This is a genomic window from Streptomyces sp. NPDC006529 (assembly GCF_040611795.1).
GTDB lineage: Bacteria > Actinomycetota > Actinomycetes > Streptomycetales > Streptomycetaceae > Streptomyces.
Genome location: NZ_JBEXPB010000045.1, coordinates 1 through 53,522, shown reverse-complemented (window position 1 = coordinate 53,522; position 53,522 = coordinate 1). Strand labels below are relative to the sequence as shown.

42 protein-coding genes are annotated in these 53,522 nt (G+C 75.6%); 18 read left to right on the top strand and 24 right to left on the bottom strand.

The features are described 5' to 3' along the window. Positions 1–294: 294 nt before the first annotated feature. From ABZY31_RS25615 to ABZY31_RS25600, 4 genes are all read right to left on the bottom strand, one after another. Positions 295–1,659, bottom strand: coding sequence for a sugar ABC transporter substrate-binding protein (locus tag ABZY31_RS25615; RefSeq protein ID WP_356414337.1), 1,365 nt, complete (start codon positions 1,657–1,659; stop codon positions 295–297). Between the two features lie 154 nt (positions 1,660–1,813). Next, a complete protein-coding gene (locus tag ABZY31_RS25610) occupies positions 1,814–3,004 on the bottom strand; it encodes a substrate-binding domain-containing protein (RefSeq protein ID WP_356414317.1) in 1,191 nt (396 codons plus the stop codon). 285 nt (positions 3,005–3,289) lie between these two features. After that, complete coding sequence (locus ABZY31_RS25605; RefSeq protein ID WP_356414314.1) at positions 3,290–4,156, bottom strand: ABC transporter permease; 867 nt, start codon at positions 4,154–4,156, stop codon at positions 3,290–3,292. Continuing rightward, a complete protein-coding gene (locus tag ABZY31_RS25600; RefSeq protein ID WP_356414311.1) occupies positions 4,153–6,897 on the bottom strand; it encodes an alpha/beta fold hydrolase in 2,745 nt (914 codons plus the stop codon). The genes ABZY31_RS25605 and ABZY31_RS25600 overlap by 4 nt, the downstream gene beginning before the upstream one ends. Before the next feature lie 130 nt (positions 6,898–7,027). Here ABZY31_RS25600 and ABZY31_RS25595 point away from each other — a divergent pair, with 130 nt between their 5' ends. The 3 genes from ABZY31_RS25595 (at position 7,028) to ABZY31_RS25585 (ending at position 9,503) form a co-directional block, all read left to right on the top strand. Continuing rightward, positions 7,028–8,587: an ATP-dependent DNA ligase gene (locus ABZY31_RS25595; RefSeq protein ID WP_356414308.1), complete on the top strand. Its 1,560-nt coding sequence runs from the start codon at positions 7,028–7,030 to the stop codon at positions 8,585–8,587. 73 nt (positions 8,588–8,660) lie between these two features. Continuing rightward, positions 8,661–9,257 carry an XRE family transcriptional regulator gene (locus tag ABZY31_RS25590; RefSeq protein ID WP_356414305.1) on the top strand — a complete coding sequence of 199 codons (597 nt, stop codon included), beginning with the start codon at positions 8,661–8,663 and terminating at the stop codon, positions 9,255–9,257. Positions 9,258–9,374: 117 nt separating this feature from the next. Continuing rightward, positions 9,375–9,503 carry a DUF6126 family protein gene (locus ABZY31_RS25585; RefSeq protein ID WP_356414334.1) on the top strand — a complete coding sequence of 43 codons (129 nt, stop codon included), beginning with the start codon at positions 9,375–9,377 and terminating at the stop codon, positions 9,501–9,503. Here the strand turns inward: ABZY31_RS25585 and ABZY31_RS25580 are convergent. Beyond that, the gene (locus ABZY31_RS25580; RefSeq protein WP_356414302.1) at positions 9,467–10,132 is read right to left on the bottom strand and encodes a DUF6629 family protein; all 666 of its coding nucleotides are present in this window, start codon (positions 10,130–10,132) and stop codon (positions 9,467–9,469) included. The two genes, ABZY31_RS25585 and ABZY31_RS25580, sit on opposite strands and share 37 nt — an antisense overlap. Before the next feature lie 73 nt (positions 10,133–10,205). Beyond that, positions 10,206–11,732, bottom strand: coding sequence for an MFS transporter (locus tag ABZY31_RS25575; RefSeq protein WP_356414299.1), 1,527 nt, complete (start codon positions 11,730–11,732; stop codon positions 10,206–10,208). Positions 11,733–11,985: 253 nt separating this feature from the next. Between ABZY31_RS25575 and ABZY31_RS25570 the strand changes: the two genes are divergently transcribed. Continuing rightward, positions 11,986–12,804: a serine hydrolase domain-containing protein gene (locus ABZY31_RS25570; protein WP_356414296.1), complete on the top strand. Its 819-nt coding sequence runs from the start codon at positions 11,986–11,988 to the stop codon at positions 12,802–12,804. Between the two features lie 50 nt (positions 12,805–12,854). On the opposite strand, the gene ABZY31_RS25565 is transcribed toward ABZY31_RS25570, so the two are convergent. The 3 genes from ABZY31_RS25565 to ABZY31_RS25555 all read right to left on the bottom strand — a co-directional run bounded on the left by ABZY31_RS25565 (position 12,855) and on the right by ABZY31_RS25555 (position 17,923). Then, on the bottom strand, positions 12,855–15,764 hold the full coding sequence (locus ABZY31_RS25565; protein ID WP_356414293.1) for a tetratricopeptide repeat protein: 2,910 nt from the start codon (positions 15,762–15,764) through the stop codon (positions 12,855–12,857). Positions 15,765–15,943: 179 nt separating this feature from the next. Then, positions 15,944–17,338 (bottom strand): gluconate:H+ symporter, encoded by a 1,395-nt coding sequence (locus ABZY31_RS25560; protein ID WP_356414331.1) that lies wholly within the window; start codon positions 17,336–17,338, stop codon positions 15,944–15,946. 18 nt (positions 17,339–17,356) lie between these two features. Next, positions 17,357–17,923, bottom strand: a complete 567-nt coding sequence (locus ABZY31_RS25555) for a gluconokinase (protein WP_356414328.1) — start codon at positions 17,921–17,923, stop codon at positions 17,357–17,359. 172 nt (positions 17,924–18,095) lie between these two features. Here ABZY31_RS25555 and ABZY31_RS25550 point away from each other — a divergent pair, with 172 nt between their 5' ends. The 3 genes from ABZY31_RS25550 (at position 18,096) to ABZY31_RS25540 (ending at position 21,997) form a co-directional block, all read left to right on the top strand. After that, positions 18,096–18,806 carry an FCD domain-containing protein gene (locus tag ABZY31_RS25550; protein ID WP_356414290.1) on the top strand — a complete coding sequence of 237 codons (711 nt, stop codon included), beginning with the start codon at positions 18,096–18,098 and terminating at the stop codon, positions 18,804–18,806. A gap of 54 nt (positions 18,807–18,860) precedes the next feature. Continuing rightward, entirely contained in the window at positions 18,861–21,071 is a 2,211-nt protein-coding gene (locus tag ABZY31_RS25545; RefSeq protein WP_356414287.1) for an AAA family ATPase, read from the top strand. A gap of 281 nt (positions 21,072–21,352) precedes the next feature. Further along, positions 21,353–21,997 (top strand): hypothetical protein, encoded by a 645-nt coding sequence (locus ABZY31_RS25540; RefSeq protein WP_356414285.1) that lies wholly within the window; start codon positions 21,353–21,355, stop codon positions 21,995–21,997. Between the two features lie 20 nt (positions 21,998–22,017). Here ABZY31_RS25540 and ABZY31_RS25535 read toward each other — a convergent pair whose 3' ends face one another. After that, entirely contained in the window at positions 22,018–23,994 is a 1,977-nt protein-coding gene (locus ABZY31_RS25535) for an ABC transporter ATP-binding protein (protein WP_356414282.1), read from the bottom strand. A 111-nt stretch (positions 23,995–24,105) separates the two neighbouring features. On the opposite strand from ABZY31_RS25535, the gene ABZY31_RS25530 reads away from it, so the two are divergent. Further along, positions 24,106–26,136, top strand: coding sequence for an AMP-binding protein (locus ABZY31_RS25530; protein ID WP_356414279.1), 2,031 nt, complete (start codon positions 24,106–24,108; stop codon positions 26,134–26,136). A gap of 12 nt (positions 26,137–26,148) precedes the next feature. On the opposite strand, the gene ABZY31_RS25525 is transcribed toward ABZY31_RS25530, so the two are convergent. After that, the gene (locus ABZY31_RS25525) at positions 26,149–27,924 is read right to left on the bottom strand and encodes a GNAT family N-acetyltransferase (protein ID WP_356414276.1); all 1,776 of its coding nucleotides are present in this window, start codon (positions 27,922–27,924) and stop codon (positions 26,149–26,151) included. Positions 27,925–28,025: 101 nt separating this feature from the next. On the opposite strand from ABZY31_RS25525, the gene ABZY31_RS25520 reads away from it, so the two are divergent. Beyond that, positions 28,026–28,448, top strand: a complete 423-nt coding sequence (locus ABZY31_RS25520) for a DUF350 domain-containing protein (protein WP_356414273.1) — start codon at positions 28,026–28,028, stop codon at positions 28,446–28,448. A gap of 18 nt (positions 28,449–28,466) precedes the next feature. On the opposite strand, the gene ABZY31_RS25515 is transcribed toward ABZY31_RS25520, so the two are convergent. The 4 genes from ABZY31_RS25515 to ABZY31_RS25500 form a co-directional block, all read right to left on the bottom strand. Beyond that, complete coding sequence (locus ABZY31_RS25515) at positions 28,467–29,723, bottom strand: acyltransferase (protein WP_356414270.1); 1,257 nt, start codon at positions 29,721–29,723, stop codon at positions 28,467–28,469. Further along, positions 29,720–30,808, bottom strand: coding sequence for an alpha/beta hydrolase (locus ABZY31_RS25510; protein ID WP_356414267.1), 1,089 nt, complete (start codon positions 30,806–30,808; stop codon positions 29,720–29,722). The genes ABZY31_RS25515 and ABZY31_RS25510 overlap by 4 nt, the downstream gene beginning before the upstream one ends. A 140-nt stretch (positions 30,809–30,948) precedes the next feature. Then, the gene (locus tag ABZY31_RS25505; protein ID WP_356414264.1) at positions 30,949–31,629 is read right to left on the bottom strand and encodes a response regulator transcription factor; all 681 of its coding nucleotides are present in this window, start codon (positions 31,627–31,629) and stop codon (positions 30,949–30,951) included. Continuing rightward, positions 31,626–32,918: a histidine kinase gene (locus ABZY31_RS25500; protein WP_356414261.1), complete on the bottom strand. Its 1,293-nt coding sequence runs from the start codon at positions 32,916–32,918 to the stop codon at positions 31,626–31,628. Before ABZY31_RS25500 ends, ABZY31_RS25505 begins: the two co-directional genes overlap by 4 nt. A 110-nt stretch (positions 32,919–33,028) precedes the next feature. Here ABZY31_RS25500 and ABZY31_RS25495 point away from each other — a divergent pair, with 110 nt between their 5' ends. Genes ABZY31_RS25495 through ABZY31_RS25485 form a run of 3 tightly spaced genes read left to right on the top strand, consistent with a single transcriptional unit; the run spans position 33,029 to position 34,739 of the window. Beyond that, a complete protein-coding gene (locus tag ABZY31_RS25495; RefSeq protein ID WP_356414258.1) occupies positions 33,029–34,063 on the top strand; it encodes an AEC family transporter in 1,035 nt (344 codons plus the stop codon). After that, positions 34,060–34,317 (top strand): hypothetical protein, encoded by a 258-nt coding sequence (locus ABZY31_RS25490; protein WP_356414255.1) that lies wholly within the window; start codon positions 34,060–34,062, stop codon positions 34,315–34,317. The genes ABZY31_RS25495 and ABZY31_RS25490 overlap by 4 nt, the downstream gene beginning before the upstream one ends. Positions 34,318–34,370: 53 nt before the next feature. Beyond that, positions 34,371–34,739: a hypothetical protein gene (locus tag ABZY31_RS25485; protein WP_356414252.1), complete on the top strand. Its 369-nt coding sequence runs from the start codon at positions 34,371–34,373 to the stop codon at positions 34,737–34,739. Here ABZY31_RS25485 and ABZY31_RS25480 read toward each other — a convergent pair. From ABZY31_RS25480 to ABZY31_RS25470, 3 genes are all read right to left on the bottom strand, one after another. Beyond that, complete coding sequence (locus tag ABZY31_RS25480) at positions 34,699–35,607, bottom strand: hypothetical protein (RefSeq protein WP_356414249.1); 909 nt, start codon at positions 35,605–35,607, stop codon at positions 34,699–34,701. The two genes, ABZY31_RS25485 and ABZY31_RS25480, sit on opposite strands and share 41 nt — an antisense overlap. 113 nt (positions 35,608–35,720) lie before the next feature. After that, positions 35,721–37,250, bottom strand: a complete 1,530-nt coding sequence (locus ABZY31_RS25475) for an FAD-binding oxidoreductase (RefSeq protein ID WP_356414246.1) — start codon at positions 37,248–37,250, stop codon at positions 35,721–35,723. 119 nt (positions 37,251–37,369) lie between these two features. Then, complete coding sequence (locus ABZY31_RS25470; protein ID WP_356414325.1) at positions 37,370–38,896, bottom strand: IucA/IucC family protein; 1,527 nt, start codon at positions 38,894–38,896, stop codon at positions 37,370–37,372. A 337-nt stretch (positions 38,897–39,233) separates the two neighbouring features. Here ABZY31_RS25470 and ABZY31_RS25465 point away from each other — a divergent pair, with 337 nt between their 5' ends. Continuing rightward, the gene (locus tag ABZY31_RS25465; protein ID WP_356414323.1) at positions 39,234–40,766 is read left to right on the top strand and encodes an IucA/IucC family protein; all 1,533 of its coding nucleotides are present in this window, start codon (positions 39,234–39,236) and stop codon (positions 40,764–40,766) included. A gap of 18 nt (positions 40,767–40,784) precedes the next feature. Here the strand turns inward: ABZY31_RS25465 and ABZY31_RS25460 are convergent, their stop codons facing one another. Next, positions 40,785–41,594: a GntR family transcriptional regulator gene (locus tag ABZY31_RS25460; protein WP_356414320.1), complete on the bottom strand. Its 810-nt coding sequence runs from the start codon at positions 41,592–41,594 to the stop codon at positions 40,785–40,787. 225 nt (positions 41,595–41,819) lie between these two features. Here ABZY31_RS25460 and ABZY31_RS25455 point away from each other — a divergent pair, with 225 nt between their 5' ends. The 3 genes from ABZY31_RS25455 (at position 41,820) to ABZY31_RS25445 (ending at position 46,609) form a co-directional block, all read left to right on the top strand. Beyond that, positions 41,820–43,373 carry a beta-N-acetylhexosaminidase gene (locus tag ABZY31_RS25455; RefSeq protein ID WP_356414243.1) on the top strand — a complete coding sequence of 518 codons (1,554 nt, stop codon included), beginning with the start codon at positions 41,820–41,822 and terminating at the stop codon, positions 43,371–43,373. A 48-nt stretch (positions 43,374–43,421) separates the two neighbouring features. Beyond that, complete coding sequence (locus ABZY31_RS25450) at positions 43,422–44,870, top strand: cellulose binding domain-containing protein (protein ID WP_356414240.1); 1,449 nt, start codon at positions 43,422–43,424, stop codon at positions 44,868–44,870. Positions 44,871–45,085: 215 nt separating this feature from the next. Next, positions 45,086–46,609, top strand: a complete 1,524-nt coding sequence (locus tag ABZY31_RS25445; protein WP_356414237.1) for a von Willebrand factor type A domain-containing protein — start codon at positions 45,086–45,088, stop codon at positions 46,607–46,609. An 83-nt stretch (positions 46,610–46,692) separates the two neighbouring features. Here ABZY31_RS25445 and ABZY31_RS25440 read toward each other — a convergent pair whose 3' ends face one another. From ABZY31_RS25440 to ABZY31_RS25420, 5 genes are all read right to left on the bottom strand, one after another. After that, positions 46,693–47,058: a YbjQ family protein gene (locus tag ABZY31_RS25440; RefSeq protein ID WP_356414234.1), complete on the bottom strand. Its 366-nt coding sequence runs from the start codon at positions 47,056–47,058 to the stop codon at positions 46,693–46,695. A gap of 102 nt (positions 47,059–47,160) precedes the next feature. Beyond that, positions 47,161–47,526 (bottom strand): DUF6204 family protein, encoded by a 366-nt coding sequence (locus ABZY31_RS25435; RefSeq protein WP_356414231.1) that lies wholly within the window; start codon positions 47,524–47,526, stop codon positions 47,161–47,163. Between the two features lie 43 nt (positions 47,527–47,569). Next, positions 47,570–48,307, bottom strand: coding sequence for a class I SAM-dependent methyltransferase (locus ABZY31_RS25430; RefSeq protein WP_356414228.1), 738 nt, complete (start codon positions 48,305–48,307; stop codon positions 47,570–47,572). A gap of 10 nt (positions 48,308–48,317) precedes the next feature. Beyond that, positions 48,318–49,157: an alpha-L-glutamate ligase gene (locus ABZY31_RS25425; protein ID WP_356414225.1), complete on the bottom strand. Its 840-nt coding sequence runs from the start codon at positions 49,155–49,157 to the stop codon at positions 48,318–48,320. Further along, the gene (locus ABZY31_RS25420; RefSeq protein ID WP_356414222.1) at positions 49,154–50,125 is read right to left on the bottom strand and encodes a hypothetical protein; all 972 of its coding nucleotides are present in this window, start codon (positions 50,123–50,125) and stop codon (positions 49,154–49,156) included. The genes ABZY31_RS25425 and ABZY31_RS25420 overlap by 4 nt, the downstream gene beginning before the upstream one ends. A 303-nt stretch (positions 50,126–50,428) precedes the next feature. On the opposite strand from ABZY31_RS25420, the gene ABZY31_RS25415 reads away from it, so the two are divergent. Together ABZY31_RS25415 and ABZY31_RS25410 are read left to right on the top strand one after the other, a co-directional pair. Beyond that, positions 50,429–52,183: a carbohydrate binding domain-containing protein gene (locus tag ABZY31_RS25415; RefSeq protein WP_356414219.1), complete on the top strand. Its 1,755-nt coding sequence runs from the start codon at positions 50,429–50,431 to the stop codon at positions 52,181–52,183. Positions 52,184–52,338: 155 nt separating this feature from the next. Further along, positions 52,339–53,397 carry a hypothetical protein gene (locus tag ABZY31_RS25410; RefSeq protein WP_356414217.1) on the top strand — a complete coding sequence of 353 codons (1,059 nt, stop codon included), beginning with the start codon at positions 52,339–52,341 and terminating at the stop codon, positions 53,395–53,397. Positions 53,398–53,522: the final 125 nt, after the last annotated feature.

The window sequence follows — 53,522 nt, the reverse complement described above, 5'->3', positions numbered from 1 at the left end:
GCCACGTGCCGGCCTCCGGCCCGGTGCCGGACCCGGGCTCAGTGCCGGACCCGGGCCACGTGCCGGACCCGGACCCGGGCCCGGGCCCGGGCACCGTGCCTGAGGCGTTGCCCGTGCCCCTGCCCGGGGCGGAGGTCGGCACCGTGCCGTCGGCGTTGCCTGTGCCGCGGGTGGGCCGCGTGTCAGGCGCCGTGCCGGTGGTGCTGTCCGTGCTCACGGGTGTGGTCGGGCCGGTATCGGGTTGCGTGGGGCGACTGGGAGGCGTTCGGGGGTTTCGCGGGCGGGGCGGGGGCATCAGTGGGCCAGGCCCAGGCCGCGGGACGTGATGGCCTTCTCGGCGGCGCTCTGGCCTTCGCTCAGGGCCTTGAGGTGGTCGGCCCCGGCCGCGTTCTGGGCCGCGTTGACCTGGAGGTGGGTCGGGCCCCAGGTCCAGCCGGGCACGATGGTGTCCGCCGCCGCGCCGGCCAGGGCGTACGGGTCCTGCCCGGCGAAGTACGAGGTGTCGAAGAGCTTCGCGGCCGCGGCCCGCATCTCCGGGTTGGCCGGCAGGGCGCTGCTGGGAGCCTTCAGCGAGCTGAGGCGGGCCTTGACGGCCTCCGGGTCGGTGGTGACCCAGGCGATGAACTCCGCCGCGGCCCGGGTGTGCTTGCTGCCCTTCGGCACGATGTAGGAGGTGCCGCCGTACATCCCCGTCGCGGGCTTCCCGTCCCACGTGGGCAGCGGCGCGATGCCCCACTTGCCCTTGAGGTCCGGGTAGCTCGCGAGGAACGTACCGGCCGTCCAGGCGGCGCCGATGACCGTCGCGACCTGACCGGACGAGCGCTCCTTCGCCTCGCCCTCGCCCCACAGCGGGGTTTTCGACGCGAGGCCCGACGCCAGCAGTCCGTTCCAGTACGAGGCCACCTTCCGCGAGGCCGGGTCGTTGATGGCGACCTTCCACCGGTCGCCCTCCGTCCCGTACCAGTGGGCGCCCGCCTGCCAGGAGAGGCCCGCGAGCACGGCCGGGTCGCCGCCGCCGAAGTTGGTGATCCGGACCGACGGGTCGGCCTTGTTGATCTTCTCCGCTGCCTGCTCGTACTCGTCCCACGTCGTCGGCACGGCCACCCCGTGCTTCTCGAAGATGTCCTTGCGGTAGAAGAGTTCGAGCGGCGTGACGTCGAAGGGCACCGCCCAGGTCCTGCCCCCGAGGGCGACCAGCGACTGGACCGCCTTGGGGAACTTCTCGGCAACGAGCGTGCCGGAGGTCGCGCTCAGGTCCTCCAGGTTGCCGCCGCTCGCGAACTCGGGGAGCGAGGAGTAGTCCATCGTCGCGATGTCGGGTGCGTTGCCGCCCTTGACGGCGTTGGAGAGCTTGGCCGCGCCGTCCGGTCCGCCGGGCACGGCCGAGAAGGTGACCCGGATGTTCGGGTGCGTCTTGTTGAAGGCGTCGGCGGTCTGCTGGGCGCCCGCGCTGGAGGACCAGTACGTGATCGTGACCGGCTGGTCGGCCGACCCCACCGGTTCGGCCGCCGTCCCCGTCCCCTCCTTGCCCGCCCCGCACGCGGTGGCGAGCAGGGCCAGCGAGGCGACCGAGGCGGTGAGGGCGAGACGGGACAGCGGCCGGGAGAGCAGCGGCCGGGAGGCCAGCGGACGGGAGGGCAGGGGGCGGGACGACGGCATGCGGGAAGAAGGCAGGCTGCGCGACATGGTTCGACTCCTACGGGCGACCGCTCCGGGCGGCGGATGGGAGAACGCGGCCCATCTTTTGTGCGAACACGCACCCCGTCAAGAGCGAACGCACGACTCGATCGAAACAATCAGTTCAACTGACCCCTCATGAGCGGATGGTCAGCCGCGGGAGCAACTCCAGGTGCTGCCGCGGGCTGCCGTGCGGCCCGTACGCCGTTTCGTCGGCCCCCGACAGCCGGTCCAGCAGCAGCTCCGCCGCCCGCGCCCCCACCTCCCGCTTGGCGGGAGCGACGGCCGAGAGCGGTACGTCGGCCAGTCCCGCCACCTCGTCGTCGTACGTGATCACCGCCAGGTCCTCCGGCACCCGCACCCCCCGGGCCTGGAGGCGCGGGATCAGCATGATCGCGTCGGTGTCGCTGTGGATCAGCGCGGCCGTGACCCCGCCCTTACCCCCGCCCGCATCCGGCCCCCCGCCCCCGGCGACCGCCTCGCACAGGTACTCCAGCGTCCGCGCGAACCGGTCCGCCACCGACAGCGCCGCCACCGGCGTCTCCCCGGAGTCGGCCGACGGCCAGGGCGGCGCCGGTTCCAGGCCCAGCGCCGCGACGGCGGCCTCGAACCCGGCCCGCAGTCGCGCGCTGGTCGGCGTCTCCTGGCAGGCCAGCGCGATCCGCCGGTGGCCCAGCTCCACCAGGTGCTGGACCGCCCGCGCCGCCCCGTGGGCGTGGTCCGACCCGACCCGGTCCAGGGCGGCCGCCGGATGCCCCGGCGGCGCCCACCGCTCCACCAGCACGGTCGGCACCGGCAACTCGGCCGTCCACACCCCCTCATCGGGGCCCGGCGATCCGGCGTCCCAGTTGGGGGTCAGCAGCAGCCCGTCGGCCCCGGTCGACAGCAGCCGGTCGGCCTGCGTCCGGTCCTCGCCCGGCAGGTAGCGCGTCAGTCCCACGGTCAGCCGCGCGCCGCGCGCCTCGACCACCTCGCGGGCGCCGCGCACCACCTCCGCGTAGTAGTACTCGGTGGTCGGCACGACCATGCCGACCACGAGGCCCGCCGCATCGCCCGGTCCGTCCGGCCCGCCCGGCGCGGCGTCGCCCCGGGAAGCGGTGCCCGCCGCGCCTCCCCCGAGGCGCCCTCCGGGCGTCGCGGGCTCGACCCGGCTGATCACCCCGTGCAGCCGCAGGATCTCGCCCCGCGCGGCCATCGCCTCGATGTCCCGGCGCAGGGTGACGGGGGAGACGCCCAGTTCCCGGGCCACGTCCGTCACCCGCACGCTGCCCCGGGCCCGGACGAGCGCGAGCACCTGGGCCTGGCGCTGGTCTACATGTGGTCTCACGGGGTCCCCCTGGGCTCTGCCGACGAGCGCGTACGGCCCGGCGTGCGGTGGTTCGTGTGCGGCGCTGCGGCCATCCTCGCCCTGATCATCCGCTCCGTTCCGCCGCCATCATAGATAACCGGCGGCGCGCGAACGATCGATTCGATCGTTCGCGATCGATTCGATAGGGACGAGGTGCCCACCACGCCCCACCACGCCCCGCCCCACCGCACCACGCGACGCCGGAACGCCGCCTCCCCCGAGCGGGGGAGACGGCGTCCGGGCCACGGCACGCAGCAGGGAGTCTCAGGACACGATGTCCTTGCGCGCGAACCCCCGGAAGGCGAGCGCGAACAGCACCAGCGCATACGACACGGACACCGCCGCGCCCTTGATCATCCCGCCCCATTCCAGGTGCGGCTGGAGGGCGTCGGCCCAGGCGAACTGCCAGTGCGCGGGCAGGAACTCCCGCCAGGACCCGAGCGCGGTCACCGCGTCCAGCACGTTCCCGACGATGGTCAGCCCGACCGCCCCGCCGACCGCGCCGAGCGGCGCGTCCGTCCGGGTCGAGAGCCAGAACGCCAGCCCGGCCGTGACCAACTGCGATACGAAGACGAAGGCGACCACCAGCGCGAGGCGCGGCAGCGTGTCCCCGGCCGCCAGTTCCCCACCGGTCGGGAGTTTCAGCGGCCCCCACCCGTAGGCGGCGGTGCCCGCGGCCAGGGCCACCACCGGCAGCAACACCATCGCCGCCAGGCTGAAGCCCAGCGCGACCACCAGCTTGCTCCACAGCAGCCGCGCCCGCGGCACCGGCGAGGCCAGCAGGTAGCGCAGCGAGGACCAGCTGGCCTCCGAGGCGACCGTGTCCCCGCAGAACAGGGCGACCGGCACGACCAGCAGGAAACCCGCGGAGACGAACAGGCAGGTCGCCGCGAAGTTCGCGCCGGACGCGGTCGCCGTGTCGATGAGGGTGATCCGGCCGTTGCCGCCCGGGCCGCCGTCCTGCGAGCCGCCGCCCACCGCGAACGCGATGATCATGATGAAGGGCAGCGCGGCCAGCACCCCGCCCATGACCAGCGTGCGGCGCCTGCGCCACTGCCGCAGGGCCTCGACGCGCAGCGGCAGCGTCCGGCTCGCCCGGTATCCGGGCGCCACTTCCTGTACGGCGCTCACGCCGGACCTCCGATCAGGGTCAGGAACGCGTCCTCGAGCCGCCGGTGCGGTCCCACTCCGGTCACCGGCACCTCCAGCCGGACGAGTTCGGCGATGAGCGCGGTGGCCGTGGCCCCGTCGAGCCGGACGAGGAGCCCGTCCTCGGCCGCCACCACCGAATCCACGCCCTCCAGCGCGGCCACCTTCTCGACGGCCGCGTCGGGGACGGGTCCCGCCAGGGTCACCAGCAGGGTGTCCCCGCCCCCGGTGATCTCGGCCACGGGCCCGGCCTGGACCAGCCGGCCACGGTCCATGACCACGAGGTGCGTACAGGTCTGCTCGACCTCCGACAGGAGGTGACTGGAGACGATGACGGTCCGGCCGCCCGCCGCGTAGCGGATCATCACGTCCCGCATCTCGCGGATCTGCGGCGGGTCCAGACCGTTCGTCGGCTCGTCGAGGATCAGCAGGTCCGGCATGCCGAGCATGGCCTGGGCGATGGCCAGCCGCTGCCGCATGCCCTGCGAGTACGTCCGTACCGCGCGCTCCAGTGCGTCCCCGAGACCGGCGATCTCCAGGGCTTCGTCCATGTGGGAGTCCTCGGCGGGACGGCCGGTGGCCCGCCAGTACAGCTCCAGGTTGGCGCGCCCCGACAGGTGCGGCAGGAAGCCCGCCCCCTCGACGAAGGCGCCGACCCGCGACAGCACCGGGGCCCCGGCCCGTACCGCGTGCCCGAACACCCGGATCTCGCCCGCGTCCGGCGAGATCAGCCCCATCAGCATCCGCAGGGTGGTGGTCTTGCCGGCCCCGTTGGGTCCGAGCAGCCCGAGGACCTGGCCCTTCTCGACGCGCATCGACAGGTCGCGGACCGCGTACCTGTCCCGCGCCTTCGCGTACCGCTTGGTCAGCCCGGTGATCTGGAGCGGTACGCCGTCCAGCGCCGCCTCGTGCTCCGGCCCGCGGGGCGTGCCTGCGGCCGGGGCGTCCGGCGCCGGTCCGCCGCCGCGGCGCCGGATGCCGAGCAGGGCGGCGGCCAGTACGGCCGCGCCGAGCGGCAGGGCCCAGGTCCAGGCGGGCAGCGCCGCGGAGGCGGTGCGCACGTCGTCGGCGAACGGCACGGTGAGGATCCCGTCGGCCGTGGACACCGCGTACGTCGCCGGGGCGGCCGGGGTGGCGTAGCCCAGGTCGGTCGCCGCGACCACGAGCCGCAGCCGGTGGCCGCGCTGGACGCCGTGGTCGATGGCGGGAAGCGCGAGCTTCACCTCGGCGCCCTGCGCGGCGTTCTCCACCCGCACGGGGACGACCAGCTGGCTGGGCAGCTCCTGCTGCCGGCCGTCCGGGCCGACGTCGTACACCTTGCCGAAGAGCACGGCCGAGCCGTCCGCGGCGCTGGAGCGCACCCTGAGGGTGACGGTGGGCGTGCCGGTGATCCGCAGTTCCCGCTCCAGCGGCTGCGACTCGAAGCGCGCGTACTGACCGGGGAAGTCGAGGGCGAGGCTCGCCCCGAGCCCGGCGAGCTGCCCGCCGATCCCGGGGAGCGAGGAGAGCGCGGGGGGCGCGCCGCCCGCCGGGTTGGCGAAGGTCTGCTCGGCGCCCGTCAGCGCGATCCTCCGCCCGCCGGAGGTCAGCCCGGGGTAGCGGTCGTCGGAGGCGCCGCGGAGTTTGACGGCGCCGTCCGTCGAATCGATTCCTCCGGTGCGCGAGACGCGGAACGCCGGGCCCGTGTCCGCCGCGGCGTCCTGCTTGAGGTAGTGGTCGAACCAGGCGGTGACCCGGCCGTGGATGCGGCCCTCCTCCGGCATCCCGCCGTCGTGGCCGCCCGCCGCCCAGTCCACCGCGACCGGGGCGCCGTTCTTCGTGAGCGCCGCCGCCATGGCATCGGACTGGCCGAGCGGGAAGAGGGAATCGGCCTGCCCCTGCACGATCAGGGCCGGCGCCTTGATCCGGTCCCCGACCGCCGACGGGCTGCGCCGTTCCAGCAGCTCACGGGCGCGCGGGTCGGGCTTGCCCGCCACCGCCACCCGCTCGTACATGGCGCACAGGTCCGGCTGGAAGCGTCCGCAGCCGGGGGCGGCGAGGGGGTCGGCGGGTCCGGCGGCCGCCGCTCCGGCGGCCCCCGGGACGCCCGCGGGCTGCATGCCGCCCGCGGAGCCGGTCGTGAAGAACACTCCGGCCCACAATTTCTTGAAGACGTCGTTCGGGAAGAGCGCGTCCGCCAGGTTCCAGTAGGTGATCTCCGGAGCGATCGCGTCCACCCGCTGGTCGTAGGCGGCCGCGAGCAGCGAGACCGCGCCGCCGTAGGAGGCGCCGCTCACGCCCACGCGCGGGTCCCCGGCCGCATCGAGCCGCACCTCGGGGCGGGTGGCGAGCCAGTCGATGAGCCGGGAGACGTCCTTGACCTCGTACTCGGGATCGTTGAGACCGATCTTGCCGCCGGAGCGGCCGAAGCCGCGGGCCGACCAGGTCATGACGGCGTACCCGTCGCGCGCCAGCTGCTCGGCCTGGGCCCGGACGTCGTCCTTGCTGCCGCCGAAGCCGTGCGCGAGCAGCACGGCGGGCCGTTTCGCGCCGCCCCCGGCGGTGAAGTACGAGGTGTCGATGGCGGCGCCGGGCATCTCGAAGAGGCGGTCCTGGTGGTGCACGGCCGGCGCGTCGTCCGCCGAGGCCGCGGCGGTCCAGGTGCCCGCCCCCGCGACGACGGCGAGCGCGGCGGCGCCCGCGAGCAGGCGGCTTCGGCGGCGCCGGGGCAGTCGGAGCTTCATGCGGAAACCCTAGTCGCACCCGGCCCCCGCCCCGAGCGCCCACGGGCGTACCTCCGCACCTCCTCAAGGACTACTCCGCTCGGCGCGCGTACCGCGGGCGCGGTACGCGCGGCCGGGGCAGGATGGCCCCATGCTGCTGGCCGATGTCGCACGGGTGTCCCGGGAGGTGGCCGGGACCTCCTCCCGGTCCGAGAAGGTGGCGCTGCTCGCCGCGCTGTTCGCGGCGGCGCCCCCCGACGAGGCCGCGCTGGTGATCTCCTACCTCGCCGGGCGGCTGCCGCAGGGCCGCCCCGGCATCGGCTGGCGCGCGCTGAGCGCCGAGACCGAGGCCGCCGCCGAGCCCACGCTGACGGTGCCCGCGGTGGACGAGGCGGTGACCGCGCTCGCCTCGGTCGCGGGTCCCGGCGCGCAGGGGGAGCGGCGGCGGATCCTCGCGGAACTGCTGGGTGCGGCGACCGGGCAGGAGCAGCGGTTCCTGCGCAGCCTGCTCTCCGGCGAGGTGCGCCAGGGGGCGCTGGACGCGGTGGCGCTGGCCGCGGTCGCCGAGGCCGCGGGGGTCCCGCAGACCGCGCTGCGCCGGGCGGTGATGCTGGACGGGTCGTTGCCGCGGGTGGCGGGCGCGGTGCTGGCCGGGGGCGCGCAGGCGCTCGGCGCCTTCACGCTGCGGGTGGGCACGCCCGTACAGCCGATGCTCGCGAGCACCGCGAAGTCGGTGGGGGAGGCGTTGGCGGCGCTCGGGCCCTGCGCGGTGGAGGAGAAGCTGGACGGGGTCCGGGTGCAGGTGCACCGGGACGGGGACGACGTGGGCGTGTACACGCGGTCGCTGGACGACATCACGGGCCGGCTGCCCGAGGTGGTGGAGCTGGCGCGGTCGCTGCCGGGGGACCGGTTCGTGCTCGACGGGGAGGTGATCGCGTTCGGGGCGGGCGGCCGCCCCGTGCCCTTCCAGGAGGTCGCGAGCCGGGTCGGCTCCCGGACCGACGTGGCCGCCGCCCGCCTGACGCTCCCGCTGACGCCCTCCTTCTTCGACGTCCTTGCCGTCGAGGGGGAACCGCTGCTGGACCTGCCGGTGCGCGAACGGTACGCGGCGCTGGCCGCCCTGGTGCCCGAGGAGTCGCGGGTACGGCGCCTGGTCGTCGAGGACCCGGAGGCGGCGGGGGAGGCGGCCGACGCGTTCTGGCAGCAGGCCCTGGCCCGGGGGCACGAGGGCGTGATGGTCAAGGCGCTGGACTCCGTCTATGCGGCCGGGCGGCGCGGCAAACACTGGCTGAAGGTGAAACCGGTGCACACGCTCGACCTGGTGGTCCTCGCCGTCGAGCGGGGCAACGGCCGGCGCACCGGGCTGCTGTCGAACCTGCACCTGGGGGCGCGGGGCGCCGACGGGACGTTCGTGATGCTCGGCAAGACCTTCAAGGGGCTCACGGACGAGCTGCTGCGCTGGCAGACCGCCCGGCTCGGCGAACTGGCCGTCGAGGACGACGGCTACACCGTGCGGGTCCGGCCCGAGCTGGTGGTGGAGATCGCCTACGACGGGCTCCAGCGGTCCCCGCGCTATCCGGGCGGGGTGGCCCTGCGGTTCGCCCGGGTCCTGCGCTACCGGCCGGACAAATCGGCGGCCGAGGCGGACACCCTGGAGGACGTACTGGCCCAAGGGGCCGGGACGGCGGGAAGCGAGGAGAGCGCGGACTGACCGCGACCGGCAGGTGTTTTGCCTCTGGGGCAAGAAAATTGCCCGGCAGGCAAGACTCTGGCTCAATCGGAGCATGAACCCCGAGCCCTCCGCCACGGTCGCCCCGCAGCTGCGCGAACTGCGCCGCCGGGCCGGCCTCACCCTGGAGGCCGCCGCCGCCCGGGCCGGGCTCTCGCCCGCCCACCTGTCCCGCCTGGAGACCGGCCGCCGACAGCCCTCGCTGCCGCTGCTGCTGGAACTCGCCCGCACCTACGCCACGACGGTCTCGGAACTGCTCGGTGAGACCCCGTCCGTGGCCGATCCCATCGTACGGGCCGGCGGGCCCGGCGCTCGCGAGGCCGACGGCTGGACGTACTGGCAGGCCGGCGGCCCGGGCCGCGCGATGCAGGCGCTGCGCGTGCACGTGCCGTACGCCCGGGAGCAGGGCGAGCTGGTCCGCGTCCACCCCGGCGAGGAATGGCTGTACGTCCTCAAGGGGCGGCTGCGGCTCTACCTGGGGGAGACCCGGCACGTGCTGGAGCCGGGGGACAGCGCCCATTTCGATTCGCTCACCCCGCACCGGATCGGCGCGGCCACCGAGGGCGGGGCCGATCTGCTGTTCGTGCACACCCTGCTGCAGAGCGGCCTCGCCGGGCTGTGCCTCGGCGGCGCGGCCACCACGCACCACTGAGAACCGAGGAGTCGCCGCATGTCCCTGGGAGAGAACGTGTCGTCAGAGGTGTCAGAGGTGTCGAAAGCGCCGGAAGCTTCGGCGGGGCCGGCGCAGGCTCCCGCGCAGCGGCCCGCCGTGGTCAAGCGCATCGAATCCAAGTTCCCGCGCGGCCTGATCATCCGGCTCGTCGCGTACCTGTTCGTCGGGCACCTCTTCGCCTTCTTCGTCTACCTGCTCTTCGTCCTGGGCGCCAAGAACCAGTGACCCGGCCCGTCCTCACCGCGGCGCACCCAGCCCAGTACCAGCAGGGACGCGACCGCGGCGAAGGCGCACCAGGTCGAGGCGAACTCCAGGCGCCAGAACAGCGCGCAGAGCGCCGCCCCGGCGGCCATGGCCGCGCCCAGGACGCGCAGCCGCCGGTCCCCGGCCAGCAGCAGTGAGCCGAGGGTGGCGACCAGATAGCCCGCGACCACGAGCGGCGCGTACGGCACGCTCACCCCGTAGCCGATGACGTGTCCGCGGATCTCGGCGGTCACCGGGCGGGTGGCCAGACCGTACGCGAGGACCGCCGCGGTGGCCAGTCCCGCGGCGGTGGGGAAGAGCAGCCGGCGCCGCACCGAGGGCGCCGCGCCGGGCCCCGCCGCCAGGAGCACGGCCAGCGGCACCCAGGCCGCCAGCAGCGGCAGGGCGATCACCGCCCAGGCGGTGGTGGCCGGGCCGCAGCCGCCCCCGGAGCGCCAGAGGGCCGCCTCGACCAGCTGGTGACAGCCCAGGATCACCGGCAGCGCTGCCACCGGCAGATCGCGGGCCCGGCGCGCCCGGGCGACGCAGACAAGCCCGGCGGCGGTGATCGCCGTACCGGCGGCCAGGTCGGCCGTCGCGCTCCAGCACATGGGACCCCCGGCGCAGGAGTGACAGGTGATCCCCACGGTACGAGCGGGCGCCCCGGTCCGCCCGCCCGCCGCGTCAGGCCGGTGACCCGGTCGCGGGGGAGCCGGCCGCAGGCGGCTCCGGCCGCTCCGGCGCCCGGGAAGCCTCCAGCGGGGGAGCGGTCACCGCGCACTGGGTGCGGCACTGCGGCCGGGCCGACCCGGGCGCGGGGGAGCGTACGGTCGCCCACGCCACCAGGGCGCCGAGCACCAGCACCCCCGCGCACCAGGGCATGGCCCGGCCGAAGGCGGCGTCGAACCCGTCGGCCGAGCGGTAGGCGTCCGGGCCCATCCCGGCCAGCAGCGGCAGCGCCGCCACGGCCAGCAGCCCGGCGGCCCGGGCCGCCGCGTTGTTGATCCCACTGGCCAGCCCCGCCCGGCCGGGGTCCACGGAGGCCAGTACGGTCGCGGTCAGCGGAGCCACCAGGGTGACCATGCCCGCCCCCAGCACCAGCAGCGCGGGCAGCACGTCCCGCACGTACGAGGCCCCCGGCCCCACCCGCAGCATCAGCAGCATCCCCGCCGCGCACAGCAGCGGCCCCACGGTCAGCGGGATGCGCGGCCCGATCCGCTCGCCCAGCGCCCCGGAGCGCGCCGACAGCAGCAGCATCAGCGCGGTCGTCGGCAGCAGCGCGGCGCCAGCGGCCAGCGCCGAGTACCCGGCGACCACCTGGAGCTGGAGCACGGAGAGGAAGAAGAACCCGCCGAAGGCCGCGTACACGCACAGCGTGACCAGGTTGACGGCGGTGAACTGGCGCGAGGCGAAGATCCCGGGCGGCACCATCGGATCCGCCCGCCGCCGCTCCAGCAGCACGAAGGCCACGGCCAGCGCCACGCCGCCCACGGCTGCCGCCACCACCAGGGCGGAGCCCGACCAGGCCTCGATCAGCGCGTACGTCACCAGCGCCAGCGCGGCCGCCCCCAGCACCGCCCCGCCGACGTCGAACCGCCCGTGCGCCTGCGGATCCTTCGATTCCGGTACGTGCCGCAGCGCGACCGGCACGCACAGCGCGGCGAGCGGCACGTTGAGCAGGAACACCCAGCGCCAGCCGGGCCCGTCCACCAGCCAGCCGCCGACGAAGGGCCCCACGGCCGCGCCCACCCCGCCGAACCCCGACCACAGGCCCACCGCACGTGCCCGGTCCGCGGGATGCAGCGAGCCCTGGATCAGCGCGAGGGAACCGGGGGTGAGCAGCGCCCCGCCGATGCCCTGGAGCGCACGGGAGGCGATCAGCACCCCCGCGTCGGGGGCGATCCCGCACAGCAGCGAGCCCAGGGCGAACCACGTCACGCCGAGGACGAAGATCCGCCGCCGGCCGTACCGGTCACCCAGCGCCCCGCCCACCAGGATCAGCCCGGCCAGGGTGAGCAGGTAGGCGTTGACCGTCCACTGGAGCACCGCGAGATCCGCGCCGAGGTCCCGCCCGATCCGCGGCAGGGCCACATTGACGACGGTCGAGTCCAGCAACGCCATCGAGGAGCCGAGCACGGTGGTGAACAGGATCCACCGGCCCCGCGCGGAGGCGAGGCGCACCTGCGGGCCGGAAGGGCCGTCGTCGTCCATGCCTCCCAGGCTCACCCGCCCGGCCGCCCAAAGCCACCCGGTGGAGGGGACGGATCGCCGCCGGCGACGACGGGCCCGCGACGGCGGCAGCGACAACGGCGGCGACCTGCTGCATTTCGCCGGTCCCGGCCGGTCGGTACGGGCATTCGGGTGGCGCGCGCCGATGCCGGGGCGGCGCGCCCGTACCGGAGGCCGGACGTGGCTAACGTGACCGGGTCTCCGCCGTCCCATCATCGGAAAGCCGGGAAACGCGATGAATCCCACGCCGCCGACACCGCAGGCGCCGCAGATGCCCGCGACGCCGCAGACCGACCGGGCCACCGCGAGCGGGGAGCGGCCGATCCGGCCGGAACCCGCGCAGCGGCCCGCCGCGGACGAGCTGCGGGCGGCCGCCGAAGCCGCCGCGGGGCCCGCCGCGACCTGGGCGATCGGCGACCGCGAGGGCTTCCTCGCGGGGTCCGGACCGGCCGACGCCCCCGTCGAGGCCGACGGCCTCGGCCCCGTCGTCGCCCTCTGGCCCGTCATCGGCACCCTGGTCGCCGAGGGCGCGCTGAGCCTGCACACCCCGCTCACCGCCTACTGCGACGAGGCCACCGGCGGAGCCACCGCCCACCACCTGCTCACCCACGCCGCGGACGCCGGATCCTGCGCCACCCTCGGAGGCATCGCCGAACACCTCACGGGCCGTCCGCTGGCCGACCTGGCGGCCACCCGGGTCTGGCATCCGCTCGGCATGGTCCGGACGGCCCTCACCGGCGCCGGGCGGCTCCACTCGACGGTCGAGGACCTCGGCCGCTTCCTGCGCCACCTGCTCGCCGGACCGGACCAGCCGCTCACCCGCGCCTGGATCACCGAATCCCTGCGGATCCGGACCGGCGAACTCACCCCCGCCCGCGGCCTGCTCTGGCACCCCGCCCCCGGCACCGACCGCCGACAGGACACCTGGACGCACCACGGGCCGGGCGGCGCCGACCTGTGGGTCTCGCCGCTGCGCGGCCGCTGGGCGTTGCTGGTCGCGCCCTGTGCCGACGCGCCGGTGCGGGGTGCCTTCCGCGCGGCCGCCTTCGGCTGAGCGCGCGAAGCCCGGGTCGGGGGGACGGTGCCCGACGCGACGGGAGACCCTCAGCCGAGGGCCGCCGTCAGCCGGGCGGTCAGCTCGGCGCTGCGGCGCGGGTCCGGGTCCCGGACACCGCGCAGGTCCGCCAGATCGGCCAGCACCTCTTCGATCTGCCAGCCCGGCCGGCCGGGCACCAGGAACGCAGCTGTCTGCGCCGCGGCCTGCTCCCAGTCGCCCAGCGCGCACAGGACGACGATCAGGTTCCCGCGGGAGCGGACGCCGTCCACCCCGGGGGCCTGTGCCTCCCGTAAGAACAGGTCGGCGGCGCGGCGCAGTTCGGCGTCCGCGCCGACGCCGGTCAGGCGCAGGGCCAGCGCGCGTTCGTACACGTCCCATGGGCTGTCCGGGGCGAGGGCGAGCGCCCGGTCGAGGTCGGCCAGCGCCCGTTCGAGGCGCCCGCACCTGCGGTGGAGGCGGCCGCGCCAGGCGAGGATCCACGGGTCGGCGGGGTCCAGCGCGTGCGCGCGGTCGAACTCGGCCAGCGCCTCCCCGGTCCGGCCCAGGCAGCGCAGGGTCTCGCCGCGGCCCGCCCGCGCCCAGCCGTTCGCCGGGTCGGCCGCGAGGACCGCGTCGAAGTCGGCGAGCGCCGCGGCGTGGCGACGCGTGCGCCGGAGCAGGTGCCCCCGCCGGACCAGGACCCATCCGGCGTCCGGGCGCAGCCGCAGCGCCGCGTCCAGATCGGCGAGTGCCTCCTCGAACCGGCCGAGGGACCCCAGGGTCCCCGCCCGCTGGGCCAGCGCCCACACGTACTCGGGCCGCTGCTCCAGCGAGCGGTCCAGGTCCTCCAGCGCCTCCTCGTAACGCCGCAGGCCGTGCAGCGCGGAACCCCGCCACGCACGGATCCAGCCGTCCTCCGGGTCGCGGGCGACCGCCGCGTCGAAGTCGGCCATGGCCTCCTCGGCCCGGCCCAGGCCGACCTGGGCCTGCGCGCGGAAGCAGAGCGTCCACGGATCCTCCGGCTTCAGCAGCAGGGCCCGGTCCAAGTCGGCGAGCGCCTCCTCGGTCCGGCCCAGGTAGTGCAGGCACTTCCCCCGCTCCAGCCAGCCGTGGGCCGCCCCCGGCTCCCGCTGCGTGAAGAGGGTCAGGTCATCGAGCGCCTCCGCGTACCTGCCCGCCCGTACGTGGGTGGCACCCCGGCCGAAGTACGCGCGCAGCGCGCCCGGGTCCAGGGCCAGCGCGCGGCCGTAGTCGGCCAGTGCCCGGGTGTCCTGCCCGGAGTTGCGGTGGTCCCGGCCCCGCAGCGTGTGGGCCAGCACGCGCGACGGCGCGGCCAGCGCCGGCGCGCCCAGCAGCAGCGTCAGCATCCGCACCGTGTCCCCGCCCCCGGTGTCGGCCGCCTCCCGCAGCGCCCGGCCCAGCGCGGCCACCGCCGGATCCCCCGCGTCCTGCCCCGCCCGCTCCGCCGTCCACGCGCCGCGGTGGGCCGCGGTGGTCCCCGCGTCACAGGCGTGCACCAGCGTGTCCAGGGCCGCGGGCAGCGCCGCCGCCGGGTCCGCGCACAGCAGGTGGTACATCTCGCCCAGCCGGTGCTCGCGCCACACCGGGTCCTCCCACAGGTCCCGGGTCCCCGGCCGCGCGCCCTCCCGGTCCTGCCGCCACCGGCGCAGCGCGTCGGCCAGCCGCAGCTGGTCCCTCCGCCACCGGGCCGGGGACTGGGCCCGCCGGACCCGGAGCATCGCCGCCCGGACCACGTCGTGGTAGCGGCAGCGCCCGGCCTGGTCGGTGACGAAGGACAGCCCGCGCAGCCAGCCGTAGCCGGCGGCCGGCCGCTCTCCGTCCCCCGCGTTCCCGGCCACGGCCACCGCGAAGACGTCCTCGTCGAGGTAGAGCGGCAGGGCGCAGTCCAGCGCCGCGGCCCGGCGGTGCGGATCCGCCTCCCACTTGAGGAAGCGCTCCACGGCCGTGTCGGACGGGTCCTCCACCGCGTCCGGGTGCGCGGGTCGCGCCTGGGCCAGCAGGTCCACCAGGACCGGGAGCCGCCCGGACAGCCGCAGCACCAGGTCCACCACGGCCCCGCCCGTGACCCCGCGGGCGGCCAGCAGGGCCCGCGCCTCCTCCTCGCTGAAGACGTCGAGGGCCACGGGCGCGATCAGTTCGAGGGAATCGGCCCACCAGCGGGGGTCGAGCCGCCCCTGCCCGCCCAGCACCACCTGGACGCTGACCGGCACGGTTCCGTACCGCTCGGCGATCAGCACGTCCCGCAGCCACTCGTCCAGCACGGGCGCGGTGCGCTCGTAGGTGTCGAAGAACAGCACCACCCAGGGCGGCCGGCCGGCGACCGCCGCGAGGTCGGCGAGGAAGACCGGGGTGAGCACTTGGAGCGGCGAGAGCACCAGCTGGACGTCCTCGCGGCTGCGCAGGCGGGCGCTGAGCGCGACCCGCAGCCGTTCGGCGCCCGCCACCACCTCGCCGGGGTCCAACGCCCCGGCCACCGGACCGAGCCCGGGGACCAGGCCCAGGCCCGCCATCCCGGCGCGGGCGACCAGCCGGCCGGCGGGCGAGGGGTCCGCGGCCGCGGCGCCGGGCTCCTGTCCCTGGTCCGGCGGCGCCGCTTCCGCTTCGTGGCGGCGCAGGTGGTAGGTGGCCAGCAGCTTGTCGAACGCCTTGAGCGGGAAGCCCTGGCGCAGGAGCTGGGAGCTGACGGCCTCCATCGCCTCCAGGACCCCGTGCACCTCGTCGCCGAGGAAGGCGGTGACCGCCTGCCGGCGCCGGGCGGCGGCCTCCCACTGGCGCAGCAGGGAGGTCTTCCCGACGCCGGCCGTCCCGTGCACGTGGAAGAGGAACTGGTACGCCGGGTCGTCCGCGCGCCGTGCGAAGTTCTCCTCGAACACCGCCAGTTCACGGCGCCGTCCGACGAACCCGCCCCGCCGCCGCTGCCGGATCAGCTCCTGCCGGCTGACCGCCCGTTCGCCCATCGGACCCCCCGCCCCACCGCCGCGTCCCGTGAGGGCATGATGCCCTGCCGCGGCGGACGCGGCAGGGCATCGGGACGGGATCGGGGACATCTCAGGGTTGTCCGGGGGCCGGTCTCAGGGGCGGTGCCGGGCGTTCTCGGCCTACAGCACCAGTGACAGACCTACAGTCAGTGACAGGCCTACAGCACCAGGGACAGCAGCAGGACGAAGCCGAGGCCGACCACCGAGATGATGGTCTCCATCACCGACCAGGTCTTCAGCGTCTGTCCGACGTCCATTCCGAAGTACTCCTTCACCAGCCAGAAACCGGCGTCGTTAACGTGGCTGAAGAAGAGCGAGCCCGCGCCGATCGCCAGGACCAGCAGGGCGGTTTCGGTGGTGGACATCCCCGCGGCCAGCGGGGCGGCCAGGCCGGCCGCCGAGATCGTCGCCACGGTCGCCGAACCGGTCGCGAGCCGAATGGCCACCGCGATCAGCCACGCCAGCAGCAGGGCCGGCACCGACCAGCTCTCGGACAGGTCCAGCACCATCCGGCCCACGCCCGCGTCGATCAGCGTCTGCTTGAAACCGCCGCCGGCGCCGACGATGAGCAGGATGCCCGCGATCGGGGCCAGGGACTTCTCCACGGTCACCGACAGCCGGGCGCGGGTGAAGCCCGCCGCGCGGCCCAGGGTGAACATGCCGACGAGGACGGCCGCGAGCAGCGCGATCATCGGCGCGCCGATGATGTCGGTGACCTTCTGCACGCCGTTGGTCTTGTCGTCGACGACGATGTCGACGAGCGCCTTCACCAGCATGAGGGCCACCGGCAGCAGCACCGTGGCCACCGTCGCGCCGAACCGCGGCCGGTGCGCGCGGTCCACGGGCTCGGACGGCGCGGTGGTCAGCTGCTCGGGGGCCTGGATGTCGACCCAGCGGGCGGCGTAACGGGAGAACAACGGCCCGGCGATGATCACGGTCGGGATGGCGACGAGCACCCCGAGCGCGAGGGTGACGCCGAGGTTCGCGTGCAGCGCGTCGATCGCGACCAGCGGGCCGGGGTGCGGCGGGATCAGGCCGTGCATCACGGACAGGCCGGCCAGCGCCGGGATGCCGATCCGCATGAGCGAGTAGCCGCCCCGCCGGGCCACCAGCAGGACCACCGGGATCAGCAGCACGATGCCGACCTCGAAGAACAGCGGCAGCCCGATGACGGACGCGATCAGCACCATGGCCCAGGGCATGGCCCGCCCCTTGGCCCGGGCGAGGATCGTGTCCACGATCTCGTCCGCGCCACCGGAGTCGGCGAGCAGCCGGCCGAGGATCGCGCCGAGCGCGATCAGGACGCCGACACCCGCCACGGTGGAACCGAGGCCCGCGGTGAAGCTCGCGAGGGTCTTCTCCAGGGGCGCCCCCGCGAAGACCCCGAGGGCCAGTGACCCGATGGTCAGGGCCAGGAAGGCGTGCATCGAGAGGCGGGTGATGAGCAGGATGATGAGGGCGATGCCCGCGAGGACGGCGATGCCCAGGCGTGCGTTGCCCGCCGAGGTGATGGGGGCGACGGCCGCCGCAAGGGCCCCGGCGCCGGAAGTGATGATCACGGTGACGGTTCCTCAGCTTTCGCGGGGGGTCGCAGTGGGGGCGGGGGAGCCGGGTCCGTCGGGCGGGCCGAGCGGGGGTGCCTGCCGCAGTGCAGCCAGGGCGCGGGCGGTGATGTCCTCGGGCGAGCCGTCGACGTCGACGCTCACGCCCCGCTCGTCCCGCTCCAGCGGCTCCAGCGCGGCGAACTGCGAATCGAGCAGAGTGGCGGGCATGAAGTGCCCGGTGCGGGCGGCCATCCGGCGCTCGATCAGCGGCCGCTCGCCGGTCAGGTGGACGAAGACGGCGCCCGGCGCGGCGGCGCGCAGCCGGTCGCGGTAGGCGCGCTTGAGCGACGAGGCCGAGACAACCCCGCCCCGCTCGCCGCGGCCGCGGGCCCACTCGCCGATGGCGTCGAGCCACGGTCGGCGGTCGTCGTCGTCCAGGGGGACGCCGGACGCCATCTTGGCGACGTTGGCCGCCGGGTGGAAGGCGTCGCCCTCCGCGTAGGGGAGGGCGAGCGCGGCGGCGAGCAGCTGCCCCACGGTCGTCTTGCCCGTCCCCGCCACGCCCATCACCACGATGACGCGGGCGGTGCTCACTCCGTAGCCCATGGGGGATACCTCGCTGTTCTCGGCGATGTCCTCATCGACATCTGGCACCACTGAAGCCTATTAAGTAGTACTTATTCAAGGGTTCATCTGTAAAACATCACACCTTTTCTCGTGATCCTCCCGGCACGGGACCCCGCTGCGCACCCCGTACGCTTGCGCCATGACAACCGAGGGCGGTCCCGCGGGGGGACTCCACGCACACGTGCTCGACGCCCTCGGCCTCGCCATCACCGCGGGCGAGCACCAGCCGGGCAGCGTGCTGCGCACCGACGAGGTCGCCCAGGAGTTCGGCGCCTCCCGCACCGTCGTCCGCGAAGTCGTCCGGGTGCTGGAATCCATGGCGCTCGTCGCCTCCCGCCGCAGGGTCGGCGTCACCGTGCGCCCGGCGGACGAATGGAACGTCTACGACCCGCGGGTGATCCGCTGGCGCCTGGCCGGCGCCGACCGGCCCCGCCAGCTGCGCTCGCTCACCGTGCTGCGTTCGGCCGTCGAGCCCGTGGCCGCCGGCCTCGCCGCCGTACGGGCCACGCCCGAGCAGTGCGCGGCCCTCACCGAAGCGGCCCTCGGCATGGTCCGCACCTCGCGCGGCCACCAGCTGGAGGGCTACCTCCGCCACGACGTCGCCTTCCACCGGACCGTGCTCGACGCCTCCGGCAACGAGATGTTCGCCCGCCTCGGTGACGTCGTCGCCGAGGTGCTGACCGGCCGCACCCAGCACGCGGTGATGTTCCCCGACCCCGACCCGGCCGCCGTCACCCTGCACGTGCGGGTGGCCGAGGCGGTACGGGAGGGGGACGCGGCCCGCGCCGAGGCGCTCACCCGGAAGATCACCGCGGGGGCGCTGGAGGAACTGGACGTCCTCGCTCCGTAGCCGCTCCCCGCCCGGCCGGTCCGGAAGCGCTCCGCGGTGGGCCACACTGGTGCCGTGCTGGCACAAGCCGATGGGCCCCCGGGCGGGCCCGCGTCCTTCGTCGGACGCCGCAGCGAACTGGCCGTGCTCGACCGGGCGTTGACCGCCCACCGGCTGGTCACCCTGACCGGGCCGGGCGGCGTCGGCAAGAGCCGCCTGGCCCGCCAGGCCCTGACCCGCCTGGCCGGGGACGTCCCCGTCGACGGCGGGGTGGCCCCGCCGGGCGGGCAGGGGTTCCCCGACGGGATCCACTGGGCCGACCTGTCCCCCCTGCCCGACGCACGGCTGCTCGCCGACACGGTGGCCGACGCCCTTGGCCTCGCCGACCACACCGCCCGCTCGCTCGTGGAGGCCGTGGGGGAGTGGATCGGCGCCCGCCGCCTGCTGCTCGTACTCGACTGCTGCGAACACCTGGTCCCCGCCGTCCGTACGCTCGCCCGCGCCCTGCTCGGCGCGGCGCCGCACCTCGTACTGCTGCTCACCAGCCGCCAGCCGCTCGGGCTGCCCGCGGAGCACGTCATGGAGATCGGTCCGCTCCCGCACGCCGCCGGGGCCGGGGATGCCCTGGCCCTCTTCCGCGCCCGCGCCGCCGAGGCCGCGCCCCACACGGCCGCCCCCTGGTCCGAGGAGCGGCTCGCCGCCGCCCGGTCCATCTGCGCACGCCTCCAGGGGATCCCCCTCGCGCTGGAACTGGCCGCCGCCCAGCTGACGGACCACACCGTCGAGGAACTCGCCGACCGGCTGACCCGCCGGATCGGCACGCTCGCCACCGGCCGCCCCCTCCAGCCGCCCCGCCACCGCGCGCTGCGCACCGCCATCGGCTGGAGCCACGAGTGGTGCGCGCCGCGCGAACGCCTTCTCTGGCTGCGGCTGTCCGTCTTCGGCGGCCCCTTCGACGAGGCGGCGGCCCGCGCCGTCTGCTCCGCCGCCCCGCTGTCGCAGGCGCAGGTGCCGCCGCTGCTGGCCGCCCTGGTCGCCAAGTCCGTGGTGCGGCGCGGCGCCGACGGCTCCTACCGCATGCTCGACGCGATCCGCGAGTACGGGGCGATGTGGCTCGCGGAGCTCGGCGAACAGGACGCCCTGCGGGCCCGGCACGCCGCCCATTTCCTCGCCCTGGTGCGCAGGGCCGACCGGGAATGGCTCGGTCCCGGCCAGCGCGCCGGATACCGGCGGGTCGGCGCGGCGCACGGCGACGTGTGCGCCGCCCTGGACCACTACCTGGCCACCGCCCCCGCCAGGGCGCTCGACCTGGCGGGCCGCGTCGGCTTCTTCTGGGCCTGCTGCGGCCACCTGCACGCCGCCCGCGCCCACCTGGAGCGGGCCCTGGCCGCCGCGCGCCCCGAGGAGGTCACCCGCGCGGTGCGGGTGCGGGCGCTGTGGGCCCTCGGGGTCACCCTGCTGCTCCAGGGCGAGGCGGACGCCGCGCACCAGCTCGCCGTCGGCTGCGAGGCCCTGGCCATGACGCCGGGATCCGCCGGCCCCTCCCTTTCCGAAGGCCCGGACGACGACCGGTACGGACCCCCGCACGGCGGGCCCGCCGGCCTCCCGGCCGAGGTCGCGGCCGGGGATCCCGGGGCGGATCCGGACGGGGACGCGTGCCTCGCCCTGGACGCCGCCTACCTGCTGGGCCTCAGCCACCTCATGGCGGGGCGTCCGCTCGCCGCGCGCGTCGTGGCCGAGAACGCCCTCGGCGCGGCTCCCGGGACGCCCTTCGACTCCCCGGCCCGGCTGCGCTGCCACCTCGTGCACGTGTTCGCCCTCACCGGCATGGGCCTGTTCACCGACGCCCGCGCCGAGGCCGAGGTGCTGCGCGCCGGCTGCGCCGCCCGCGAGGAGCACTGGACGCGGGCCTACGCCGAGTACCAGCTGTCCCTGATCTCCCTGCGGGAGGGCAGCCCCGCCACCTCCGCCGCGCACGCCCGCGCGATGCTGGAGAGCAAGGGCGAACTGGGCGACACCTTCGGCACCGCCCTTGGACTGGACCTGCTCGCCGCCGCCCGGGCGGCCCAGGGCGACGGCGCGGGCGCGGCCCGGGCCTACGGCACCGGCCACGCCTACTGGCAGGCGGTCGGCCATCCGCAGCGCGGCACGCCCGAACTGAAGTCCGTACGCGAGGAGTCCGAGCGCACCGCGCGCGGGGCGCTGGGCGACCAGGCGTACGAGGCCGCCTTCCGGCAGGGCGTCCGGCACGGCCACCTCCTGCGGGCCCGCCCCCACCAGGACTGATCGCCCCCCGGGGCCGCGACCGGCCCGCGCCGTGCCACCGGTCCGCGGTCCGGGCCCGGGCACCGGTTCCGGCCACCCGGTCCGGCCCGGGGCCCCCGGGTACCGGACGCGGCTTGTCCGGGTGCGCGTGCGGTGCGATCCTTCCGGCATGTCGCTCACCCCTCCGCCCGGTCGTGGGGCCCCGCGGGGTGAGGGAAGCGGGTCGGGCCGGGACGTCCGACCGCGAGCCGGGTCGCCAGCCGCTCCGGTCCGGGAGCCACGATCAGTGAACGGATGCCCACGTGACGAACCCCTATACGCGCCTGGCCGTCGCGGCCGCCGAATGGGACGACCTGCACCCTCGCCTGGCACCCGTGGCACTGCGCCAACTCGCGCTGCTGCTCGCCTCGTTACGGCTGGCCGGCGGTGAAGTGGCCGAACGCGCGGCCCTGCTGGCCGCCCGGCTGCTCGGCGAGCAGCTCCCCGACCGGTTCCCCGGCGAGAGCCGCCTCGCCCCGGCGGCGTCCGCCCGGGCCGCCGGGCACCTCGGCTTCATCGCGGACGACCTGGCCGTCCTTGTCCTGGACGGGCACCGCATGGTCGGCCCGGTGCTGGGCGAGGTGCGCGACCGGCTGCTCGCCGAGCCGTCCGTCGGCGACGCGGAGGCGCTGGAGGGCGGCTGCGACCCCTACGGGCCGGGCCTCATCCGGCTGCGCGCCACGGGCGGCTTCGTCCGGCTGCCCGCCTTCCAGTTCGGCGCCGACGGGCGGCCCGTCCCCGTGGTCCACGAGGTGAACCGGCTGCTCGACGCGGACCACGACCCCTGGGGCGCGGCCACGTGGTGGTTCTCGCCGCACGCGCGGCTGGGCGCACTCCCCGTACGGCTGCTCGGCACCCCCGCCGAGCGGCGGCTCCCGGCGGAGGCCGCGGCGCCGAAGGGGGAGTGAGCGGCCGGACGGGGTCGGGCTCACGCCGCTCCCGCGCCCGCCTCCGCGCCCGCCTCCGCGCCCGCCTCCGCTCCCGCTTCCGTTCCCGTGACGGCCCCGTCCGCCGTGACCGCGGACGCGCCGCCGGCCGCGGCGCCCCCCGTCGCGAACTGGGTCCGGTACAGCTCCTCGTACCGTCCGCCCAGGGCCAGCAGCTCGGTGTGCGTGCCGCGTTCCACGATCCGGCCCTCCTTGACGACCAGGATCAGGTCCGCCGCCTGGACGGTCGACAGACGGTGCGCGATCACCACGGCGGTCCGGCCGGCGAGCGCCTCGCCCAGCGCCTCCTGCACCGCCGCCTCCGAGGTGGAGTCCAAGTGCGCGGTGGCCTCGTCGAGGATCACCACCCGCTGGCGGGCCAGCAGCAGCCGGGCGATGGTCAGCCGCTGGCGTTCGCCGCCGGAGAGCCGGTAGCCGCGCTCGCCGACCACTGTGTCCAGCCCGTCGGGCAGCGAGGCGACCAGCCCGTCCAGGCGCGAGCGGCGCAGGGCCTCCCAGACCTCCTCCTCGGTGGCCCCGGGGCGGGCCAGCAGCAGGTTCGCGCGCACCGACTCGTGGAAGAGGTGCCCGTCCTGGGTGACCATGCCGAGCGTGTCGCGGATCGAGTCGGCGGTGAGGTCGCGCACGTCGACCCCGTTCAGCCGGACCGCGCCCGCGTCCGCGTCGTACAGCCGGGGCAGGAGCTGCGCGATGGTGGACTTCCCGGCGCCGGACGAGCCCACCAGTGCGATCATCTGCCCGGCCTCGGCGCGGAACGAGACCTCGTGCAGCACCTGCGTACCGCCCCGGGCGTCCAGCGTCGCCACCTCCTCCAGCGAGGCCAGCGAGACCTTGTCGGCGGCCGGGTAACCGAAGGACACCCGGTCGAACTCCACCGTCACCGGGCCTTCGGGCACCCGGCGGGCGTCCGGCTTCTCGGCGATCAGCGGTTCCAGGTCGAGGATCTCGAAGACCCGCTCGAAGCTGACCAGCGCGCTCATCACCTCGACCCGGGCCCCCGCCAGCGCGGTCAGCGGGGCGTACAGCCGGGTCAGCAGCAGGGCCAGCGCGACCACGGAACCGGCGTCCAGCGTGCCGCGCAGCGCGTAGTAGCCGCCGAGCCCGTAGACCAGGGCCAGGGCGAGCGCGGAGACCAGGGTGAGCGCCGTGATGAAGGCGGACTGCGCCACCGCGGTACGGATCCCGATGTCCCGCACCCGGGCCGCCCGCGCCGCGAACTCGGCGGATTCATCGGCGGGCCGCCCGAACAGCTTGACCAGCGTCGCGCCGGGCGCGGAGAAGCGCTCGGTCATCTGGGTGCCCATCGAGGCGTTCAGGGCCGCCGCCTCGCGCTGCATCCGCGCCATCCGGGCGCCCGTGCGCCGCGCCGGGATGACGAAGAGGGGCAGCAGCACCAGCGCGAGCAGGGTGATCTGCCAGGAGATGCTGAGCATCACGGCCAGGGTCAGCAGCAGCGTCACCGTGTTGGCGACCACCCCGGAGAGGGTGTTGCTGAACGCCCGCTGCGCGCCGATCACGTCGTTGTTGAGCCGGCTGACCAGCGCCCCGGTCCGGGTCCGGGTGAAGAAGGCGACCGGCATCCGCTGCACGTGGTCGAAGACCGCGGTGCGCAGGTCGAGGATCAGCCCCTCGCCCAGGGTGGACGACAGCTTCCTGGTCAGCAGGCCCAGGCCCGCCTCGACCACCGCGATCAGTGCGATGAGCAGCGCGAGCCGGGTGACCGTCCCGCTCTCCCGGCCGCCGACGATGGCCTCGACGATCCGGCTGGCGAGCACCGGGGTGGCGACCGCGAGGAGAGCGGTCACGATGCTCAGCAGCAGGAAGAGCAGCAGCCCGCGGCGGTGCGGGCGGGCGAAGGCGGCGACCCGGCGCAGGCTCTCGCGGGTGGGGGCCCGGCGCTCCTGCTGGGCGTTGAGCGCGTTGTGGAGCGAGGACCAGGCGGTCATTTCCATAGACATGCCAGGAACGTTAATACCTCAAGGAAAGTTGAGGTCAAGGTCCGGTGGAGCGCCGAGGCCCCGGCGGACGGACCCTCGTGCGCTGTCGGTGCCCGGTGGCATCATCGGCTCATGAACCGGGAACCCGCCGACAGCGTGCTCCACCGCTTCCGCCGATGGGCACGGGAAACGCCCGAGGCGCCCGCAGTCCTCCGCGGCCCGACCGTCCTCACCTACCGTCGACTGGACGAGCGCTCCGGCCGCCTGGCGGCCCACCTGCTCGCCGCGGGACTGCCGCCCGGCGCCACCGTGGCCATCGGCAGCGCCCGGCAGGAGGAGGTCCTGACCGCGCTGCTCGCCGTACTGAAGGCGGGCGGAGCCTACACCCTCCTCGACCCGGACCATCCCGCGGCGGCCCGGCGCAACCTGGCCGCGACCGCGCCGTACGCCCTGCTGACGCACCGCGCGCACCTGCCCTTCCTCGATGAGGGGACCGGACCGCGCGTCATCTGCCTCGACACCGAGGCCGAGGCGATCGCCGCCCGCTCCGGTGAGCCGGCGGACGCCCCCGCGCCGGCCCCCGGCGACACGGCAGCGGTCGTCTTCACCGGCGGCGAGGAGCCGCGGGCGGTGCGGATCGACCACGCCCGGCTGCTCGCCGCCCACGACGGCTGGGCGGAGACCGGCGGCCTCACCCCCGACGACCGGCACCTGATCACCGCCCGGCCCGACCTCACCGGCTTCGCCACCGGCTGGACCCGGGCCCTGAGCACCGGAGGCGCCCTGGTCCTGGCGCCGCGCTCCGAGTGGAGCCACGAAGAGCTGCGCGACCTGATCCGCGAGGAGCGGGTCTCCGTCCTGCACACCGACCCCGGGTCCGCGCCCCGCCTGCTCGGCGCCGGGAGCGGGCAGGCCGCGCGCCGCGCACCCGACGCCGACCTGTGGTCGCTGCGGCTGGTCACCGTCACGGGCGAGCGGCTGCACCTCGACGAACAGGCCGCCCTGCACCTGTCGTTGCGCCCCGGCGCCCGCCTGGTGAACGTCTACGGGCTCACCGAGACCGCCGGCGCCGGTACCTGGTTCGAGCTGTCGCTGCTGCCGCGCCCGGTGGACGCGGCCGAGGGCGTCAGCCTGATAGGCGTCCCCTTCCCGGGGTGCCGGGTGGAGCTCACCGGCGGCGAGATCCGGCTCACCCCGCCCGGGGGCGGCGCGGCCATCGCCACCGGGGACCTCGCCCGCACCCGGGAGGACGGGCTGCTGGAATTCGCCGGCCGTCGCCGCGACCGGATCACGATCGGCCGCCGCACCGTCGACCCCCACCGGATCGAGTCCGTCCTGCGCGGCCACCCCGGGATCGGCGGGGCGCTGGTGCGCGGCGTTCCCGACGGCCCCTCGAAGGTCCGCCTCGTCGCGTACGTCGCCCCGCCGGGCGTCAGCCCGTCCGCCGGGGGCGGCCCGCTGCCCCGGCCCCGGCGCGGCTCCGGGCCGTCCGGCGACGCGTTCGCCGACAGGTCCACCGACGCGTCCACCGACGGGGAACTCCCCGACACCGAGACCCTGGGCCGCTACCTCTCCTCCCGGCTCCCCGAGGAGGAGATACCGCGAGCGGTGGTCAGGCTGCGCGCGCTGCCCCGCGCCCGCTCGGGCCGGGAGGACCGCGCCGCCCTCCCGCTGCCGGTGTCCGGGGCGCCCGGGCGGGGCGTGCGCGCCTCCGGCAAGTACACCGCCTCGGGGGGCGAGGTGCCCACCTCGTGCGGGATCGGCTGCGGGGCGCTGCTCGTCGCCATGGTCGCCTTCTCCTTCACCGGGATCCTCTGGCCCGGCTCCACCGACCTCACGGGGGTCCCCAGCGGGTACAGGACCCTCTTCACCCTGCTGTACGGCTTCGAATGGCTGTCCTTCGGCCTCGGCGTGGTGCTCCTGCTGGTCGGGCGCCCGGCCCTGCGGCGGCAGGGCCGGGGGCCCGCCCTCACGGCCGCCGCGCACCTGGCGCTCGTCTACCTGCTGGTCGCCTGGTGGCCGCAGGACAACCTCTACCGGCTCGCCGCGAAGCAGGACTGGCCGCGCCAGGCCGCCCTCGTCTACGCCTTCAACGTGCCGCTCATGATCGCCGCCGTCATCGTCGCCGTCTTCGCCACCCGTGAACCCTCCCGCGCCGCCTGAGGAAGAGGCGCGTCAGAAGGAGTCGCCGAACATCGCCCCCACGGCCGCCGCCTCCGCGCGGACCAGCGCCTCGGCCGCGTCCACCGCCTCCCGGGTGTGCGCGGCCACCAGGGCCCCCAGCCACGGGCCCGGGTCGAAGGCGGCCGTGGGGATCGCCGGCACGAAGACGGCCCCGAGGGCTGCGCAGCCCCGGGCCAGCGCGGCGCACAGCTCCCCCGCCAGTGCCTCCGGCAGCCGCGCCCCCAGCTCCACCCGGTCCATGATCCGCACCACGTGGTCCCCGCCCCGCACCTCGTCGAGCCGTGCCTTGACGACGAAGGCCGCGGCGGGACCCGTGAGGCGCAGGTTCGTCTCGGCCGGAGCGAGGCGCCCCTGCCCGGCGCTGACGAAGTCCACGTCGAACCAGCCCCGGTAGCCCGCCCCGGCCAGTGCGCGGCCCACCGCCTCCCCGAAGCCCGACAGCGCCGGCGCCGCCCAGCCCGGCACCACGCCCGGCCCCACGGTGGCCCCCCGGTAGCCGGCGCCCACCACGTCCATGACGGCCCCGCCCACCGGGTGGACGCGGCCGGCCGCGTCCACGAACGCGTCGTAGGTCAGGTCGCGCACCGCCCCGCCCGGGTCGTGCGCGTACTCCTCGGCCAGCAACGGCCCGCGCGGCAGCCCGCGCAGCGCGGCGAGGGCGCCGCCCGCCGCCCGTACGTCCCCGGGCGCGAGCAGCCGCGTACCCGAACCGCCCACCCCGTGCTCGGACTTGAGGACGGTGCCGCGGCCCGCCCGGGCCCGCGCCGCCACCAGCCGGGCAGCGGCCCACCGGTTGCGCGGCCGCCACTGCCGGGGCACCACCACGCCGGGATGCCCGCCCGCCTCCGCGATCCGGGCGAACAAGGCGTGCGAGGCCGCCTTCGACTCGTACCGCAGCACCTCCGGCCGCCAGGGCCCCGACCCGGCCAGCCGGGCGAAACCCGCACTGCGCCCCCACGGCAGCAGCGCCGCCCCCGACCCCGTCAGCCGGGCGGCGAGCGCGGGCCGCGACCGTACGGCGGCCGACAGTCCGGGACGGTCCGGCGCCAGCCCGTCGTGCACCTCGACGTCCGTCCAGTCCAACTGGCGCGCCACCTGCTCCACCCACCACCCGGGCACCGGCCGCGGCAGCACCAGGGCGCTCGGCCGGGGCCCGTAGAAGGCGGCCAGGCAGGCGTAGTGGTGCGCGGCGAGCTGCTCCCGGTCCAGGGAGGGGTCACCGAACTGCGCGTGGTACTCGGCGACATTGCCCAGGTGCACCGCCGGACGGCCGCCGGTCCAGGCCTCCACCCAGGGCTCCGCCCCGCCCAGCCGCACCTCGAAGCGGACCAGTCCCGCGACCGGCGCCGCGCCGGGGCGGGCGAGCGCGCCCATCGCCCGGTAGAAGTCCGCGGCGTGCGGGTCGGCGTCGATCAGCAGCGTGTGGCAGCCCAGTCGGCGGGCACGGCGCACCGCGTCCCGGTACAGCGCCCGGCCCACGCCCCGACCGATCGCCGCCGGTTCCACGAACAGCAGGCCCAACTCCGCGACGGGCGCCCTCCCTTCGAGCGAGGCCACGCCGAGCGGGCACCCCCCGGCCCCCGCCTCCTCGGCGACCACGACCCGGCGCGCGCCCACCTCCCCGGCCCGGATCCGCAACTGCGGTGCGCAGGCGGTCAGGAACGCCTCGTCGTAGCCCCAGTGCGCCTTCGAGCGCAGCGCCAGAGCGCCGAGCGCCGCCGCCTCGTCCGGCCGCGCCGCCCGGACCCGCACCGCTCCCGCTGCCATCCCGCCTCCCCATCCCCGGCCAGGACAGCCGTGCGATAGGTTTTCCCTTCCCCACACAGCTGCTCGCATCCCCTATCCACCGACGCGGAGACAGGCCCTCAATGAGCGACATCGTCAACGGACTCGGCCGCACCACCGCCTTCGGGGCACTCGGCCTGGTCCTGCTGATCCTCGGCATCGTCCTGGTCGACGTGCTGACGCCCGGCGCCCTGCGCAAGCAGATCTGGGAGGAGCGCAACCGCAACGCCGCCCTGCAGCTCAGCTCGGCCCTGCTCGGCGTCGGCGGGATCGTGTTCACCTCGATCTGGACGACCTACGACGACTTCGGCAAGGGGCTGCTGAACACCGCGGCCTTCGGCCTGCTCGGCCTGGTCCTGATGGGGCTGGCCTTCCTGGTGCTGGACGTGTTCACCCCCGGCAGGCTCGGCGCGATCGTCGTCGACCCGCAGCCGCACCCGGCCGTGTGGGTCACCGCCTCCTGCAACCTCGCGGTCGCGGCCATCGTGGCGGCCTCCATCTCCTGAAGCCGCCGGGCCGCAGAATCACGCGAGCCCGAGGGCGAAGGCGCCGAACCCCGCCGACAACAGCCCCGCCGCCGTCCGCCGCACCGCCGTCGACCTGGTCCACGGGGCCTCGAAACGCCTCGTGTACCGGGCGATCAGCACCAGCAGCGCCGCGAACACCGGCATCCAGGCCAGCCGTTCGGCGATCCACAGCGCCGAGTCCGGCGCCGTGGTCAGTCCCGCGACCGGGCCGGCGACGGCGGCGGGCACGGCCGCGGCCAGCATCGCCGTCTGGTGCCAGCACAGGACGGTCATCGCGCACAGGTTCACGACGACCACCGGCGCCCACAGGGCCGGCCGGGCCATCAGCCGCGCGAGCCGGTCGCGGACCAGGATCGCCGCCCCCGACTGCGCCGATGCCAGTGCCAGGACCAGCAGCGACGGCGGGTGGGAGTTGGTGCGGCCCGCACCCGGTACGCCGACCATCGACACCGGGTAGTGGAACACCACCAGCAGGACCGCGAACAGCGCCGTCCCGCCCGCGCACAGCAGCCAGGCACCGCGCCGCCCGATCCGGCCCTCGCCCCACGCGACACCGAGCTGGTAGGCGAACAGCCAGCCCGGCAGGATGTTCACCAGCGCCAGCCAGGACGGCACGGCGTCGGCGAAGGGCCCGTAGCGCAGGAAGTCCACCGCGGCGACCGAGGCGAGGAGCGGCGCCGCCGCCCAGCCGCCGAGCCGCCGCGCCGCCCGGACGCAGTACGGGGTGAGGGCGGTCACCACCGCGTACACCCCGACGAACCACAGCGGCTGGATCACCAGCGTCGCCCCGGTCCGCAGCGTCGTCAGCGGCACCCCCGCCGCGAACAGCAGCGGCGCGGCCACCGCCCACACGGCGGTGACCCCGAGCACCGGCCGCCCCAGCCGCGCGAGCCGGCCCCGCAGCCAGGCCGCCGCGGACCCCGGGCGCCGGTGGTAGGACAGCACCGAGGCGTACCCGCCGACCAGGAAGAAGACGCCGAGCATCTGGAGCACCCAACTGGCGGGCGCCAGCGCGGGGACGGCGGACAGCGGGCTCGCGTTGTGCAGCGCGCCCGCGCCGTCGAGGGTGAACCCGCCGAGCAGCCAGTGCCCGGTGGGGACGGCCAGCAGGGCGATCGCACGCAGCGCGTCGATCGCGCGGTCGCGGTGGGCGGGAGTGTCCCGCTCGATCCGCGCGGCCGTCCGCCGCAGCGTGCCGCGCACGGAAGCGGACTTGGGCGCGGGCCCGGGCGCGGGGGCGAGCGCGGCGCTCATCGGGCCGTTCCCGTCGCGATCGCGGCGAACGCCGCCAGGGACCGGGTCCCGGGCACGAAGTAGCCGGTGTGGCCCTCGGCGTCACCGGCCGGGACCCGGCGGGCGCCGAAGGCGGGCGAGGTCGGGTCGGCGCCGTGCCCCAGCCCCGCGAACTCCACGTTGGGCACGTCGTCGATCCAGTCGGAGGGGCCCTTCGCGGCCCACACCCGGGCCCGGGTGCGCAGCGCGGCCGCGTCGTGCGCCCGCACGCCGGGGGAGCCGAGCACCACGAGGTCCCGCGCGTCGGTGTCGCGGGCGGCGAGCCCGCACACCACCGAGCCGTAGCTGTGGCAGAACAGCGCCGGATCCGGCGCCCCGACCGCGTCGAGACCAGCGAGGAAGCGGGTCAGCCGGGTGGCGCCGGCCTCCGCGAGCCGCCCCTGGGCCGCGTCGAGCCCCACCCCGACCGGGGTCGTATAGCCCGTCCAGGCCACCACGGCACTCGCGTCGCCGGAGGCGGCGCGCAGGGCCTGGGCCATGCCGCCCGGCCCGCTGTACGGCTTGCGCGGAAGGTCGTACGTCGTCGCGTCGTTGTCGGAACCCGGCACGACCACGGCCACGTGCTCCGCGTGCGCCAGGTCGCCGAACACCTCGGCGACCTGACCGCGCCCGCGCGGGTCGAAGGCGAGGATCTGCCGGCCCGCCCCGGCGAGCGAGAGGTACCGGGCCTCGCCGGTGGCCAGGATCGCGATCCGGTTGGCCTGGTACCTCAGGTCCACGGGTACGCCGTCCAGATTGCCGACGACCAGCGGGTGGCGGCGTACCAGCGCCCGCGCCTCCTGCGGGTCCAGCCCGGCGAAGAACCGGGCCACCTCGCGCGGCGGGGCACCGACCGGATCGGGCAGCCGCCCCGGGAGCGTCCCGTCGCCGGACCGCGGGCCGCTCTCCGCTCCGGGCGCAGGGCCCGGTTCCGCGAGCCAGGCGGCGGTGCCCGGGAGCGGACCGGTGACCGCCCGCTCCGAGTCGGCGGACGCCCAGCCGGCGGTCCCCGTGATCACCGCCACCGTCAATACCGCGGTGACCAGCGTCCTCCCGAAGCGGCGCATGCCCCTTCTCCTCTCCTCGTGTCGAGGAGGAAGGTAGGAAGAAGGTGCCGAACCGGACATCGCACCAGGGAGCCAAGTGGGATGTCATACCCGGGTAGGGGGTGGAGGAGACCCCGGCCGCCGGTGACCCGACGGGGGATTCAGGCGCCGTCGCCCGGGCGCACCAGCCCCGCCTCGTAGGCGAAGACGACGGCCTGCGCGCGGTCCCGCAGGTCCAGCTTGCCCAGGACCCGCCCGATGTGCGTCTTGACCGTCTGCTCGGCCAGCACCAGGTGGCCCGCGATCTCCTGGTTCGAGAGACCGCGCGCGATCAGCTCCAGCACCTCGGTCTCGCGCGGGGTCAGACCGTTCAGCCGCAGCGCCGGATCCCGGCGCGGCGCGGGCCGCTGCTGCACGAAGTCCGCGATCAGCCGCCGGGTCACCGAGGGCGCCAGCAGCGCCTCGCCCGAGGCCACCACCCGGACCGCCGCGATCAGGTCCGCGGGCGGCGCGTCCTTGAGCAGGAAGCCGGAGGCGCCCGCGCGCAGCGCCTCGTACACGTAGTCGTCGATGTCGAAGGTGGTCAGCATCAGCACCTTCGGCCGGTGCACCACACCGACCGCCGGCCCCAGCAGCGCGCGGGCCGCCGTCAGCCCGTCCATCTCCGGCATCCGCACGTCCATCAGCACCACGTCGGGGTGCGTGCTCCGGGCCACCTCGATGCCGCGGCGGCCGTCGGGAGCCTCGCCCACGACATCGATGTCGGCCTGCGCCGACAGCAGGGCGGCGAACCCCGCCCGCACCATGGCCTGGTCGTCGACGATGATCACGCGGATGGTCAACTGGAATCCTCGGCAAGGGAGTGCAACGGCAGGCGGGCGGCGACCCGGAAGCCGCCGTCGGGAAGCGGACCGGTGTCCAGCGTCCCGCCGGTCAACCGTACGCGCTCGCGCATGCCGACCAGACCGTGGCCCGTGCCCGAACTCTCCAGCTGCACCGGGGCGCTGCGCGGCCGCCCGTTGACCACGAGCACCAGTACCTCGCCCGAGCCGCCCGCGTCGTGGCGCACCGCCACCCGCGTCGTGGCGCCCGGCGCGTGCCGCACCACGTTGGCCAGCGCCTCCTGCACGATCCGGTACGCCGACAGGTCCACCGCGGGCACCGTCTCCGCCGCCCGGGCCGCCTCCGCCGTCATCGACAACTCCACGGGCAGGCCCGCCCGTACGGTCGCCTCCACCAGCTGCTGCACCCGCGCCAGCCCCGGCTGCGGCGCCCGCTCGCCGTCCACCCCGTCGCCGCGCAGCACCACCAGCAGCCGCCGCATCTCGCTCAGCGACTCCCGGGCGCTCGACGCGATCGCGCCGAACTCCTGCCGCACCTCGGGCGACATGTCCGGCAGCCGGTAGGGCGCCGAGTCCGCCTGCACCGTGATCACCGACATGTGGTGGGCCACCACGTCGTGCAGCTCGCGGGCGATCCTGGCGCGCTCCTCCAGCAGCGTGCGCCCGGCCCGTTCCGCCTCGCTGATGCTCTCCTGCTCGGCCACCCGCCGCTGCGCGTCGCCCACTCCGCGCAGCGCTCCGGTGACCACCAGCATGACCCCGGCCAGGACGAACAGCAGCGCGTGCGTGTTCGTCACCCCGTCCGGCTGGAGGAAGCCGACGAGTCCCCCGACCACCCCGGTCGCCAGCCACACGCCGACCAGCGTCCGGATCGACTCGCGCAGCCCCAGACAGGCCATCAGCAGCAGGTACCCGATGATGATCATCGGGGTCCACGGCCAGGTCATCCCCGCGACCCGGTCCGCGTGGACCAGCACGAGCGCGCCGACCGTGTCCGCGACGATGACGACGGCCCACGCGGCCAGCGGCCGGGTCAGCGCCAGCAGCAGCGGCACGGTCTGCGCCACGGCCAGCGCGCCCGCCCAGCCGCCGCCCGCCTTGTAGTCGTTGGTCAGCACGCTGACCGTCACGGGCAGCAGGACGAGCACGGCCACCGCCGCGACCGCGTACGGCAGTCGGCGCTGCCAGCGCTTGGGGGCCTGCGCGAACAGCGGTTCCGCGGCCCGGGCCGGGGTCCGCAGCACCGCGCTCAGCCCGCGCGGGGGGCCGGACGTGTCTTCGTTTCGCATGATCCGTCCAGGGTAGGGCGTGCCGGGTGCGGCGGGCCGGGCGATAGGGTCGCCCGAGGCGCCGGGGGACGACGTCACCAGGGACGATGCGGACGTCGGGGGCTTCGGGCATGGGTGTGGTGGCGACACTGGAGAAACTGCTGCCGGTGCTGCTGGCCTTCGGCTGCGGGGCGGTGCTCGCCCGGCGCAAGGTCGTGCCGGCGGAGGCGTCCAAGGCCTTCGCGGACTACGCCTTCCTCTTCGCGGTCCCCTGCTACCTCTTCGGGAGCATCTACGCGAGCGACCTCGGCGCCCTGTTCGACTGGCGCGCGCTGTCCGGGTACGCGGCCACCGCCGCGCTGGCCGCGCTGGCGGTCGCACTGGCCGCCCGGGCCTCGGGGATACGGGAGCCGCGCGGGGTGGCCCTGCGGGTCATGGCGGGGGTCCAGGTCAACACCGCCTACTTCGCGGTCCCCGTCTTCATCACCGTCTTCGGCGACGCGGCGCCGATCTTTCCGGTGCTGCTCTTCCAGGTCTGCGTCCTGTCGCTCGTGGTCATCTCCGTCATGGAGCTGGGCCGGTCCGGTGACCGGGCCGGTGACCCGGCCGGGGGCGGCGGCGCCGTGGGTGCCGAGGACGGCGCCGGTGCCGTTGCGGGCACCGCCGGCCGCGGCGCCCCCGGCCGGGACTCCCGGCCCGCCCGGCTCGCCCGCGCCGTCGGTACCTCGCTGACCACCCCGCTGGTCCTCGCCTGCAACGCGGCCATCCTGCTCAACCTGGTCTCCCTGCCCGTCCCGAAGCTGCTCCTCGACGGCTTCGCCTTCGTCGGCGACAGCGCCTCGCCCGTCGCCCTGTTCGCCCTCGGTCTGCACCTCGGCGGCGTGGGCCTCGGCCTGCGGGGCACGACCCGGGAGGAGATCGCCCTGATCGCCTTCAAGTGCCTGGGCTTTCCCCTGCTCGCCTGGGCGGTCTGCGGCGGCCTGTTCGGCGTCCGCGGCGACTGGCTGAGGTACCTGGTCCTGATCGCCGCCATGCCCACCCCGCAGAACCTCTTCGTCTTCGCCCAGCGCTACGACGTCGGGGTCGACCTCTCCGCCGCCCTGGTCATCAAGTGCTCGGTCGGAGCCCTGCTCCTGCTCCCGCTGTGGATCGCGTGGGCGTCGTGACCGGGCCTGCGGCCCCGCCGCTGCTGCTGACCCTGACCGGAGGGGCCGGGGCCGGCAAGACCACCTTGGCCACCGCCCTTGCGGCCACCGCCGAGGCGGGCCCGGTCCGGGTGCTCCACGGCGACGACTACTACGCCGACTCGCCGGAGCGCGGCATCTGGCGCCCTGACGCCGGCGGCACCCCCCGCCTGGACACCGGCGACCCCCGCTCGCTCGACGAGGACCGCCTCACCCACGACACGGGCCGGGGCTGAGGGGCGCGTTCCCCCGGCGGGGCGGCGTCGTTGAGAGCGGTATGGAAACTGGCGTGGAACTGCCGTCCGTCGCGGGGCACGGGGTGGGGGAGCGGGCCGACGCCCTCGCCGAGGCGGCCTGTCACCTGTACGACGCGGCCTTCCCCGGCGGGTGGAGCCGGACCGCCGCCGAGGACGCGGCCGAGGCGATCGAGACCACCGCGCACGCCCTGGCGCACGTCCACCCCGGGGCGGAGGTGGTCCTGGCGCCGGTGCACGTCGCCCTCGCCGCCCTGCGCCGGCGCCTGGAACTCCCGCCGCCGGACACGGGGATCGCGTCCGGCGTGCCGCAGACCCCCCGCAGCGTGGGGAACCCGCGGCGCACCCGGCGCCCGCACGGGCTCATCGCGCCGCGTCGACCGCCGACTGGTACAGGTTCCTGACGTCCGTGCCGAAGTAGGCGCTGTACGAGGTGTCCGGGCTGGTTCCGCCCGTCTTCCAGCCCCCGATGACCCCGACCACGTCCCCGGTGTTCGTGTACCGGTCGAAGTTCTTCAGGAACGGGCCGCCGCTCGTGCCCCCGGGGTAACCGGTGCAGTCGATCCGCAGGAACGATCCGGGGCTGCCCGGGTCGGTACTGGTGAAGCGGGTCGTCCGGTTGACGCACACCCGGGGCCGGGCGGCCGACGCCGGATAGCCGATCAGCCGCACCTCGTCGTGCTCGTAGCCGTCGCCGGTGACCAGGCGGTTCCCGCCGCCGACCGCCTCCTGCACCGGTGCGCCCTGACTGTTCGGGCCGACCCGGGCGAAAGCCACGTCGAGCGTGGCCGCCAGCTCCGGCCCCTGCTGCGCGTAGCGCGGATCGACCCACACCTTCAGCACCGGGAACATCCCGTACGGGCGGGGGGTCTTGGCCGTGTAGTGCGGTACGAACGCCACCTGCCGGGTGTCGGCGCCCAGCAGGCAGTGCGCCGCACCCAGCACCAGGTCGTGCTGCGGGGAGGCGACCACGCTGGCGGTGCAGAAGTAGCCGCCGTCGTCCTTCATCACGAACATCCGGCCGACCACCGGGATCCCGTCGAAGTCCTGCCCGGCCCCCGGTCCGGCCGCCGTGGAGAGGGACGGGTCGCCGTCCAGGGCGGTGGCCGACGCCATCCGCTCCGGGGTCCAGAAGGCCTGCGCGTCCCCTGCCGTCCAGCGGCCGGGGCCGGGCGCGCGGGTCCCGGCGCCGCCCCCGGCTCCGGCGGGGACCTGCCCGATACCGACCGCGACGGAGGCCGCGGCCACCACGACAAGCGTCCGACGCAGCATCGCACCACACCGCATGCTGAATACCTCTTCTCGCTGTTGGCCGGATCCGGCGGGAGGGACCGCGGGAGCCGGCGGGGCCGGGAGTGCCGGTGGTTCGGGAGGGAGTGGGGGCATCACACCGCCTGGGGGAAGTCGAAGAGACGGCCGGGGTCGTAGGAACGCTTGACCTGCGTCAAACGAGCGAGGTTGGCGCCGTAGTACGCCTCGCGCCACGTGGTGAGCTTCGGATCCGTGTAGTTCTGGTACGCGCGCCCGCTCGCCCACGGCCGCAGCCGCCGCCAGAGCCCGTCCAGCCAGGCCTGGTGGCGCCCCACGTCGGCGGACGGCGCCCCCGGCGGCCAGTAGGCGAGGTACTGGGCCAGGAACCCGGCGTCCCGGTGCGCGAAGGCCGTCGCCGCCGGATCCACCCGGTTCACCGCGCCCCCGCAGACGCCGTCGAACTGCACCACGCCGCGCCCGCCGGCGGGCACCGCCGAGGCGTAGCGCCGTACGCCGTCCAGCACGGCCGCGACGGCGTCCGCGGGCAGGCCCGCCACGGGCCAGAAGTCCGAGCGCGCCGCGTAGTCCTCCCGGCCGAGGCGCCCCTGCGGATCCTGCCCCGGCAGCCGCCCGGGCAGCCGGCACCGGGCCTGCGGCTCCTCCCGGCAGCCGGCCATCGCCCGCATGGCGTCGCCGTGACCGAGCACCTCCACGTGGCTCTCGCGGGGCGGGGCCCCGGCCTCGTCCGCCAGCCGCGACAGCTCCTCCTCCAGCGCCCGCCGCCCGTCCAGGCACACCACGCGCACCGCCGCGGGCCCGGGTGCCGTGCCGGGTCCGGCCACGAACTCGACCTGGCTCCAGAAGGGGTCCGCGAGCGCGGCCAGCCAGCGCTGCCAGCCGCGCAGCAGCGCGGCCGCGTCCGCCCACGGCCAGCGCAGCTCGGCGAGGGCGCACTCACCGGCCGGACGGGTCCGCAGCCGGAACTCGGTGACCACCCCGAAGGCGCCGCCGCCACCCCCGCGCAGCGCCCAGAAGAGGTCCGGGTCGGCGCGCGCGTCCACCTCGCGGACCACCGCGTCGGGGGTGACGATCCGGACGCCGGTGAGCTGGTCGCTCGTCGTGCCGAAGGCCCGGCCGCAGACCCCCAGGCCGCCGCCGAGCGCGAGCCCCGCGATCCCGACCGAGGGGCACAGTCCGGTGGGCACGGCCAGGCCCCGATCGGCCAGCCGCGCGTTCAGGTCACCGAGCCGGGCCCCGGCGCCCACCCGTACCTCCCCGGTCCCGGTCTCGACCCCCGCCATGGCCCCGACATCGACGACGAGGCCGGGCCCGGTCGAGTACCCGGCGTAGCTGTGCCCGCCGCCGCGCGGCACGATGGCCACCCCCGCGCGGCGCGCGAAGGCCACGCAGATGGCGACGTCCCCGGCATGGCGCGGATAGGCGACCGCGCCGGGCGCGACCGCGTCGTAGCGCGGCTGGAAGAGCCGGCGGGCCTCGGCGTAGTCCGGCCGGCCGGGCAGCACCACCGGCCCGTCCAGGTAGCGGGCGAGCGCCTCGAAGCCGCCGGTGCGCCGGGTCGTCCGCACACCCGCCGGCCGGCCCGCCCCGACGCAGGCGAGGAGGGCCGCGGTACCGGCGAGGAGGTGACGGCGATCGAGGCTCATGTCCCACTAGTGCCACCGCCGCCCCCGATCGCCCGGGGGACAGGGCCGGGCGCCGGGCCCGCTCCCCCCGAACGGCCCACCCCGCGGGGCCCCCGGCCCGCCGCGGAGCCCGGGCGGGCTCAGCGCACCGCGGGGGCTCCGAGCGGTGTCCCGAGGGTGGTCCACAGGTCCCCCGGCGCCCCGGGGCTCAGCCGCATCAGCGTGAGCGCCTTGGCGGGCAGCGGCCCGCCGAGCAGGGCCACCGCGTCCGGGGTGCGCTCCAGCGCGGGTGCGGCGGCGGCCAGGTCCTCGGCGAGCGCCCCGGCCGAACCCGCGAGCGCGCCCAGCGCCCCGGACACCAGCGAACCGAACAGCTTGCGGCGCAGCGCCGCCTCGTCGTCGGTCACCAGCCGCCCGGCCAGTGGCGGCGCCGGGATCCCGTGCGCGGCGAGCCGGGCCGGGCTGATCCGGATGTCGGCGAGGTCCCGGTAGACCAGGCGCAGCGGCTCCCCGCCGGGGGAGAGGACGACCAGCAGGTTCTGGCCGTGCGCCTCCAGGGCCACGCCCAGCTCCAGCACGCGCAGGCACACCGACAGCGCGAGCCGGGCGAAGGCCGCCCGCCAGGCGGGGGAGGCCGCCCGGGCGGTGCCCGCCAGGGCCCCCACCGGCACCACCCGCTCGCCCGCGGCCGCATCGGCGTACCGCTCCGGCGGCTCGCGCAGCACGGCCGCCAGGTCCGCGGTGAGCGCGGTGGCCGCGCCCAGGGTGCGGGTGACGTGCAGCCGTCCGTCGAGGCGCGCGGCCAGCGCCGCGGCGAAGTCCGACACCGCCGCCGCCGTCTCGATCGAGTACACCGAGATGTCCCGCACGGAGGAGGTCAGCCGGGTGCTGAGCGCGGTCTTCAGCTGCGGGGCGGCGCCCCCAGGGGCGCAGCCGTCCAGCGGGCCGCCCGCGACCGGGGCCAGCGACCGCAGCGCCATCAGCGGATGCCCCGCGAACTCCGGCGGGGCCGCCACGGCCTCCCCGGGGAGCCCGGGCACGTGCTCCGCCTGCCAGGGGTGCACGGGGATCAGGATCCGCGCCCCGTCCCGCAGCGCCGCCGGCCAGGCGCCGGTGACCCGGCACGCGTCCGCCCGTACGGCCCGCAGGCCCAGCGGGACGACCGGCCGGTGCTCCGGCGCGTACGCCAGCTCCTCGGCCACGGAGAAACCGGGACGGTAGCGGCAGTTGGGGTGGTACGGATGCCCGTCGACCACCCGCTGCTCCCACTGCCAGACCTCGGCCGGGCCGCCCCCGTCCCCGTGGAGCGACTGCCCGGCCCGGGAGAGCGCGAGGGAGGCCGTACTGGCGTCCAGCTCGGCCGCGAACCCGCCGCCCTCCGGCACCCCGAGCGCCGCCATAAGGCCCGCAGCCCGCGGGTGCGCCGTACCGTCGAGGTCCAGCTCGCGCACGTACGCGTCCCCCGCGTACGGGTCGGGGAGCGGCCCGCGCAGCCGCGCGCCGCCGGTCAGCGCCACGGTCAGCTCCCCGCCGGACACCGCGCGCCGCACCACCCACGGCAGGGGCTCGTAGGCCAGCGCCCGCCAGAGCCGGGTCAGGACGGCCGCCCGTGCGCCGGGCAGCGCGGCCGCGTAGGCCGGGCCGAGCGTCGGCCGTACGTCGCCCAGGCGGGCGGCGACGGCCTCCTCGGCGGCGGATCCGGGGGCATGGCCACTGCGGTACAGGGCAGGACTCCTTCCATCACGTCACGTCATCGTGACCGGCTCATCGGATGTGCGGGTTCTCGCATGTGCGGACCGTCACGTCATCTGCTCGTGTGCTGGTCCGCTCATGCGCCCGTCCGCTCATGCGCTTGTCCGGCCATCATCGCCCGAAGGTCACGGCGGCCGCCCGGATCGCCGATACTGAAGATCACTGCCGGACCTAGAGGGAGTCCGTGGACCCTTGGAACTCAGCCCCGCCGCGACGCCCGCCACCCGTGCCGACACCCCCGCGCGCACCGCCCTGACCGCCGACGAGTACGCCGCCGCGCCGCTCCTGAACTGCCTCCTGCGCGAGGCGGCCGACCCCGCGGGCGACGGGGACGGCGTGCACCGGCTGCGCGGCAGCGGGCGGCTGCTGCGGGTCCGCGCCGGGCGCCGCCCCACCGGCCCCGAGCTGCGCGACGCGGACGGCTGGCACCCGCTCAGCCACACGGATCTCGTCAAACTCACCGCCGACGAGCTGCGCCGCTACACGGGCGCGACGAACGACGAGCTGCCCGCCGAGATGGCCGACAGCCGCGCCGCGATCGGCGCCCTGCTCGCCGCCCGCGCGGCCACCACCGCCCCGGCCGACCCGTACGTCCGCTCCGAGCAGTCGTTGCTGATGGGGCACCCCCACCACCCGGCGCCCAAAGCCCGCGGCGGCGCCCCGGCCCGGTCCTGGCTGCCCTACGCTCCCGAGGCGCACGGCCGCTTCCCGCTCGCCTTCCTCGCGCTGCGCGCGGACCAGGTGCACGAGGAGGGCGGCGCGCCCGCCGCCGAGCTGTTCGGCGAACTCGCCGACCTCGCCGGCGCCCCGCCGGTACCGCCCGGCTACGTCCTGCTGCCCGCCCACCCCTGGCAGCTGGAGCTGACCTCGGCGAGCCCGGAGCTGCTGGCCGCCCACGCCGACGGGCGGCTGCTGCGGCTGGGGACCGGCACCCGCCCGGGGTGGCCGACGGCCTCGGTGCGGACCGTGTACCTGCCCGGTCCGGAGTCCGACGTCTTCGCGAAGTTCAGCCTGGACGTCCGCATCACCAACGACGTGCGCCGCCTGTGGCGCCACGACCTGCTTGCGCTGCGCCGCACCGACGCGGCCGTGGCAGCCGCCTTCGCGGCGGTGCGCGCCCGCTCCGGGACCACGGCGGCCTGGACGGCCGACCGGGGGTACCGCACCGCGTCCTTCGCCTTCGAGGAGCTGGCCGTGATGGTCCGCGAGGGGCTGCGCGCGCATCTGGTGCCGGGCGCCACCCCGCTGCTGGCCGCCGCGCTGGCGGAGGGTTCCGTCCCCGGGCCGCTGGACCGGGCCGCCGATCCGGTCGGCTGGTGGCGGGCGTACCTGCGCCAGGTGGTGCCGCCGGTGCTGGAACTGTTCGCGCGCCACGGTGTCGTGCTGGAGGCGCACCTCCAGAACACTCTGATAGCGGTCGACGGCTGCGGCACCCCGGTGCAGGCCCTCTTCCGGGACGCGGAGGGGGTCAAGCTGGTCCCGGAGACCGGCCGGGCGCAGGGCTGGCAGCGGCTGGTGTACTGCCTGGTCGTCAACCACCTCAGCGAGATCGCCGGCGCGCTCGCCGACCGCCACCCGGGCATCGCGGGGGAGCTGTGGCCCGCCGCGCGGGAGGAGTTCCGCCGCTACGACGCCGCACACGGGCTCCCCGAGGTCCGGGAGCTGCTGAGCGCACCGACGCTCCCGGGGAAGACGAACCTGCTGCTGCGCTGGACCCGCGCCGACGGCGCCGCCGCCCGCTACGTGCCGTTGGCGAACCCGCTGCGCGCACCGGACGCTCCCTGAGCGAGCCGCGCCGCCGGGTCAGTTCACCGTGTGGACGTCCCCGGTGGTGGTCGAGGTGATGATGTCGCGCCGGCCGAGGTCGCCCGGCGGAATGCCGGGGTGGTGGCCCGGCGTCCGTGCGGCGGCGGCCGCGCCGAGCGCGAGGCGGGACACGATGCGGTAGCGGTCGCCGCGGTAGACGGAGTGCACGTACTCCACCGGGCGGCCCGTGGAGTCCGTGGTCAGCCGCTCGATCAGCAGGGCGGGGGAGTGCAGCGGCACGTCGAGGAGCGCGGCCTCCGCCTCGTTGACGACGGTGGGTTCGATCGACTGCCGAGCCTCGTGCACGGACACCCCGTGCCGCTCGCGCAGGTGCTCGTAGAGGTCTCCGGCCTCCAGTTCCGCGGGGGTCAGGGCGGGCACCAGCTCCGCCGGGATGTGCAGGTGTTCGATCGCCATCGGGGCGCCGTCCACCAGGCGCAGCCGCGCGACGTAGAGCAGCCCCGCGCCGGGGGAGATGCGCAGCCGCCGCCCGATCCGGGCGTCGGCGGGCAGCACCGCGTGCTCCAGCACCCGGCTGGACCAGTTCCCCGAGGCCCGGCGCACCGCGAACGCGGTCTCGTCGGATGCCAGTTCCTGGGTGATCTTGGCGGGGGCGACGAACATGCCGCGGCCGTGCTCGCGGACGAGCGCGCCCGTGGCCACCAGTTCGTCGACGGCCGCGCGCAGGGTGGGGCGGGACACCTCCAGGGCCGCGCACAGGGTGCGTTCGGAGGGGATGGCGTCGCCCGGGCGCCGGGTGTCGATCAGTGCGAGCAGGTGCTCACGGACCCGTTCCCGCTTCAGCATCGATCCCGCGCCGCCGCCCGCAGCCATGGCCTCGTTTCCCTTCCGTCGCCAACTGGTCAGGCACATCAAACCACTTCGGTGCGTTCGAGCGCGATGAGGGCGCGGTCCTCCCTTCAAAGTCCTTGGTTTTCTTGAGGGTTGACGACTGGACCCGCTCATGTCACCTTCGTGCCACGCAGCTATCCAGTTGACCAATTGGTAAGCAATAGGAGGAACCACCGCGTCATGCCCACCCGCAGCGCAGCCCTCCCGCAGCTCGTCCCGCGTCCCCGTTCCCTGACCCCGCACCCCGGCCGCTTCCCCCTCGGCCCGGACACCGCACTGTGCGCCGGACCCGGCGCCGAGGACGCCGCCGCCCTGCTGTGCGAGCTGTTCACCCCCGCCACCGGCCGCCCCCTGACGCCGGCTCCCGCCGGGACCCCGGCGCCCGGCGGGGGCGGCCGGATCGTGCTGCTCCTGGACGCGGCCCTGCGGGAACTCGGCGCCGAGGGCTACGGACTCACCATCGGCCCGGACACCGTCCTGCTGCGCGCCGCCCGGCCCGAGGGACTCCTCCGCGGCGTCCAGACCCTGCGCCAACTGCTCCCGCCCGCCGCCCTAGACGCGGCCGCCGGGCCGCTGCCCGGGCTGTCCCTGCCCTGCCTGCGGATCACCGACGGCCCGCGGTTCGCCTGGCGCGGCGCCATGCTGGACGTGGCCCGGCACTTCCAGCCCGTGGCGTACGTACGCCGGTTCGTGGACCTGCTCGCCCTGCACAAGCTCAACGTCCTGCACCTGCACCTCACCGACGACCAGGGCTGGCGGATCCCGGTCCCGGGCTATCCCCGGCTCACCGGGACCGGCGCCCGCCGCCGCGAGAGCGAGGGCGACGGAACCCCGCACGAGGGCGCCTACACCCGGGCCGACCTCGCCGGGCTCGTCGCCTACGCCGCCCGTCGCGGCGTGATGGTCGTACCGGAGATCGAGATGCCCGGGCACACCCGGGCCGCGCTCGCCGCCTACCCCCACCTGGGCAACCGGCCCGGCGTCATCCTGGAGCCCTGGACCCGCTGGGGGGTGTGCGAGAACATCCTCGGCGTCCACGACGAGGTGCTCGACTTCTGCCGCGCCGTCCTGGACGAGGTCATGGACGTCTTCCCCGCGCCCTACGTGCACATCGGCGGCGACGAGTGCCCCGCCGCCGAATGGCGGGACTCGGCCGCCGCCCGCGAACGGGCCGCGCGGGAGGGACTGAGCGGCCCGGAAGCGCTCCACGGATGGTTCATGCGGACCATCGCCGACCACCTCGTCGCGCGCGGCCGCAGGCCACTGGGCTGGACCGGGAACGGCACCGAACTCCCCGGCGCCTTCACCGTCGCCGCCTGGCTCGACGCGGACCACGGCCGGGCCGCCGCGCTGCGCGGACACGACGTCATCATGGCGCCGTACCGTTCCACCTACCTGGACTACCCGCAGTCCGCCGACCCCGGAGAACCGCGCGGGCAGGACGGCGGCGTCCTCGACCTGCGCGGGGTCTACGACCACGATCCCGCCCCCGCGCACTGGGAACCGGAAGCCACCCGCCGGATCCTCGGCACCCAGGCCCAGCTGTGGACCGAGTACGCGAGCACCCCCGCGCAGCTCGACTACCTGGCCTTCCCCCGGCTCTGCGCCCTGGCCGACACCGCCTGGTCGGCGCACCGCGACTGGCCCGACTTCCGGCGCCGCCTGGACCACCACCACGACCGGCTCGCCGCCCTCGGCGTGCGCGCCCGGCCGCTCCACCCCGACCGCACCTGAACGTCGGTCACCGCACGGCACTTCCCCCCCCACCCGAGAGGACCCCCGATGCGCCGCCCCACGCGTACCCGCGCCGCGATCGCCCTCGCCCTGGCCGTCACCGCCGGCCTCGGTTCCGCCTCACTCGCCACCCAGACCGCGAACGCGGCGGCCGACTCCGTCAAGGTGCAGTACCGCACCAGCGCGAGCGGAACCACCGCCGAGCAGGCGGAACCCTGGTTCAAGGTGGTCAACACCGGCTCGGCGGCCGTCCCGCTGAGCCAGGTGACCTTCCGCTACTACTTCAAGGCCGACGGCCCCGCGGCCCAGTACCGCTTCGCCTGCTCCTGGGCGATCAGGGGCTGCGCCAACGTCACCGCCTCCTTCGGCGTCCTGGACCACCCCACCGCGACCGCCGACCGCTACCTGGAGATCGGTTTCGGCGCGGGCGCCGGATCCCTCGCCCCGGGCGCCGACACCGGGGACATGCAGCTGCGCTTCCACCGCGCCGACTGGCAGCCCCTGAACCAGGCCGACGACTACTCCTTCGACTCGGGGCACGGCGCGTACGGCGACTGGGACAAGGTCACCGCGCGGATCGGCGCCGCCACCGTCTGGGGCACCGCTCCCACCGGGAACGGCGGCGATCCGACCCCGACCCCGACGGGCCCCACCCCGACGCCGACGCCCACCGGTCCGGCGCCCACCGGAGCCACCCTCTTCGACGACTTCTCGTACACCTCGCACAGCGACCCCGCGATCGCCGCCCACGGCTGGAACGTGCGCTCCAACTCCGGCGGTCCGGGCGTCCCCGGGGCCACCTGGGCCCCCGAGAACGTCACCTTCGCGGCGGCGGGCGGCGGCAACACCGTCATGAACCTGCAGACCTCCACCGCCGGCTCCGGCGAGAGCACCCGGCAGACCGAAGTCCTCACCCGGGCGTCCAAGTTCAAGAACGGGACCTACGCGGCCCGGGTCAAGTTCGCCGACGCCCCGGCCTACGGCCCGGACGGCGACCACCTCGTCCAGACCTTCTTCACCATCAACGACCTCAAGGCCCCCATGGCCGACGACTACGCCGAATACGACTTCGAGTACCTCCCCAACGGAGGCTGGGGCGAGCCCGGCAACATCCTCTACACCACCTCCTGGGAGACCTACCGGCCCGACCCCTGGGAAGCGGTCAACCAGCACACCGAAGCCCGGAGCAGCTACGCGGGCTGGCACGACCTCGTCGTCACCATCGACGACCGCGCCATCACCTACTACATCGACGGGCAGACCTTCGGGACGCACGACGCCCGCTACCTGCCCGAGCGGCCCATGTCGATCAACTTCAACCAGTGGCTGATCGACCTGAACGGCCAGCCGGGCACCACGGCGCGCGCCTACGACCAGCAGGTCGACTACGTCCTGCACGTCAAGGACCAGGTGCTCACCCCGGCCCAGGTCGCCGCCCGGGTCGCCGCCTACCGCGCCGCGGGCAGGGCCTTCGAGGACACGGTCCCCGGCAGCTGACCGCCGTACGGCACACCGACGGCTCCCTCCCCGCGCCGCGCGCACGGGGAGGGAGCCGTCGGTCGTGACCCCGGCGAGGCCAGAGCGTGATGTTCCGCCTGCCGTTGTCGCTTCGAGACGCATTCGCAACGGCTCCGACTCGTCCGGGACGCCTGCCGGGGCGTCACATTCACCAGAACGGCACGCGCCCGTCCCGGCCAACGGAGGAGCACCGCATGACCTTTCGCGTGAGGACCCGCACCAGAGCGGCCGCCGCGCTCGCCCTGAGCGGCGTCCTGCTGACCGGCTGCGCAGCGAGCGGCGGTGGGCACGGCTCGCACACGAGCGGATCGGGAACCCGTTACGCCGCCCCTGACGGCGGCGGCCGGTCCGCCGGCCAGGGGGAGGACGGGGGAACCGGGCGCACCGCACCGCCCGCCGACCACCTCTCCACCTTCGCCCTGGACGTGGACACCGCCAGTTACGGCTTCGCCCGCCGCACCATACGCTCCGGTCGGCTGCCGGAACCGCGCACCGTGCGGCCCGAGGAGTTCGTCAACAGCTTCCGCCAGGACTACCGCCGCCCGGAGGGCAACGGCTTCTCCGTCACCGTCGACGGCGCCCGCACCTCCGCCGACGGCTGGTCGCTGATGCGGATCGGGCTCACCACCAGGGCCCCCGCCCCGGACGCGGTCCGCAAGCCCGCCGCGCTCACCTTCGTCGTCGACATCTCCGGCTCCATGGCCGAGCCCGGCCGCCTGGACCTGGTCCGCACCTCCCTGGAGCTGATGACCGAACGGCTGCGCGACGACGACTCGATCGCCCTGGTGACCTTCAGCGACACGGCGAAGACCCGGATCCCGATGACCCGCCTCGGCGGCCACCGCGAGCACCTCCACGAGGTCGTCTCCGGTCTGCGGCCCGCCCGTTCCACCAACGTCGAGGCCGGGGTGACCCGCGGCTACGACGAGGCGGTGAAGGGCCTGCGCGAGGGCGCCACCAACCGCGTCGTGGTCCTCTCGGACGGCCTGGCCAACTCCGGCGACACCTCGGCCGACGGCATCCTCGAACGCGTCGCCGCAGCGCGCGAGGACAAGGGCATCACCCTGTTCGGCGTCGGCGTCGGCAGCGACTACGGCGACGCCCTGATGGAGGCCCTCGCCGACCGCGGCGACGGGCACACCACCTACGTCTCCGACACCGACCGGGCGCGCCAGGTCTTCTGCGAGGACCTGCCCGCCCAGATCGACCTGCGGGCCCGAGACGCCAAGGCCCAGGTGGCCTTCGACCCGCAGACCGTGGAGAGCTTCCGGCTGATCGGCTACGAGAACCGGCGCGTCGCCGACGAGGACTTCCGCGACGACGCGGTGGACGGCGGCGAGGTCGGCCCCGGCCACAGCGTCACCGCCCTGTACGCCGTCCGTACGCGCCCCGGGGCCGCGGGGCACGTGGCGACCGCCACCGTCCGCTGGCTCGACCCCGCCACCCGGGCCCCGCACGAGGAATCGGCCTCCGTCGAGGCGGCCGCGCTGACCGGCCGCGCCTGGACCGAGGCCGACGCCCGCTTCCAGGTCACCGCCGTCGCCGCCTACTTCGCCTCGGCGCTGCGCGGGCGCGCGGGCGGCTGGGAGCCGGTACCGGGCGCCCTGCCGCTCGACCGGCTCGCCGAGCAGGCCTCGGGGGCGGCTGAGGTGACGCAGGACGCCGACGTGCGGGGGCTGGCAGATACCGTCCGGCAGGCGTCGCGGCTGACGGGCTGACGGGCTGACGGGCTGAGGAGTGGGCGGGGCGCCACCGCCGTCCGGGAGGTTCGCGATCCGGTACGGCGCCGGGGGCGGCCCGCCTACTGCGGAGTGATGACGACGGCCGTCCCGTAGGCACACACCTCGGTCCCCACGTCGGCGGCGTCGGTGACGTCGAAGCGCATCGCCAGCACCGCGTTCGCGCCGCGGGCCTGGGCCTGTTCGACGAGCCGCTCCATGGCCTGGTTGCGGGTCTGCACCAGGGTCTTCGTGAGGCCCTTCAGCTCGCCGCCGAGCATCGATTTGAGACCGGCGCCGATCTGGCTGCCCAGGTTCCGGGAGCGGACGGTGAGGCCGAAGACCTCGCCGATCACCTTCTGCACCCGGTAGCCCGGGACGTCGTTCGTCGTGACGACCAGGACCGGGGACTGGTCCGCGGCGCCGCCACCGTAATCATCGATTCCCATGCGGCCACTCTCCCGTCGCACCCGCGCGCCCGCATCCCGGGGAGCCGGGACGGGACCGCGCCGGCGGCCCCGCGCGGGTGGAGCGGGAGGCCGGTCCGGGGATCACGCCGTCGGCAGCGCCGCCGCCGCCGCGCGCCGCCCGCGCTTGCCGAGCGGTGCGAGGGACATGTCCTGGGCCTGGGACCGGATGTTCTTGAACCCGTATCCCCGCTCCTCCAGCCAGGCCTCGGCGGCCAGCTCGGCCCGCGCGCCCGCGTCGAGGATGTCCTCCTCGCTCTCGCCCGACTCCAGGAAGCGGAAGGTGAAGAAGGGGCGGGCGCCGATGTCGTAGCTGAGGTGGCCCTCGGGGGTGAACTCCGCCCGCAGCATGTCGTGCTCCGGGGCGCGGGCCGCCAGCTCGGCGTGCTGCTCGGGGGTCAGCCCGTCGAAGGCGCCGCGGACGGTGACGCGGAAGGTGCGAGTGCTCATCCGCCGACTGTAGGACGGGCCCCGCGGTGTGCGCACCACCTTTTCACCCGGCCGTCCGGCGCAGCACCAGCGTCAGGAAACCGAAGCTCTCCCGATAGGTGTGCAGCCACTCGGCGCGGCGTTCCGCGGCCGTCGCCAGCGCCTGCGCGCTGTCCGGATCGTCCGGGTGGTCCAGGGCCCAGCCGGCCAGCGTGCCCCAGCAGGTCCACTCGTAGTCGTCGAGTTCCCGGCGGGTACTGACGTGCCCGTACACCGGGGTCCAGCCGGCCGCGGCGACCAGGTCGAGGGTGGCCGCCAGGCCGGCGTACTCCCCGAGCATCTCGACCGCCTCCGGGGAGGGCTCCCGCTCCCAGAAACCGTCGCCGATCAGCACCCGCCCGCCCGGCGCCAGGTGGGCCGCCGCCGCTTCGAGGGTGGGCAGCAGCCCGCCGAAGGCGTGGCTGGACCCGACGTTCAGGACCAGGTCGAAGGAGTGCGGCGCGGTGAAACCGGCGGCCTCCTGCTGGTGGAGGACCAGCCGGTCCTGAACGCCGCGCTCCCGGGCCGCCGTGGAGGCCTGCTCCAGGGCCTCCGGGGACACGTCGACCCCTTCGGCCCGGACCTGGGGGTGGGCGGAGAGGGCGCGCAGCAGCCATTCCGCCGTGCCGCAGCCGAGATCGAGCAGGCGCGCGCCGCCGTGGGCCACGCCGTGGTCCAGCAGGCGCCGCACGGACTCGTCGTCGAGCGGGGATTTGACGGGGTGGTGGGTATGGGCGATGCGGGAGATCTGCTCACGGTTCATGGCCGCACCCTCACATCGGGGCCGCGCGTCCGCATCCGGTTTTTCGCGCCGCTCCCCGGCTCCGGCCCGCCCGGTGCAGCGCCAGCGATGCCAGCGCCTCGCAGGCCCCGGCCTGACCCCGGATGCCCGGGAAGGCGTTGACGTCCACGATCAGGGGGTCCCCGCCGCCGGCCGCGATGATGTCCACGCCGTACACGTCGAGGGCGAAGGCCTCGCCGACCGCACGGACCAGGTCGGTCCAGCCCGGCGGCAGTTCGGCGAGGGGGAGCGGCAGGTTCGGGCCGCGTCCCCCGGGGGAGAGTTCGGACCGGCGCAGCGCCGCGAAGACCCGGTCGCCGACCGCCCACAGCTTGTGGTCCCAGCCGTCGTTGGGCGCGAACTCCTGCACCACGACGGGTTCCCCGGCCCAGGTGGCGGCCAGGGCGGCCAGGGCGGTGGCGTCGTCGACCCGGGCGACCAGGTCGCCCCGGCGGCTGCGCAGGCTCTTGACCACGACCGGTCCCGCGAGCGGAGGCCCCGACACCAGCGCGGCCAGGGAGGGGTAGGCGCGGGTGGCGGCGAAGGGCAGCCCCGCCCCGCGGGCCAGCTCCGCCATCGCCGTACGGTCCTGGCAGAGCGCGGTGGCCGCCGCCGAGTTGAGCACCGGAGCCCCGAGCGCCTCCGCCTCGCGGGCCAGGGCGAGGGCGCGCGGCGTACGGGACTTGAGCAGGTACACGTCGGCGGGCGGGCCCGGCAGCTCCGTCACCGTGCCCGGATCCAGCGCTTCGACCCGGTGGAGCGGCGCGAGCAGCCCGGCGGCGCCCGCCAGCAGCGGGTGCCCGGGGTCAGGGGTGATCAGCCCGATCCTCACAGGCCCTCGCCCGCCGCCACGGCTGTCGGAAGGACCGCCGGCGCGGCGCCGGGCAGCGCGACCGCCACGGCCGGTACGGTCGCCGCCGGCGCGGTGGCCACGGTCACCTGCGCCGGGATCGACGGCGTGCGGGGCGCCGCGACCGCGCCGCCGGGCGCGCCCGCCCTGGCCAGCCCGAGCACCGCGCGGGCCACCCGCGCCGCCGCGTCCGGTACCTGGCGGAAGCTCGGGAAGTCGTTCACGTCGACCACCACCGGCCCGTCGGGGCCGAGGATCACGTCGACGCCGTACAGGTCCAGCCCGTACACCGCACCCACCTGCCCGGCGATCGCGGCCACTTCGGCGGACAGCGGTACGCGCCGCTCCCGTACCGAGTGGTCGGGGTGCAGGGGCGAGCGGCGTTCGGTCGCGTGCAGCTCCCCGCAGACGCTGTACACCTTGATGTCGGTGCCCTTGTTGGGTACGTACGGCTGCGCGATCAGCATGCCCTCGCCCGCCAGTTCCACCAGCATCGCGGCCAGCCGGTCCGGGGAGGACACCAGGTACACCGCCCGGCCGGAGCTGCCGTCGGCGGGCTTGACCACCAGCGGGTATTCCGAGGCCGGTATCTCCAGCAGGAGTTCGGGCCGGGCCACCGCGTAGGTGGCGGGCAGCGGCAGCCCGCGGCTGCTCCCGAGGGCGGCGGCGAGCGCCTTGTCGCGCACGCCCCGGATCGCGCGGGCGTCGTTGACCGTGGTGGTCCCGGCCCCCGCGGCGGCTTCGAGGAGGGTGAGTCCGGGGCCGCCGGACACGGTCTTGAGCACCCAGGCGTCGTGCGTGCCCGTGCGGACCGCCTCGGTCATGCGCAGGAGGGAACCGCCGGGCCGCACCACGTCCACGTGGTGGCCCCACGAGGTCAGCCGACCGATCACCTCGTTCGGCATGCCGTCATGGCGGTACTGCTCCTCCACCAGAAAGCAGAGCCTCATGGACCTTCCCTGTCTGCCCGGACATCGACCGGTCCGGCCCGGTGAGTTGTGACGTCATAGGATGTCATGAACCGCCACGAGCCCGGCATCGGTGCCGCCTTCCCGGTGTCCACGGCGTGCGGAGCCCGCCCGGTACGGCATCCCGCGTCCCGGCCCTCCCGTCAAGGGGTGCGGTGCGCAGGGCACTTGGGGCGTTCGGCAAACCCTTGGGAATGAAGTGGTCTGGACCCTTGACCCCCTGATGGTCCAGACCAATCATGAGGCGTCCGCCCGTTCGCCGCTCACGCCCCACCGGGAGCAACGATGAGACGCCCCAGGCCCCTCCACGCCTTACTGGCCGCCCTCTGCACGGTCACCGCCTCAGCAGGCCTCGTCCTCGCGGCCGATTCCGCGGCCCACGCCGCCGCCACCCCACTGCCGGCGCACGTCTTCGCCCCGTACTTCGAGGCGTACGCGGGCGACAACCCCGCCGACCTCGCCCAGAAGTCCGGCGCCAAGTACCTGACCATGGCGTTCGTCCAGACCGAGGCCAAGGGGTCGTGCACCCCCTACTGGAACGGCTCGACCGGCCAGCCGGTCTCCGCCTCCGTCTTCGGCGCCGACTTCACCACCATCCGCGCACGCGGCGGCGACGTCATCCCCTCCTTCGGCGGCTACGCGGCCGACAACGGCGGCACCGAGATCGCCGACAGCTGCACCAGCGTGGACGCGATCGCCGCCGCCTACGAGAAGGTCATCACCACCTACGACGTGCCGCGCCTCGACATGGACATCGAGGACAACTCGCTGACCAACAAGGCGGGCATCGACCGCCGCAACCAGGCCATCAAGAAGGTGCAGGACTGGGCCGCCGCGAGCGGCCGCCCGCTCCAGATCTCCTACACCCTGCCGACGACCACGAGCGGCCTCGCGAGCAGCGGACTGGCCGTCCTCAAGAGCGCCAAGGCCGCGGGCGCCCAGGTCGACGTCGTGAACCTGATGACCTTCGACTACTACGACAACGCGAGCCACGACATGGCGGCCGACACGCGCACCGCCGCCACCGGCCTGTACAACCAGCTCGCCGCCCTCTACCCGGCCAAGACCCCCGCCCAGCTCTGGGGGATGATCGGCGTCACCGAGATGCCCGGCATCGACGACTTCGGCGCCGCAGAGACCTTCACCACGGCCGACGCGAACGCCGTCTACTCCTGGGCCGTCGGCAAGGGCATCAACACCCTCTCCTTCTGGGCCCTCCAGCGCGACAACGGCGGCTGCCCCGGTACCGGCGGCTCCGACACCTGCTCGGGCATCGCCCAGGATCCCTGGTACTTCACCCACACCTTCGCGCCCTTCACCGGGGGCGGCGGGCCGGTGGCCGACGACTTCTCCCTCGCCGTCGCCCCCGGCTCGGCTTCGGTGACCCCCGGCGGCGCCGCCGCCACGGCGACCGTGAGCACGGCCGTCACCTCGGGCAGCGCGAAGACCGTGACCCTGACGGCCACCGGGGCCCCGGCCGGAGTCGGCGCCACCCTCAGCCCCGGCTCGGTGACGGCGGGCGGCTCCGCGCAGCTCACCCTCACCGCCGCGGCCTCGGCCGCGCCGGGCACGTACGCGATCACCGTCACGGGGACCGCGGGCGGGCTCACGCACACCACCACCTTCACGCTCACCGTCTCCGGCCCCGGCGGTGGCAGCGGAGCCCTCGTCAACGGCGGCTTCGAGAGCGGCGCCCTCGCGCCGTGGACCTGCGACGCCGGAGCCGCGGTCGTCGCGACCCCGGCGCACGGCGGCTCGTACGCCCTGAAGGCGGTGCCCGCCGACGCCCGGACCGGGGAGTGCGCGCAGACCCTGACGCTCACCCCGAACCACGCCTACACGCTGAGCGGGTGGGTCCAGGGCAGCTACGCCTACCTGGGCGTGCGCGGCGGCGCGAGCGCCAGTGCCTGGACCAGCTCCACGGGGTGGACCAAGCTCTCGGTCCCCTTCACCACCGGCGCCTCCGGCACGGTCACGGTGTACCTGCACGGCTGGTACGGGCAGGGCGCTGTCTACGCGGACGACCTCTCGGTGGCATAGCTCCGGCGTCCGCGTGACCCGTTCGCTTGATCCGAATGGCGGGGGCGGCCACCCTCGCGCATGCTGGCCGGGAGTAAGCAATCCATCGCACGCTGTAACTTGAGTGAGCTTGGTTGCGCGTGGCCGCTCAAAGCGGCATTCGGACGGAGCAAGACATGAGCGACTACGCCATACCCGAGGCTGAAGCCGACGTCGGGGGCGAACAGGCGCAGGTCCGCGGCGCGGTGGCCGCGCGGCCACCGGAAACGGGCACGGACCCCGACGAGGCGGTGCAGGCCGCCGGAAACACGGAATGCCTGCACACACTGCTGGACACGGCCGTCACCCGGCGGTCCGTGGAAGAGGTGGCGGACCTGGTGACCCTCCTGGAGCGGTCGGGGCAGGTTCCCGACGCGGCGCGCCAGGCCCTGCGGGCGGCCGCGGTCAGCCGCCCCATCGAGGACGTCCTCTCCCTGGCCGTGCTGTTCTCCAAGGAGGACGACCCCCGGTTCGCCGGCGGGCCCCCGCCCGTGGACGAGCCGGGGCCGTCGGCCGTGGACGAGCCGGGGCCGCCGCCCCGGTTCGCCCCCGAGCCCCCGCCGGGGTTCGCGCCCGAGGCGGCGGCCCGTCACCCGGACCGGGCCGAAGCGGCCGGCCGGGCGCCCGCCGGAACCTCCCGCGAGAGCGCGGGCCGTCCGTCGCGGGCGGCGCGGGAGCCCGGCGTGCCGGGCCGCGGACTGCGGTGGCCCGTCGCGGTGGCGCTCGTCGTCTCCGCGCTGGTGTCCCTGCCGCGTGACCCCGCTGCCTTCCTCGCGCACGGCGGCCTGCCCGCCTGGGCGCTGCTGGCCCTGGCCGGCCTCTGCCTGGCGCTGGCCGTGCTGGTGCCGGTGCGGGACCGCGGCGGGGTGTGGGCGGCCACGGCCGGGACCGCGGTGGGGATCCTGACGGTCCACGCGCTCGCGAGCGTGCTGGACCTGGACCTCTACGGCGGCGTGGGAGGGGCGCTCCTGCCCTGGCCCACGGGCGCTTCGGTGGTCGCGGCGTGCCTGACGGCGGTCCTGTCGGGCATGGCGCTGCTCTACCGCTCGGACCGGCCGCGGCCCGCGCAGGCGCCGCCCGCGCAGGCGCCGGAAGCGGCGTTCGACCCGCTGGACGCGCGGTCGGCGGACGCGGCGGCCGGCCGCGCCCGGGACCTCGCGTACGAAGGGGAGGCCACCGCCCCGCGGGGCAACTGACCGGGCCTGATCGAAGGACGGGGCCCCTGCCCGCACGCATCGCGGCGGGGGGGGGGCCCCGCCCTGGCCCGGGGCCGCCCCGCGCGGCGCGGGGGCGGGGGGTCAAGGGCGCCAGGACGAGCAGA

Coding starts and splice junctions, on each gene's coding strand:
- ABZY31_RS25615 (WP_356414337.1), bottom strand. CDS start 1,659: ATGCCGTCGTCCCGCCCCCTGCCCTCCCGTCCGCTGGCCTCCCGGCCG.
- ABZY31_RS25600 (WP_356414311.1), bottom strand. CDS start 6,897: ATGAAGCTCCGACTGCCCCGGCGCCGCCGAAGCCGCCTGCTCGCGGGC.
- ABZY31_RS25595 (WP_356414308.1), top strand. CDS start 7,028: ATGCTGCTGGCCGATGTCGCACGGGTGTCCCGGGAGGTGGCCGGGACC.
- ABZY31_RS25590 (WP_356414305.1), top strand. CDS start 8,661: ATGAACCCCGAGCCCTCCGCCACGGTCGCCCCGCAGCTGCGCGAACTG.
- ABZY31_RS25580 (WP_356414302.1), bottom strand. CDS start 10,132: ATGTGCTGGAGCGCGACGGCCGACCTGGCCGCCGGTACGGCGATCACC.
- ABZY31_RS25575 (WP_356414299.1), bottom strand. CDS start 11,732: ATGGACGACGACGGCCCTTCCGGCCCGCAGGTGCGCCTCGCCTCCGCG.
- ABZY31_RS25570 (WP_356414296.1), top strand. CDS start 11,986: ATGAATCCCACGCCGCCGACACCGCAGGCGCCGCAGATGCCCGCGACG.
- ABZY31_RS25565 (WP_356414293.1), bottom strand. CDS start 15,764: ATGGGCGAACGGGCGGTCAGCCGGCAGGAGCTGATCCGGCAGCGGCGG.
- ABZY31_RS25550 (WP_356414290.1), top strand. CDS start 18,096: ATGACAACCGAGGGCGGTCCCGCGGGGGGACTCCACGCACACGTGCTC.
- ABZY31_RS25535 (WP_356414282.1), bottom strand. CDS start 23,994: ATGTCTATGGAAATGACCGCCTGGTCCTCGCTCCACAACGCGCTCAAC.
- ABZY31_RS25530 (WP_356414279.1), top strand. CDS start 24,106: ATGAACCGGGAACCCGCCGACAGCGTGCTCCACCGCTTCCGCCGATGG.
- ABZY31_RS25525 (WP_356414276.1), bottom strand. CDS start 27,924: ATGGCAGCGGGAGCGGTGCGGGTCCGGGCGGCGCGGCCGGACGAGGCG.
- ABZY31_RS25520 (WP_356414273.1), top strand. CDS start 28,026: ATGAGCGACATCGTCAACGGACTCGGCCGCACCACCGCCTTCGGGGCA.
- ABZY31_RS25515 (WP_356414270.1), bottom strand. CDS start 29,723: ATGAGCGCCGCGCTCGCCCCCGCGCCCGGGCCCGCGCCCAAGTCCGCT.
- ABZY31_RS25510 (WP_356414267.1), bottom strand. CDS start 30,808: ATGCGCCGCTTCGGGAGGACGCTGGTCACCGCGGTATTGACGGTGGCG.
- ABZY31_RS25500 (WP_356414261.1), bottom strand. CDS start 32,918: ATGCGAAACGAAGACACGTCCGGCCCCCCGCGCGGGCTGAGCGCGGTG.
- ABZY31_RS25495 (WP_356414258.1), top strand. CDS start 33,029: ATGGGTGTGGTGGCGACACTGGAGAAACTGCTGCCGGTGCTGCTGGCC.
- ABZY31_RS25480 (WP_356414249.1), bottom strand. CDS start 35,607: ATGCTGCGTCGGACGCTTGTCGTGGTGGCCGCGGCCTCCGTCGCGGTC.
- ABZY31_RS25475 (WP_356414246.1), bottom strand. CDS start 37,250: ATGAGCCTCGATCGCCGTCACCTCCTCGCCGGTACCGCGGCCCTCCTC.
- ABZY31_RS25460 (WP_356414320.1), bottom strand. CDS start 41,594: ATGCTGAAGCGGGAACGGGTCCGTGAGCACCTGCTCGCACTGATCGAC.
- ABZY31_RS25455 (WP_356414243.1), top strand. CDS start 41,820: ATGCCCACCCGCAGCGCAGCCCTCCCGCAGCTCGTCCCGCGTCCCCGT.
- ABZY31_RS25450 (WP_356414240.1), top strand. CDS start 43,422: ATGCGCCGCCCCACGCGTACCCGCGCCGCGATCGCCCTCGCCCTGGCC.
- ABZY31_RS25445 (WP_356414237.1), top strand. CDS start 45,086: ATGACCTTTCGCGTGAGGACCCGCACCAGAGCGGCCGCCGCGCTCGCC.
- ABZY31_RS25440 (WP_356414234.1), bottom strand. CDS start 47,058: ATGGGAATCGATGATTACGGTGGCGGCGCCGCGGACCAGTCCCCGGTC.
- ABZY31_RS25435 (WP_356414231.1), bottom strand. CDS start 47,526: ATGAGCACTCGCACCTTCCGCGTCACCGTCCGCGGCGCCTTCGACGGG.
- ABZY31_RS25430 (WP_356414228.1), bottom strand. CDS start 48,307: ATGAACCGTGAGCAGATCTCCCGCATCGCCCATACCCACCACCCCGTC.
- ABZY31_RS25420 (WP_356414222.1), bottom strand. CDS start 50,125: ATGAGGCTCTGCTTTCTGGTGGAGGAGCAGTACCGCCATGACGGCATG.
- ABZY31_RS25415 (WP_356414219.1), top strand. CDS start 50,429: ATGAGACGCCCCAGGCCCCTCCACGCCTTACTGGCCGCCCTCTGCACG.
- ABZY31_RS25410 (WP_356414217.1), top strand. CDS start 52,339: ATGAGCGACTACGCCATACCCGAGGCTGAAGCCGACGTCGGGGGCGAA.